At 34.7% G+C, this 57671-nt stretch carries 46 protein-coding genes, 1 other RNA gene and 1 pseudogene (1 of these 48 running past the window's edge); 31 read left to right on the top strand and 17 right to left on the bottom strand.

The window, feature by feature from the left end; all coding sequences use genetic code 11:
- Positions 1 to 2188, bottom strand: the 5' portion of a protein-coding gene (gene gyrA, locus ZA07_RS00300) for a DNA gyrase subunit A (RefSeq protein WP_053969737.1). 368 nt of this gene lie to the left of the window's left edge; the window shows 2188 of its 2556 coding nt (coding positions 1-2188); the start codon lies at positions 2186 to 2188; its stop codon lies beyond the left edge, outside the window.
- 258 nt (positions 2189 to 2446) lie between these two features.
- Here gyrA and ZA07_RS00295 point away from each other — a divergent pair, with 258 nt between their 5' ends.
- Both ZA07_RS00295 and ZA07_RS00290 read left to right on the top strand, forming a co-directional pair.
- On the top strand, positions 2447 to 4993 hold the full coding sequence (locus ZA07_RS00295; protein ID WP_053969736.1) for an ATP-dependent Clp protease ATP-binding subunit: 2547 nt from the start codon (positions 2447 to 2449) through the stop codon (positions 4991 to 4993).
- 83 nt (positions 4994 to 5076) lie between these two features.
- A complete protein-coding gene (locus tag ZA07_RS00290; protein ID WP_053969735.1) occupies positions 5077 to 5460 on the top strand; it encodes a hypothetical protein in 384 nt (127 codons plus the stop codon).
- Between the two features lies 1 nt (position 5461).
- Here ZA07_RS00290 and hutH read toward each other — a convergent pair whose 3' ends face one another.
- Positions 5462 to 6970, bottom strand: a complete 1509-nt coding sequence (gene hutH, locus ZA07_RS00285; RefSeq protein WP_053969734.1) for a histidine ammonia-lyase — start codon at positions 6968 to 6970, stop codon at positions 5462 to 5464.
- Positions 6971 to 7098: 128 nt separating this feature from the next.
- Here hutH and ZA07_RS00280 point away from each other — a divergent pair, with 128 nt between their 5' ends.
- Positions 7099 to 8160 carry a TlpA disulfide reductase family protein gene (locus ZA07_RS00280; protein ID WP_053969733.1) on the top strand — a complete coding sequence of 354 codons (1062 nt, stop codon included), beginning with the start codon at positions 7099 to 7101 and terminating at the stop codon, positions 8158 to 8160.
- 60 nt (positions 8161 to 8220) lie between these two features.
- On the opposite strand, the gene ZA07_RS00275 is transcribed toward ZA07_RS00280, so the two are convergent.
- Positions 8221 to 9771, bottom strand: coding sequence for a bifunctional ADP-dependent NAD(P)H-hydrate dehydratase/NAD(P)H-hydrate epimerase (locus tag ZA07_RS00275; protein WP_053969732.1), 1551 nt, complete (start codon positions 9769 to 9771; stop codon positions 8221 to 8223).
- Positions 9772 to 10057: 286 nt separating this feature from the next.
- Here ZA07_RS00275 and thrA point away from each other — a divergent pair, with 286 nt between their 5' ends.
- The 3 genes from thrA to thrC are packed head-to-tail and all read left to right on the top strand — an operon-like array spanning position 10058 to position 14722.
- Positions 10058 to 12502, top strand: coding sequence for a bifunctional aspartate kinase/homoserine dehydrogenase I (thrA, locus tag ZA07_RS00270; protein ID WP_053969731.1), 2445 nt, complete (start codon positions 10058 to 10060; stop codon positions 12500 to 12502).
- A gap of 3 nt (positions 12503 to 12505) precedes the next feature.
- Entirely contained in the window at positions 12506 to 13426 is a 921-nt protein-coding gene (locus ZA07_RS00265) for a homoserine kinase (RefSeq protein WP_053969730.1), read from the top strand.
- On the top strand, positions 13427 to 14722 hold the full coding sequence (gene thrC / locus ZA07_RS00260) for a threonine synthase (protein ID WP_053969729.1): 1296 nt from the start codon (positions 13427 to 13429) through the stop codon (positions 14720 to 14722).
- 35 nt (positions 14723 to 14757) lie between these two features.
- On the opposite strand, the gene ZA07_RS00255 is transcribed toward thrC, so the two are convergent.
- Positions 14758 to 15696, bottom strand: coding sequence for a tetratricopeptide repeat protein (locus ZA07_RS00255; protein ID WP_053969728.1), 939 nt, complete (start codon positions 15694 to 15696; stop codon positions 14758 to 14760).
- Between the two features lie 315 nt (positions 15697 to 16011).
- On the opposite strand from ZA07_RS00255, the gene ZA07_RS00250 reads away from it, so the two are divergent.
- From ZA07_RS00250 to ZA07_RS00240, 3 genes are read left to right on the top strand one after another with little or no spacing between them, the layout of a single operon-like run.
- The gene (locus ZA07_RS00250) at positions 16012 to 16266 is read left to right on the top strand and encodes an autorepressor SdpR family transcription factor (protein WP_053969727.1); all 255 of its coding nucleotides are present in this window, start codon (positions 16012 to 16014) and stop codon (positions 16264 to 16266) included.
- 4 nt (positions 16267 to 16270) lie between these two features.
- Positions 16271 to 16921 carry an SdpI family protein gene (locus ZA07_RS00245; protein WP_053969726.1) on the top strand — a complete coding sequence of 217 codons (651 nt, stop codon included), beginning with the start codon at positions 16271 to 16273 and terminating at the stop codon, positions 16919 to 16921.
- Positions 16922 to 16926: 5 nt separating this feature from the next.
- The gene (locus tag ZA07_RS00240) at positions 16927 to 17322 is read left to right on the top strand and encodes a DUF2721 domain-containing protein (RefSeq protein WP_053969725.1); all 396 of its coding nucleotides are present in this window, start codon (positions 16927 to 16929) and stop codon (positions 17320 to 17322) included.
- Here the strand turns inward: ZA07_RS00240 and ZA07_RS00235 are convergent.
- From ZA07_RS00235 to ZA07_RS00225, 3 genes are all read right to left on the bottom strand, one after another.
- Entirely contained in the window at positions 17319 to 19067 is a 1749-nt protein-coding gene (locus ZA07_RS00235) for a cytochrome-c peroxidase (RefSeq protein ID WP_231628601.1), read from the bottom strand. The two genes, ZA07_RS00240 and ZA07_RS00235, sit on opposite strands and share 4 nt — an antisense overlap.
- 44 nt (positions 19068 to 19111) lie before the next feature.
- Entirely contained in the window at positions 19112 to 20584 is a 1473-nt protein-coding gene (locus ZA07_RS00230; protein ID WP_053969723.1) for an alkaline phosphatase PhoX, read from the bottom strand.
- 128 nt (positions 20585 to 20712) lie between these two features.
- On the bottom strand, positions 20713 to 22344 hold the full coding sequence (locus ZA07_RS00225) for an aminopeptidase P N-terminal domain-containing protein (protein WP_053969722.1): 1632 nt from the start codon (positions 22342 to 22344) through the stop codon (positions 20713 to 20715).
- A gap of 154 nt (positions 22345 to 22498) precedes the next feature.
- On the opposite strand from ZA07_RS00225, the gene gcvT reads away from it, so the two are divergent.
- The 7 genes from gcvT (at position 22499) to ZA07_RS00190 (ending at position 30371) form a co-directional block, all read left to right on the top strand.
- Positions 22499 to 23581: a glycine cleavage system aminomethyltransferase GcvT gene (gene gcvT / locus ZA07_RS00220; RefSeq protein WP_053969721.1), complete on the top strand. Its 1083-nt coding sequence runs from the start codon at positions 22499 to 22501 to the stop codon at positions 23579 to 23581.
- 103 nt (positions 23582 to 23684) lie between these two features.
- Positions 23685 to 24512, top strand: coding sequence for a sugar nucleotide-binding protein (locus ZA07_RS00215; protein WP_053969720.1), 828 nt, complete (start codon positions 23685 to 23687; stop codon positions 24510 to 24512).
- A 41-nt stretch (positions 24513 to 24553) separates the two neighbouring features.
- Complete coding sequence (locus ZA07_RS00210; RefSeq protein WP_053969719.1) at positions 24554 to 24844, top strand: 4a-hydroxytetrahydrobiopterin dehydratase; 291 nt, start codon at positions 24554 to 24556, stop codon at positions 24842 to 24844.
- Positions 24845 to 24908: 64 nt separating this feature from the next.
- Positions 24909 to 26960, top strand: a complete 2052-nt coding sequence (locus ZA07_RS00205) for a carboxy terminal-processing peptidase (protein WP_157491999.1) — start codon at positions 24909 to 24911, stop codon at positions 26958 to 26960.
- A gap of 1 nt (position 26961) precedes the next feature.
- Entirely contained in the window at positions 26962 to 27996 is a 1035-nt protein-coding gene (locus ZA07_RS00200) for a hypothetical protein (protein WP_053969717.1), read from the top strand.
- A 48-nt stretch (positions 27997 to 28044) separates the two neighbouring features.
- Positions 28045 to 28767, top strand: a complete 723-nt coding sequence (locus tag ZA07_RS00195) for a YebC/PmpR family DNA-binding transcriptional regulator (protein ID WP_053969716.1) — start codon at positions 28045 to 28047, stop codon at positions 28765 to 28767.
- A 107-nt stretch (positions 28768 to 28874) separates the two neighbouring features.
- On the top strand, positions 28875 to 30371 hold the full coding sequence (locus ZA07_RS00190; RefSeq protein WP_053969715.1) for a carboxypeptidase-like regulatory domain-containing protein: 1497 nt from the start codon (positions 28875 to 28877) through the stop codon (positions 30369 to 30371).
- Between the two features lie 128 nt (positions 30372 to 30499).
- Here ZA07_RS00190 and ZA07_RS00185 read toward each other — a convergent pair whose 3' ends face one another.
- From ZA07_RS00185 to ZA07_RS00160, 6 genes are read right to left on the bottom strand one after another with little or no spacing between them, the layout of a single operon-like run.
- Positions 30500 to 31048 carry a 1-acyl-sn-glycerol-3-phosphate acyltransferase gene (locus ZA07_RS00185; protein ID WP_053969714.1) on the bottom strand — a complete coding sequence of 183 codons (549 nt, stop codon included), beginning with the start codon at positions 31046 to 31048 and terminating at the stop codon, positions 30500 to 30502.
- Position 31049: 1 nt separating this feature from the next.
- The gene (locus ZA07_RS00180; RefSeq protein WP_053969713.1) at positions 31050 to 32132 is read right to left on the bottom strand and encodes an iron-containing alcohol dehydrogenase family protein; all 1083 of its coding nucleotides are present in this window, start codon (positions 32130 to 32132) and stop codon (positions 31050 to 31052) included.
- A gap of 11 nt (positions 32133 to 32143) precedes the next feature.
- Positions 32144 to 32860: an HAD family hydrolase gene (locus ZA07_RS00175; RefSeq protein WP_053969712.1), complete on the bottom strand. Its 717-nt coding sequence runs from the start codon at positions 32858 to 32860 to the stop codon at positions 32144 to 32146.
- Positions 32851 to 33579 carry a 3-deoxy-manno-octulosonate cytidylyltransferase gene (gene kdsB, locus ZA07_RS00170; protein ID WP_053969711.1) on the bottom strand — a complete coding sequence of 243 codons (729 nt, stop codon included), beginning with the start codon at positions 33577 to 33579 and terminating at the stop codon, positions 32851 to 32853. The genes ZA07_RS00175 and kdsB overlap by 10 nt, the downstream gene beginning before the upstream one ends.
- Positions 33580 to 33631: 52 nt before the next feature.
- The gene (locus tag ZA07_RS00165) at positions 33632 to 34192 is read right to left on the bottom strand and encodes a DUF4126 domain-containing protein (RefSeq protein ID WP_053969755.1); all 561 of its coding nucleotides are present in this window, start codon (positions 34190 to 34192) and stop codon (positions 33632 to 33634) included.
- Positions 34192 to 35616 (bottom strand): ATP-dependent RecD-like DNA helicase, encoded by a 1425-nt coding sequence (locus ZA07_RS00160; protein ID WP_053969710.1) that lies wholly within the window; start codon positions 35614 to 35616, stop codon positions 34192 to 34194. The genes ZA07_RS00165 and ZA07_RS00160 overlap by 1 nt, the downstream gene beginning before the upstream one ends.
- Positions 35617 to 35738: 122 nt before the next feature.
- Between ZA07_RS00160 and ZA07_RS00155 the strand changes: the two genes are divergently transcribed.
- From ZA07_RS00155 to ZA07_RS00140, 4 genes are all read left to right on the top strand, one after another.
- Complete coding sequence (locus tag ZA07_RS00155; protein WP_053969709.1) at positions 35739 to 36473, top strand: hypothetical protein; 735 nt, start codon at positions 35739 to 35741, stop codon at positions 36471 to 36473.
- Positions 36421 to 37281, top strand: coding sequence for a DUF3822 family protein (locus ZA07_RS00150; protein WP_157491998.1), 861 nt, complete (start codon positions 36421 to 36423; stop codon positions 37279 to 37281). Before ZA07_RS00155 ends, ZA07_RS00150 begins: the two co-directional genes overlap by 53 nt.
- A complete protein-coding gene (locus ZA07_RS00145) occupies positions 37281 to 37829 on the top strand; it encodes an RsmD family RNA methyltransferase (protein WP_053969707.1) in 549 nt (182 codons plus the stop codon). The genes ZA07_RS00150 and ZA07_RS00145 overlap by 1 nt, the downstream gene beginning before the upstream one ends.
- A gap of 92 nt (positions 37830 to 37921) precedes the next feature.
- Complete coding sequence (locus ZA07_RS00140) at positions 37922 to 38455, top strand: lipid-binding SYLF domain-containing protein (RefSeq protein WP_053969706.1); 534 nt, start codon at positions 37922 to 37924, stop codon at positions 38453 to 38455.
- A gap of 51 nt (positions 38456 to 38506) precedes the next feature.
- Here the strand turns inward: ZA07_RS00140 and rnpB are convergent.
- Positions 38507 to 38824, bottom strand: an RNA gene (gene rnpB, locus ZA07_RS00380) — RNase P RNA component class A.
- A gap of 101 nt (positions 38825 to 38925) precedes the next feature.
- Here rnpB and ZA07_RS00135 point away from each other — a divergent pair.
- The 5 genes from ZA07_RS00135 (at position 38926) to ZA07_RS00115 (ending at position 43042) form a co-directional block, all read left to right on the top strand.
- Entirely contained in the window at positions 38926 to 40683 is a 1758-nt protein-coding gene (locus tag ZA07_RS00135; RefSeq protein WP_053969705.1) for a DNA polymerase III subunit gamma/tau, read from the top strand.
- A 3-nt stretch (positions 40684 to 40686) separates the two neighbouring features.
- A complete protein-coding gene (locus tag ZA07_RS00130; RefSeq protein ID WP_053969704.1) occupies positions 40687 to 41259 on the top strand; it encodes a DUF4738 domain-containing protein in 573 nt (190 codons plus the stop codon).
- A 1-nt stretch (position 41260) separates the two neighbouring features.
- Positions 41261 to 41842, top strand: a complete 582-nt coding sequence (locus ZA07_RS00125; RefSeq protein ID WP_053969754.1) for a tRNA-(ms[2]io[6]A)-hydroxylase — start codon at positions 41261 to 41263, stop codon at positions 41840 to 41842.
- A 43-nt stretch (positions 41843 to 41885) separates the two neighbouring features.
- On the top strand, positions 41886 to 42233 hold the full coding sequence (locus ZA07_RS00120) for a hypothetical protein (RefSeq protein WP_157491997.1): 348 nt from the start codon (positions 41886 to 41888) through the stop codon (positions 42231 to 42233).
- A 272-nt stretch (positions 42234 to 42505) separates the two neighbouring features.
- Positions 42506 to 43042, top strand: coding sequence for a T9SS type A sorting domain-containing protein (locus ZA07_RS00115; protein ID WP_053969702.1), 537 nt, complete (start codon positions 42506 to 42508; stop codon positions 43040 to 43042).
- Positions 43043 to 43101: 59 nt separating this feature from the next.
- On the opposite strand, the gene ZA07_RS00110 is transcribed toward ZA07_RS00115, so the two are convergent.
- The 3 genes from ZA07_RS00110 to ppk1 form a co-directional block, all read right to left on the bottom strand.
- A complete protein-coding gene (locus ZA07_RS00110) occupies positions 43102 to 43629 on the bottom strand; it encodes a porin family protein (RefSeq protein ID WP_053969701.1) in 528 nt (175 codons plus the stop codon).
- Between the two features lie 88 nt (positions 43630 to 43717).
- Positions 43718 to 44629, bottom strand: a complete 912-nt coding sequence (locus ZA07_RS00105) for a Ppx/GppA phosphatase family protein (RefSeq protein WP_053969700.1) — start codon at positions 44627 to 44629, stop codon at positions 43718 to 43720.
- Position 44630: 1 nt separating this feature from the next.
- Entirely contained in the window at positions 44631 to 46691 is a 2061-nt protein-coding gene (gene ppk1, locus ZA07_RS00100; RefSeq protein WP_053969699.1) for a polyphosphate kinase 1, read from the bottom strand.
- A gap of 181 nt (positions 46692 to 46872) precedes the next feature.
- On the opposite strand from ppk1, the gene ZA07_RS00095 reads away from it, so the two are divergent.
- From ZA07_RS00095 to ZA07_RS00070, 6 genes and pseudogenes are all read left to right on the top strand, one after another.
- Positions 46873 to 47676, top strand: a complete 804-nt coding sequence (locus tag ZA07_RS00095; protein ID WP_053969698.1) for an FkbM family methyltransferase — start codon at positions 46873 to 46875, stop codon at positions 47674 to 47676.
- Between the two features lie 119 nt (positions 47677 to 47795).
- Positions 47796 to 48245, top strand: a complete 450-nt coding sequence (locus ZA07_RS00090; protein WP_053969753.1) for a hypothetical protein — start codon at positions 47796 to 47798, stop codon at positions 48243 to 48245.
- Positions 48246 to 48513: 268 nt separating this feature from the next.
- Complete coding sequence (locus tag ZA07_RS00085) at positions 48514 to 49818, top strand: hypothetical protein (protein WP_053969697.1); 1305 nt, start codon at positions 48514 to 48516, stop codon at positions 49816 to 49818.
- A 154-nt stretch (positions 49819 to 49972) separates the two neighbouring features.
- A complete protein-coding gene (locus ZA07_RS00080; protein ID WP_082316472.1) occupies positions 49973 to 51436 on the top strand; it encodes a gliding motility-associated C-terminal domain-containing protein in 1464 nt (487 codons plus the stop codon).
- A 1-nt stretch (position 51437) separates the two neighbouring features.
- Positions 51438 to 53957 carry a PorP/SprF family type IX secretion system membrane protein gene (locus ZA07_RS00075; protein ID WP_053969696.1) on the top strand — a complete coding sequence of 840 codons (2520 nt, stop codon included), beginning with the start codon at positions 51438 to 51440 and terminating at the stop codon, positions 53955 to 53957.
- A gap of 62 nt (positions 53958 to 54019) precedes the next feature.
- Positions 54020 to 57671: pseudogene (locus ZA07_RS00070) on the top strand (chromophore lyase); the annotation flags it as partial.

Here is a 57671-nt window from a genome sequence, read left to right as displayed (position 1 = left end):
CAATAAACGTACGCTTTCCATAACCATTTTCAGAAACAACTAAAACAGTTTCTTCCTGTGGATTATTAATGGTAATCATACCAACAACTTCATCTTTGTTGCTAGCTAGGGTAATACCTCGTACTCCAGAAGCATTTCTTCCCATTGGTCTGGTTTTGGCTTCTTCAAAACGAATCGCTTTTCCTGATTTTAAGGCAATCATCACCTGGCTTTCTCCAGTTGTTAACTTTGCTTCCAGTAATTCGTCGTCCTCTTTAATTGTAATGGCATTGATACCATTCGTTCTCGGTCTGGAGTATTGTTCAAGAGACGTTTTCTTAACCTGACCTTTTTTGGTTGCCATTATGACATAATGACTGTTTATATAATCTTCGTCTTTAAGATCTTGTGTACAGATAAAGGCTTTTACCTTATCATCCTGTTCAATATTGATTAGATTTTGGATGGCTCTACCTTTTGAGGTTCTGCTTCCCTCTGGAATTTCATAAACCCGCATCCAGAAACACTTACCTTTTTGGGTAAAGAATAGCATGTACTGGTGGTTGGTACCAACAAACATATCTTCTAAAAAGTCTTCATTTCTTGTAGTAGATGCTTTCTGACCTACTCCACCTCTATTTTGGGTTTTGTATTCAGATAAAGGTGTACGCTTAACATAACCAGCATGAGAAATGGTAATAACTACCTTCTCATCAGGAATCATATCCTCAATACTTAAATCGCCACCAGCATATTCAATAACCGAACGACGCTCATCTCCATATTTATCCTTAACCTCAAGTAATTCTTGTTTAATAATGTCCATTCTTCGGTCCTTCTTATCAAGAATGTCCTTTAAATCCTCAATGGTCTTTAAAAGTTCTTCATACTCTGAACGAAGTTTGTCTTGTTCTAGACCCGTTAACTGACGCAAACGCATTTCTACAATAGCCTTTGCTTGAATCTCAGTCAACTTAAAGCGTTCCATTAATTTTTCCCGAGCTTCCTCAGCATTTGAAGAACCTCTAATGATTGCAATGACCTCATCAATGTTATCAGAAGCGATAATTAAACCTTCTAATATGTGGGCACGCTCTTCAGCTTTACGCAATTCGTAAGTGGTTCTTCTTACTACAACCTCATGACGGTGTTCCACAAAATGAAGAATTAAATCTTTAAGATTTAACAATTCTGGTCTACCATTAACTAAGGCAATGTTGTTAACGCTAAAAGAAGATTGTAAAGCGGTGTATTTATAAAGCTTGTTTAAAACAATATTAGGAATAGCATCACGCTTCAACACATACACTATTCGCATCCCATTTCTGTCGGACTCATCACGAATGGTTGAAATACCATCTAACTTTTTATCATTAACCAAGTCTGCAGTCTTTTTAATCATTTCTGCTTTATTAACTTGGTATGGAATCTCAGTTACAATAATACATTCTCTTCCATTAACTTCCTCTATATTAGCTTTGGCACGCATAACAATACGTCCACGCCCAGTATGAAATGCTTCTTTAACGCCATCATATCCATAGATTGTTCCTCCTGTTGGAAAATCAGGTGCTTTGATGTGAGTCATTAACTCATCAACGTCAATCTCATTATTATCTATATAAGCTACTGTACCATCAACAACTTCAGATAAGTTATGCGGAGGCATGTTGGTTGCCATACCTACAGCTATCCCAGAAGCCCCATTAACTAAAAGACCAGGAATTCTAGTTGGTAAAACAGTTGGCTCTTGTAATGTATCATCAAAATTTAAACGGTGGTCTACAGTATCTTTATCAATATCAGCAAGCATATCCTCTGATATCTTTCTCATTCTTGCCTCTGTATAACGCATCGCCGCTGGACTATCACCATCAACAGACCCAAAGTTTCCCTGTCCATCTACCAACATGTATCGCAGACTCCACTCTTGAGCCATACGTACCATAGTATCATAAACAGAAGTATCTCCATGGGGATGATATTTACCTAAAACCTCTCCAACAATTCTTGCAGATTTCTTGTATGCTGTATTAGATCTTACTCCTAATTCATGCATACCGAAAAGAACTCTTCGGTGAACGGGCTTAAGACCATCTCTTACATCTGGTAAAGCACGTGACACGATGACCGACATTGAATAATCAATGTAAGCCGATTTCATTTCATCTTCAATGTTAATTGGAATGAGTTTTTCTCCTTCTACCATATATAAATTAATTAGTTAATTTCAAAAGTTTACATTCGTGCTAATATAACCATTATAGTAGTAATAGCAGGTGATTATAAACCCTTTTTTGGTTATTTTTATTAACAATAATATCATAAAATATTTAATAAGTAAAAGGTGAAAAATTTTGATTTTCGGAGGTTTTTTTATCTATTAGCATACACCCCGAAAATTAAGGTATAGTTTTTGTCCTTAATCTTTATGATTTTAGTATTTTTAATGTAGAAAGGATAATTTATGGATGATAATTTTTCCCCAAGAGTAAAAGATGTAATAGCATTTAGCAAAGAAGAAGCTCTAAGATTAGGACACGATTTTATTGGTACCGAACACTTGATGCTTGGATTATTGCGAGATGGTAGCGGTAAGGCTATAAACATTTTAAACGCCTTGGATGTCGATTTAAGTCATTTAAGGCGAAAAGTTGAGATTTTAAGTCCGGCCAACCCTAATGTGGCTATTGCATCCAATGAAAAGAAAAACCTGCATTTGACTAGGCAGGCTGAACGCGCTTTGAAAACAACCTTTCTTGAAGCTAAATTGTTTCAAAGCAGTTCCATTAATACAGCACATTTATTATTGTGTATTTTAAGAAATGAAAACGATCCCACTACCAAACTTTTAAATAAGCTAAAAGTGGATTATGATAACGTTAAAGAACAATTCAAGTTTATGATCACAAACGACGAAGAATACATCGAACCTCGCGCCGAGGCATTTGATGACGATGCTCCAGAAGATGATACTTCTAAAGGAGACATCTTTAACACACCTTCAAGTAAATCTAACAAGAAATCCAAAACACCTGTTTTAGATAATTTTGGACGTGATTTAACGGCTCTAGCCGAAGAAGGAAAGCTTGACCCCGTTGTAGGTCGAGAAAAAGAAATAGAACGCGTTTCTCAAATTTTAAGCAGACGTAAGAAAAACAACCCTCTACTTATTGGGGAACCAGGTGTAGGAAAAAGTGCCATTGCCGAAGGATTGGCAAATCGCATTATTAAAAGAAAGGTTTCAAGAATTCTTTTCAATAAACGAGTGGTTACCTTAGATTTGGCAAGTTTGGTAGCAGGCACCAAATATCGAGGACAATTTGAAGAGCGTATGAAAGCCGTTATGAACGAGCTTGAAAAAAATGATGACATTATCTTATTTATTGATGAGATTCATACCATTGTTGGTGCAGGTGGTGCAACGGGAAGTTTAGATGCTTCTAATATGTTTAAGCCAGCATTGGCTAGAGGTGAAATTCAATGTGTTGGCGCAACCACTTTAGATGAGTACAGACAATATATTGAAAAAGATGGTGCCCTAGAAAGACGTTTTCAAAAGGTTATCGTTGAACCCACTAGTATTGACGAAACCATAGAAATCTTGAATAACATCAAGGAAAAATATGAAGATCATCATAATGTTATTTATACACCAGAAGCCATAGAAGCTTGTGTCAAATTGACCAGCCGCTATATGACGGACAGATTTCTTCCGGATAAAGCTATAGATGCTTTGGATGAAGCGGGATCGCGTGTTCATATTAAAAACATCGATGTTCCAAAACAGATTTTGGATTTGGAAAAACAGCTGGAAGAGGTTAAAGAATCCAAAACTTCTGTAGTTAAAAAACAGAAGTATGAAGAAGCTGCCAAATTGCGTGATGATGAGAAACGTTTGGAAAAAGAATTGGCGGTAGCTCAAGAGAAATGGGAAGAAGAAACCAAATTACACAGAGAAACCGTTACTGAAGATAATGTAGCTGATGTAGTTTCTATGATGACTGGTATTCCGGTTAACAGGATTGCACAAACCGAAAGCAATAAACTCGCTCAATTGCCAGAAATGATTAAAGGCAAAGTCATTGGTCAAGATGAGGCAGTTGCTAAAGTGGTTAAGGCTATTCAAAGAAATAGAGCAGGATTAAAAGACCCTAATAAACCCATTGGTTCCTTTATTTTCCTCGGTCAAACGGGAGTTGGGAAAACCCAATTGGCAAAAGTATTGTCCAGACTTTTATTTGATAGTGAGGATAGCTTGATACGTATTGACATGAGCGAATACATGGAAAAATTTGCCATTTCCAGATTGGTGGGTGCGCCTCCAGGATACGTAGGTTATGAAGAGGGAGGCCAATTGACTGAGAAAGTACGACGCAAACCTTACTCTGTCGTATTATTGGATGAGATCGAAAAAGCTCATCCAGATGTATTCAATATGTTGTTGCAAGTTCTTGATGATGGTTATTTAACTGATAGTCTTGGAAGAAAGATTGATTTTAGAAATACTATTATCATTATGACTTCCAATATTGGATCCAGAAAATTAAAGGATTTTGGAACAGGTGTAGGTTTTGGAACAGCTTCTCAAAAAGCTCAAGAGGATGCCAATGCTAGAAGTGTTATTGAAAATGCTCTAAAGAAAGCGTTTGCTCCAGAATTTTTGAACAGAATTGATGATGTTGTTGTATTTAATGTTCTAGAAAAAGAAGATATTGACAAAATTATCAATATTGAATTAGAGAAGTTATTCGTAAGAATAAAGAATATTGGTTATGATCTAGAGTTAACAGATAGTGCGAAAGGATTCATTGCTGACAAAGGCTTTGATAAGCAATATGGAGCTAGACCTTTAAAGCGTGCTATTCAGAAATATGTAGAAGATACATTGGCTGAAGAAATCATTAATTCTAAAATAGAGGAAGGAGATAAAATCATTCTTGACTTAGACAAGAAAACCCAAGATCTAACAGTGACTATTAAAAAAACCAAAGAAAATACCACTGAGTCTTAAAAGCTTCTTAACATTATAAACCAAAAACTCCGCACTTTAGCGGAGTTTTTTAGTTTATAAAAGTGAATTATTTAATTTTAAATATGAGGCTTAAATTGACTTATAGTTTTGGTACCATTACCATCCATGATTTCTTCCTTGTTGGGGAGATGAATGAGGGTGTTTTGGTATCTTACGAGTTAAACCAAGTTCTTATTGAAATTGCCTTAAAGTACTTCGCCAATAAACCAGTAATTTATATCTCTAGAAGGAAAAATTCTTATTCTGTAAATCCTAAGGTTTATTTAAAATCCATGCAAATTAAAAATTTGGTAGGAATTGCCATTGTTCTAGAAAACAATACAGTTATTGATAACACAGCTGTTGAAAAACTCTTCATTTCCAAACCATTCGAAATATTCAACAATTTTGAAGAAGCTAAGTTTTGGGCCACGAATCTATATAATGAAAAACTTGCCCTTTTTTAGTTTAGAACAACTCTTCTGAATCAATATCCAAAAATTCCAGGAAACGAATCGAAGCTTCTATATCATGATGCAATTCCCTGTCATTATGTACTACAGGTACTTCTGCTCGATATAAGCTCAAAACTGATTCGATAAACTCCGATGATTTCAAAGGATTTCTAAACATTAAGGCTTGCGATGCATTAAACAATTCAATTGACAAAATACGTTTCAAATTGGTAATCAATGTAAAAGATTGCGTAGCCGCATTTGCCCCCATACTTACATGATCTTCTTGACCATTACTTGAAACAATACTATCAATACTTGCAGGAGTAGCAAGCTGTTTATTGGCACTAACGATGCTTGCAGCCGTATACTGAGGAATCATAAAACCCGAATTTAAACCAGGGTTCTCAACCAAAAAAGTAGGAAGTTCTCTTAATCCTGAAACTAATTGAAAAGTCCTCCTCTCCGATATATTCCCTAATTCGGCCATTGCTATTTTGAGGAAATCAAATGCCAATGCCAAGGGTTGACCATGAAAGTTTCCTCCGGATATAATCTTATCTTCTTGAACAAAAATATTGGGATTATCTGTCACCGAATTGATTTCAGTAATAAACGTTTTGGTTACAAATGCCAACGTATCTTTTGATGCTCCATGAACTTGCGGCATACATCTAAATGAATAAGGATCTTGAACATGTTTCTTTTCTTGACTAATCAACTCACTTCCTTCCAAAAACTCTCTTACTCGCTCAGCAGTTTTCAATTGACCATTGTGAGGTCTAACTAGATGTACCAATTCATCAAACGGCTCAATTCTTCCGTCAAAGGCTTCCAACGAAACACTACCAATTAGATCTGCCAAATAACTGTATTTATGTGCTTCAAACAACAAATGAATTCCATAGGCGCTCATGAACTGGGTACCATTTAAAAGAGCCAAACCTTCCTTGGAATGCAATTCAATGGGGTGCCAATTAAACTTCTCTAAAATTTCAGCCGCATCATGTACTTGACCTTCATAAAATACCTCCCCTTTCCCTATTAACGGCAACGAAAGGTGTGCCAATGGAGCTAAATCACCTGAAGCCCCTAAAGAACCTTGGGTAAATACCAACGGTAATATGTCATAATTATAGAAGTCTACCAATCTTTGGACCGTTTCCAACTGCACCCCACTATGTCCATAGCTTAACGATTGTATCTTTAATAACAACATCAATTTAACTACTTGCTTTGGCACTAAATCACCTGTACCGCAAGCATGGGACATCATCAAGTTTTCTTGTAGTTTTGTCAGATTTTCTTCTGAAATTTTGACATTGTAAAGGGACCCAAACCCGGTATTTATTCCATAAATCGGGCTCTTTTGACTTTTCAATTTCTCATCCAAATAATTTCTACAAGTAGTGATTTTAGTCTTAGAATCCTCAGAAAGCTCCAATTTGAAATTATTGGAAACAATTTCAAATAACTTTTTAAGTCCTAAATGATCTGAAGAAATTATATGGGTATCTTTCATGATTTGTCAAAATTTTGCGCAAAATTCCGCATTCACTTTAATATTTCCAAACATTTAATTATAAATCCAAAATATTTCTCATTTATTAGTTTTTCTAATTACATTTGACAAAACCCAAAATACATAATATGAAAAAATTATTTGTTGTAGCCCTTGCCTGTTCTGTTTTGGCATGTAATGAAAAGGAAGAACAACCTAAAGATTATGTGACCTTTTCTGGCCAAATCACTAATATGAATAGTGACTCCATCTTTGTAAGAAGTAGAGATTATTCCAAAACCATTAAGGTGAATGCCGATGGTACTTTTAGTGATACATTGAAAATTAACGAGCCTGGTACTTTTACAGTTGGTGATGGTACTGAAGTAACTAGCGTTTTCTTAAAAAATGGGTATGATATAAAAATGACCATTGATACCAAGATGTTTGACGAAACTGTTAAATATACGGGCGAAGGGTCTGAAAACAGTAATTTCTTGGCCCAAAATAGCTTGAAGCAAGAAGCTCTTTTAGATTTGGATGAACTTAGTAAACTTGAAGATACGGTTGCTTTAAATGAAAAGTTTGAAAGTCTAAAAACGGAATTCAACAACTTTTATGAAGCCGATAAAACTATAGACTCTACCCTAATTGAATCTTCAAAAAAGCAATTAGATCCTATGCTAGGGATGTACAAGTCATTTGTAAAGCAAAAAATAGATTTGAACACCAATTTACCTAAAGGTGCTGATTCTCCTAATTTTGAAGGATTTGAAAATCATGCAGGTGGTAAAACTTCTTTAGCAGATTTAAAAGGAAAGTACACTTATATTGATATTTGGGCAACTTGGTGCGGACCTTGTAAAGCTGAAATTCCTTCACTTAAAGAAGTTGAAGAAAAATATCACGACAAAAACATTCAGTTTGTAAGTATTTCTATTGATGATGATAGAACTCACAAGGATGTAGATGGAAAACCTTCATGGGAAGAGGCAAATGCAGACTGGAAAGAGTTTGTAACTGGTATGGAATTAGGAGGTATTCAATTATTTGCTCCTAATGGATGGCAAACCGAGTTTATCCAAGACTATTACATTACAGGAATTCCAAGATTTATTTTGTTAGATCCAAACGGTAAGGTGGTTTCTGCAGATGCTCCAAGACCTTCTAGTGAGGAGCTTATAAAATTATTTGATGCCGAAGGCATTTAATTCAGCTCAAACAATAAATAAAAAACCACTCAAATGAGTGGTTTTTTTTGTTTCTATTTTTTAAGCTTCATTTGGTTCTTCTTCAAGCACAGGTTCTTCTGGTTTTGCAAACAAATCCAAATAGGCTGCTCCAATACCTTCAATCACATGACTGGCTATTAAAGCTTGATATCCATATTTTTCAACTTGAATATCAGCTGATTTCCCATGTAAATAAACTCCGAAAACAGCTGCTGATATAGGATCATACCCTTGTGATATTAATCCAGTGATCATACCTGTCAATACATCACCGCTACCTGCAGTTGCCAATCCAGGATTACCAGTTGTATTGACGTACATTCGATTCTTAAAAACAGTTATGGTGTTGGCTCCTTTGATAACTACAACCACATGATTTTTCTTAGAAAACTTCTTGACTTTATTGAGCTTCTCAAAATCATCATTCCAGCTTCCTACTAACCGCTCTAACTCTTTAGAGTGAGGTGTTAAAACGGTTAATTCGGGTAACAATTTTAACAGAGTTTTCTTTTTTGCCAGTAAGTTGAGGCCATCCGCATCAATTACCAAAGGAGCCTTGTTTGTTTTCAAAAATTGCTCAAAAGCTGCTAAGGTATTTTCATGATTCCCCATTCCCATACCCAATCCAATGACAGTGGGTTCGAAACCAAATTCGATATTTGAAATTTTCCAATCATCCTCATCCGTTAATACCATAGCTTCAGGGAACGTTGTTTGCAAAACCTGATAACCTCCATTTGGAATGAAAGCACTTACTAATCCTGCCCCTACAATTAAAGCTGCCTTAGTACTTAGAGTGACTGCTCCCATTTTGCCATGACTTCCACCAATAACCAACGCATGACCATAGTTTCCTTTATGTGAAAACTTATCCCTAGGTTGGTAAACAGAAAGCATTTCATATTTCCCTATGAGTTCTGCTTCGGTTTCTAATTTATAAAGATATTCGGGATCGATTCCAATATCCAAAACCTCCCATTCTTTAGTATACTTCGCTGTTTCGGGTAAAAAGAATACCAATTTTGGAGTTTGGAAAGTCAAGGTATAATTGGCCCATACAACGCTATTTTCATCTTTTGGAACTTGATTTGTATATAATCCAGAAGGAATATCAATTGAAAGCGTAAATGCTCCCGAATTCCTAAAATGCTGAAATAACTTTTGAACCCATTCATCTGCTGGACGATTTAAGCCAATTCCAAACACGGCATCAACAATGATGTCTTTGACATTAATGTCGGGTAAATCTTTAGAATCGTCCAACAACACAGGCCAATCTTTAGTGGCTTGCTTGATGCGATCATAGTTAATCAAAAAATCCTTTGATCGTTTATCACTATAATTCACCACATACGTATGAACCTGATACCCATGATTAATCAAGTGTCTGGCAAGTACTAAACCGTCACCTCCATTATTCCCTATGCCACAAAAAACATGGATTGGCACTTGTGCTCCTTGCATTCTCAGATGAATCCAATTGAAAATTTGGGTAGCCGCACGCTCCATCAATTCAGTTGAGGAAATCTGCTGTTTTTCAGCGGTTATTCGATCACCTTCATATACTTGTTCTTTGGATAATATTTTCATTTTTTGTTAAAAACTTAATAGGTTTTCTGCTTTTTCCGTAAAAAGCTCGGATTTGTTTTTTTATTAAGGTAAAAATAATACATTTGATATGTAATGATAGACAAGTTTACAAATAATATCAGCGCAATAACTGCTAATTCTATTAGTGGAACTGCTGCTATTTTTGGAACTATTACTACAATTATTACAACCCGTTTGGGTTGTTATTAATTATATTCTCTCCGTCCTATTAGTGTTTTTATAAAACACGAAAATCAAAAGATTTTTATACTTAAATTAAATTACAATGAACGTTTTAAAGTTTGGAGGAACATCTGTAGGTTCTGTTGAAAATATCAATCAAGTCATAGGTATTTTAAAGGAATATTCCGAAGAAAATAAAGTGATAGCCGTTGTCTCAGCCGTAGGAGGCATCACCGATAAATTATTAAAATCTGGCTATTTAGCCCAAATAAAAGACGAATCTTATATTTCTGAATTTGAAGAGATTAAGAGTATTCACTTAAATATTTTATCTAATTTAATTCCAAACTGCCCCAAACCAACATTGGAGGCGTTGGAAAAGAAATTGAACCGCTTGAAAAGTCTTTTGGATGGCATCTATTTAATAAATGAATTATCTCCTAAAACCTCTGATAAATTAGTGAGTTTTGGAGAGCTCCTCTCCTCTTTTATTATTGCAGAAGCGATGAAAGAAAGAGGATTGAATGCTGTCAGGAAAAACAGTCAAGAACTCATAATTACAGATTCTCAATTCACAAAAGCCGAGGTGAAATATGACCTCACGTTCAATTATATAAAAAGTTATTTTAAGTCCAATAATCAAGACATCACTATATTACCAGGTTTTATCTCCAAATCTGAAGCAGGAGAAATTACAACGTTAGGTCGTGGTGGATCTGATTTCACTGCTGCATTATTGGCTGCTGCCTTAGAAGTAGAACGTTTGGAAATATGGACAGATGTAAGTGGTATGTTTACAGCCAATCCCAAATTGGTAAAACAAGCTTACCCCATTGAAAAATTATCCTATCAGGAAGCTATGGAACTATCTCACTTTGGAGCCAAGGTGTTATATCCACCAACCGTTCAACCTGTATTGAGCAAAAACATTCCTTTGGTGATTAAAAACACCATGGATCCCAAAGCAACCGGTACGTTTATTTCAAATAATTATGGAGTAAACGGACTTACAGTAAGAGGAATTAGTAACATCAATAATATAGCCCTGTTAACCCTTGAAGGAAGTGGCATGGTTGGTATTCCTGGTTTTTCAAAGAGGTTGTTTGAAGCATTGGCAAATCATAAAATCAATATCATTTTTATAACCCAAGCATCGTCAGAGCATTCCATTTGCTTTGGAATTAATGCCTCTGACTCTCAACTAGCTCAGGAAGTGATTGATCAAACCTTTGAATATGAAATATCTCTAAATAAGATCAACCCTATTCTGGTTGAAGAAGATTTGGCCATTGTAGCATTAGTTGGAGACAACATGAAGAATCACCAAGGGATTAGTGGCAAAATGTTCAGTACCTTAGGTCGTAATAATATCAATGTAAGAGCCATTGCCCAAGGAGCATCAGAGAAAAATATTTCTGCTGTAATTGCTGAAAGAGACGTCAAAAAGGCCTTAAATTCTTTGCACGAGGTATTTTTTGAATCCAAAACAAAACAGCTCAATGTCTTTATTACTGGCGTTGGTAATGTGGGAGAAAGATTGGTTGAACAAATTCATCAACAAAAAAAATACCTTAAGGAAACCCTTAAAATTAATTTGCGTGTCATTGGTTTATCAAATTCTCGTAAAATGATTTTTAATGACGAAGGTATCTCCCTCAAAAATTGGAAAGAACAATTAAAAGTCGGTGAGCCTGCTTCACTAGATGGTTTCTTCTTTAAAGCCAAGGTATTCAACCTAAGAAATAGCATTTTTGTTGATGTAACCGCCAATAAAGATGTGGCCAACCTCTATGACGCCTATTTACGAGAAAGTATCGCTGTGGTTGCCTGTAATAAAATTGCGTGCTCAAGTAATTTTGCAAACTATGCACAATTAAAATTTTTATCACGAAAATATAATGCCCCATTCCTATTTGAAACAAATGTAGGTGCTGGTCTGCCGGTTATTGATACTTTAAATAATTTAATAGCTTCAGGTGATAAAATCACCTCTATCCAAGCTGTTCTGTCTGGTAGTTTAAATTTTGTGTTTAATAATTTTAACAACCAAACCAAGTTTCACGATGTGGTGAAACAAGCCCAAGCAGAAGGCTATACAGAACCCGACCCTAGAATTGATTTAAGCGGAGTTGATGTAGCTCGTAAAATACTTATTTTGGCCAGAGAATCAGGCACCATCATGGAACTTGAAGATATTGAGAATGAATCCTTTTTAACTGAATCTAATTTAAGCAGTGATACTGTAGATGATTTTTATCAAACACTTATAGATGATGAAGCTCATTTCCAAAATCTATATGCAGAAGCTCAAGAAAAAGGCTCTAAATTAAAATATGTAGCCGAATTTAATGAAGGAAAAGCCAAGGTGGGACTGAAAGAGATTCCTATGGGACATCCTTTTTATAATTTGGAAGGAAAAGACAATATTGTGATGTTCTATACACAACGTTATGCAGATCAACCTATGATTATTAAAGGGGCTGGCGCTGGTGCCGATGTTACGGCCTCAGGTCTTTTTGCAGATATCATTAGAATAGGAAATGACTAGGATATGGATGAGATAAAAATATTTTCTCCCGCTACCGTAGCCAATGTTGCTTGTGGATTTGATGTCTTGGGGTTTTGTTTGGATACTGTTGGTGATGAAATGGTTGTTAGAAAAACTGCAAATAAAGACATTTCAATTTCTAAGATAGAAGGTTATGACCTACCCATGGAAACCAAAAGAAATGTAGCTGGAGTTGCAGCATTAGCTCTTCTAGAAAAAGTAGAGGTTGACTTTGGTTTTGAAATTGAAATCTATAAAAACATCAAGCCTGGAAGTGGTGTAGGAAGCAGCTCTGCTAGTGCATCGGGTGTGGTGTTTGCCATGAACGAACTCTTAGGAAGGCCATTTAATAAAACACAATTGTCCTTCTTTGCCATGAAGGGAGAAGCGGTGGCAAGTGGCAGTGAACATGCCGACAATATTGCCCCTGGGATTTTTGGCGGCTTTACTTTGGTAAAGAGCACACATCCATTGGAAATTCTTGAATTACCTACACCCCATGACATGTATGCCACGATTGTTCACCCTCAGATAGAAATAAAAACTTCAGAGGCAAGAGCTATTTTGCCCAAGGAAATAGTCCTACAAAATGCCATTACCCAATGGGCAAACGTGGGCAGTTTAGTCCATGGCTTGCATATCTCTGATTACGAACTAATTAGTTCTGCACTTAAGGATGTTGTGGTTGAACCATTTCGTAAACAACTCATTCCCTATTTTGATAATGCAAAGAAAGCGGCATTGGAAGCAGGCGCTTTAGGTGTTGGTATTTCTGGTTCGGGACCTTCTATTTTCAGTTTAAACAAAGGCGAAGAAACGGCTCATAAAGTAGCTGCAGCCTTTAAGAGTGTATATGGCCAAACTGGTATCGAATTTAATCTCTATGTATCACGAATTAATCCAAATGGAATAAAAATATTGTAAATGAACTACTACTCACTCAATCATAAAGCCTCTAAAACAAGCTTCAAGGATGCTGTAATAAAAGGATTGGCGCCAGATAAAGGACTTTATTTCCCAGAAAGTATATCACCACTACCCGATTCATTTTTTGAAAGTCTTGATCAGCTTTCAGAAGCAGAAATTGCTTTTGAGGCAATCAAACAATTTGCTACACCAGACATTCCAGAAGATGTTCTTAAGCAGATTATTGAAGAAACCTTATCATTTGAATTTCCGGTTGAAAAAATAACTGACCAGATTTATTCATTGGAACTTTTTCATGGTCCAACCATGGCCTTTAAAGATGTGGGGGCACGTTTTATGGCTCGTTGTCTCGGGTATTTCAATCAATCAAATGATAAGGAAGTAACGGTACTAGTAGCTACTTCTGGTGATACTGGTGGAGCTGTGGCTCACGGGTTTTTGGGTGTAGAAGGCGTGAAAGTAGTGATTCTTTATCCCAGTGGAAAGGTGAGTGATATTCAAGAAAAACAATTAACAACCCTTAAAAAAAACATCACTGCCCTTGAGGTACATGGTACTTTTGATGATTGTCAAGCTATGGTTAAGCGTGCCTTTTTAGATGAAGAATTAATAAGCAAAAAGCAATTAACCTCTGCCAACTCAATTAATGTAGCCAGATGGTTGCCACAGATGTTTTATTTTATGTTTGCATACAAAGCACTTTACAAAACTTATGAAAACCTGACTTTTGTGGTTCCTAGCGGAAATTTTGGAAATATTTGCGCTGGAATGATGGCTCAAAAATTGGGTCTACCTATCAAACATTTTGTAGCAGCCAATAATGCTAACAAAGTAGTAACCGATTATCTAGAGACTAAAAACTACAATCCAAAACCATCTGTACAAACCATTAGTAACGCTATGGACGTGGGTGATCCCAGTAACTTTGTTCGTATACAAGAGCTCTATAATAAGAATTATGATACCCTTGCAAAGAATTTATCCGGATTTAGCTATACAGATGATGAAACCATTGAAGGTATTAAAGAGCTATATAACGAATATTCTTATATAGCCGACCCACATGGTGCTATTGGATATTTAGCGTGCAAAGATTATTTGAAATCGCACCCAGATGCCCATTGTGTATTTTTAGAAACGGCACATCCCACCAAGTTTTTGGACGTGGTAGAAGATACTATTCAAGAAAACATTGAATTACCAAAACAAATTTTAAAAGTGATGAGCAAAAAGAAACGATCTATTGAGATTTCAACTTATGATGATTTGAAGAGGTTTTTGAGTGATATTTAGATATGTTAATGAAAACATTCCGCTCCTTAACCTTCTTAATCACAAACAGAATATTCTATCCAATCGATTTCCTTGTCATTCGTAATATTATAATCTAACTCCTTTAATTTATCTATATAATGACAAACATCTTCATTATTTCCAGAATAATAATAGCTCAAGACAATATTCCTATAAAATATTGGGTTTTTGGGATTTATACGAATCGCTTGTGAATAGTCTGACTCAGCTTTTGTATACTTGTTGCCATGGTAATAAAAATACCCTCTGTTATTATATAAAAACTCATTATCTGGGTATAATTCTATAGCTTTAGTAATGGTTTCTATGGCTTTATCTACATCTTTTAAATTAAAATAAGTAGTCGATAATTCCCTAAGGATATCCATATTGTTTGGTTCAATTGAGTTAGCTTTTTCTAAATAAGTTTTAGACAAAGAATACTCCTCTAAATTGGAATGTTTTACTCCAAAATTAAAATTTTTATAAGCTTCATCACTATTAAATTGGCTTAGACCTTCAATTTTATTCACATTGGGAAGATCATTTTCTTGTTTTTTATTTGGGAATAATCCCAAACAAATTCCTTCTGCTCTAGGGATAAAAATTACTATTATAAGTAAAGCATAACTAATAGTAGATAATGTAAAAATAGCAGGTTTATTTTTCTCAGATAAAAAATATACTAAGGCAATTAATAAAAATAAAGGAATAATTATGAGTGATGGGTAATCCCCAATACTAAAAAACAAGTAACGTGTATATAGAGCAAAAGTTGTTAGTATTAAAGAAATGAGAAATATTATTGATAATAGGGATGTTTTATTGTGAGTCTTAATTAACCTAACAATAAATAATATTCCTAACCAAACAAATCCAATAACCATAGAAATATTTTTGCCTGGGACATCAAATATTTTAAAGAAGAACCCTAAAATTAAAAATACTATGGGTACAACAAACCACTTTTTCATTATTCAAAAATTACATTATACTCGTTAAGAGTGAGGATTATAATCAAACATAACTACAACCATTTTTAACTCAATCTCCCATTTTTATGAGGGAAAACTTGCGGATTCAGTTAGCGGTTTTGTAGTTGTATGACATGTGGTGAAATTAGTTTGTTTCTATCTAAAAGCCAAAATATCTTCAGGATATCAATTACAAGAATCAAAATTCTTTAAGAGTCGTATTTCTTTCCTATATAGTTATGAAACTAAATATTTTGATGAAATTACTTGTAAATAAAATAAAGTATTTAGATATTTACCTAAATACCTAATTAAATGAATTCTCTTTTCAAGGCATTAAATGATGAAACCCGTCGTGGTATTTTGGAAATGTTGAAAGAGGGTGATATGAATGCGGGTGAAATTGCAGATCGATTCCACATATCAAAACCCAGTATTTCCCATCATCTAGATATTTTAAAACAAGCAGATCTCATTACAAGTGAAAAGAAAGGACAGTTCATAACTTATTCCCTTAACACAACCATTCTAGAAGATGTACTCAATTGGATACTAACCTTAAAAAAATAAAAACATGGCTTTTCAACTTAAAAAAGAACTACCTCTGATAGGTATCATCCTACTCCCCTTTCTTTATTTGGCATACGTTTGGCCTGATTTACCACAGCGTGTACCTATGCATTATAATATTAAAGGAGAAATAGATCGCTATGGTGATAAATCTGAATTACTTATCATTCCTTTTATCATGCCGGTATTGATTTATATTGTCTTTCTTGTGGTTCCTAAAATTGATCCTAAAAACAAGCTTCAACAAATGGGTAATAAATTTCAAACCATAAAAGTTCTTCTCACAACATTTATGTCGGTTTTGGCTTTATATATCATTTATAGTACTAAAAACGCTTCCCTATCCAATCCTAATTACATTTTATTGCTTATTGGTGTCTTATATGTGATTCTTGGAAACTACTTTAAAACCATAAAAGCGAATTATTTCATCGGGATTAAAACACCGTGGACACTAGAAAATGAAACTGTTTGGAAAGACACCCATAAATTGGGAGGAAAACTCTGGTTTGCAGGCGGATTGGTAATTATTTTAGGTTGTCTAATTTTCAATCAAAAGACCAATTTCATCTTTTTTATGATCATTACGGCCATCATAACCATTATTCCTATTGTATATTCGTATCAACGTTTTAAACAAATTTCTAAAGTTTAAAAATCATGACAGAATTAACCTTAACTACCCCTGCACTTTTATTTTCAGCCATTTCTTTAATTATGTTAGCATACACCAATCGGTTTTTGGCCTATGCTGCAGTGGTAAGAAGTTTGCATGCTACCTATTTGAAGGATCCAGACAAGCGTTATATTAAACAGATAGAAAACATTAAAAAACGATTGTACTTGACTAGATCCATGCAAATATTTGGTATTTCCAGTCTACTGCTATGTGTGTTGACCATGTTTTTAATCTACATAGAACTCCACAATTTGGCAGTTTGGATTTTTGGGGTTGCCCTTATTCTTTTAATTGTCTCTCTACTCCTATTAATTATCGAAATTCAAATTTCGGTAAAAGCTCTAGAGCATCACATTAGTGATATCGAGAATCATTAACTTTTGGATTGATCTTCCAAAGTGCCCATAAAAGCAATGATGTCATCCATTTCTTGCTCTGTTAGATTAAGTGGGTCTGTAGGTAAAGTTTGATATTCCAACTCCATTCCCAATCCTGCACCTCCACCATCATTGTAAAAGGTCATAACTTGATCTAATGTTTCATAAACACCATTATGCATATAAGGACCTGTTTTAGAAATATTTCTGATAGTGGGTGTTTTAAAGAAATGCTTCTTTTCCTCCGTTTGGAAAACATCATACCGACCCAAATCTGTATCCACCAAATTAGAAATGGTATCCTTGGGAACCCCCAGTAGTTCAAATTCACTTTCTGTAAAATTAGGCGGTACAGTTCCGTTAAAAACAGGAGCAAAATGGCAGGTAGCACATTTGGCCTTACCCATAAAAAGATTAAAACCCCTGACTTCCGAATCAGTTAAATTTGATTCCATACCATTAATGTTCTTGTCAAATTTGGAGCTGAAATCCCCAAGACTTCTTACGTAAACAGCTATGCTATTTCTCACATTGTTTTGAGTCACCCCTTTTTTATAGATACTTTTGAATTGTTTGGTATAAATGGAATCATTAGAAACCAATGCTTCCAAATCCACTAAATTGGAGTGGAATTCATTATTGTTATTAACCACATCTACTATTTGTCCCTCCAAATTTCCAGTCCTTCCATCATAGAAAAAACTCTGCTGCAATGCTGCATAAGGTAGGGTTGGTGTATTTCTTAATTGTTTGGGAAACACTTTTTTGCCATCGGTAAACGCCTTATCACTATGGTGGCAAGTGGCGCAACTCATCGTATTATCCTTAGATAATCTGGTGTCATTGAACAATTGTTTTCCTAATTGGGTTTTCAAAGCTTTTAAGGAATCAACTTCTGGATAATCTGAATAAAAATCTAAATTGAAGGTATTATTTGAAAACAAGGAAGTCATATCATTTTTAAAAGCCAATTCAAATGGAAATTGTACCTCCCAATCCTTTTGAATCTCATAAAGTAATTCCAGTTGTTTATGTGAATGTTCCTTGATAAACTGAAATCTGTCAAAAGTTTCGAAGTCTGAAGCTTGTAATTGTTCCATACTTGATTCAATCTCCATTTTAAACTGATTAAACAACGCTACAGAATTGAATTCAGATTGATATAGATTCATAATGTCATTTAAACTACCATAACACATGACAGCTTCATCTAAAGATGCTTCCAAAACTGGAGAATCAAAACCTGTGATTCCTGTTAAAGCAATTCTGGCAATTTCATCCCGAATCATCCATATAATATGATAATCCTTCAACTTTAAGGAAACATTTGCTTGTATCAATTTTAAGCGGTCTTGAGTTTTATTTGCCACTTCCTGAAGATTTTTGATGTCTAAAGAATCCTCAAAAATCAATTCCTCCATAACTTGAAAACCAAAAGGCTTTTTAATTTTAATATCAGTCGCGTCTTCTTCTTCAACTTTTAAAATATTAGGCGCGTTTAAGGACTTGTAATTTTCCTTATCAGTAAACGCAAAAATAGGCTCTATACGCTTAAAATGGGTTCGAGCTTGCTTATAGTGTTTTAAAAATTCCTCTTGAGTATTAGCTTTTTTGAAATTTTCTAACGAAGCTATACAGCTATCCAATTGATTTTTGTACTTACTCTCAAGCTGTTCTGCTACTGGTACCTGTCTGATTTCCTCATTCTTTTTACAACCCACTATTATAACGAGGAAAAGACACACCCAAATAAGGTGTGCCTTTTTTATCTTAACCTGGAAAGTGTTCATTATCTATCCAATCCTTCTAGAATGTACAACATACTTCCTTCCTTTCTACTATCAGCAGCAGGATTGGCATTAGGATCTGTAAAAGCTGAACCATCTGCTGGTTCCCAACCATGATTTTGGGTCATCATTAAGAAAGTATCTTCCTTTCCTACAATATCTGAAATATCAATCATTCCAGTAATTTCCCAAATACTATCAACAGTACCGTAACCTTGAGCTTGAGCCGCCACTTGGTCACACTCTAAAACAACTTTCATTGCACCTGTATTTAAATCATATTGGTATAGTCTAGCAAAGTGAGTTTTATCGGCTGTATCAAAATAACCGTTTGGATCTTCTTGAATGTAAGCGAAATTTTCAGTTACAACAATATTATCAGGACTTGAAAAGTCTTTTGCTATTCCGTCTAATTTATCTCCATCCAATACGCAAGTAATGGTACCGGCACCTGTAGGATCGTTAGGGTTCAAATTAACTTTGTAAACTCTACCATAAACAGAACCTTTACCTATTAAGTCTGGCTTTTGACGTCCAGTTACGCAGAAATAAATTTCTCTATTGTTGGCAGCAGAACCTCTTCTCCAATCGATATCTTCCAATCTAGAAAAACCGATAACTCCTTTATTTTTACATTCGGCATCCAAAAGATCTTTTTGGGTTTCTTCCAACTCAACAAAATCTATCGCATAAGTCTGGCCTTCTTCCATATCCATTTCAAAATTAACATTGGCGTCTGTTACTCTCAAACCGTACAATTGGCCGCCGGTAAGATCTCCTGTGTTACCAACATACATTCCCAATTGACCAGAAGGAACTGTATTATCAGAATGATCATCACCAATAAAAACTACTGTTTTACCAGGATATGCATCTTTACCTATGGCAACAGCATTTTCAGTATCCCATTGTCCCATATTATTTAACATGGTGGCCACTGAAGCACTGGATGCATCTTTATATGGATCTGTTGCAAAAACACCTTGAGAAGATCCGCCCCATTCACCTCCAGATAAATATAATGGTCCGAAACCATGTTCTTCTGGAGTAATCATCGAACCTGAGCATTGTGCTGTAGCTGCAGTAGCTTGAGCATTTAAAATATATTCTCCTGCAACTGGTTTAAAGGTTTCGTCTAGAGTAATACGAGCGATAGAATAATCGGCTTCAATATTATTGATTAGGGTAAAGGTGTTATCTGAATTTCTTAATAATCCAGCTCCATCAGCCATGGAACCATAAACAAAATTTGGTGTGTTTACCAATTGATCTTCAGAAGACAATAAGGTATATACATTAATTCCAGAAAACTCTGGTGCCACATCCAATAATGCTGGAGATTGTGAGTGGGCCTGTAATTGTACCAAATTAGTAGGTTCTGGGTTTGCAGTTGGGGTGTTGTCATCGTCATTATTACAAGCTCCCAAAGCTAAAAGACCAAAAAGGCCTAAAGAAATTTTGTAGTAATTGTTCATCTTTGTTGATTAATTTTTAAATGATGAAGCAAAACAACAACAACAATGTAAAGTCCTACTAAAGGAAATATTAAATAAAATTCAAGCTTAGGTTAAGACTGTTAATTTAAAGTTATGTAAGAAATTTTTTAATCTAACTTTGGTAATACAAAATCATCGAGAGCACTCGATTCCTTCATTAAGGCTTCAATTTCTGTAGATGATCTTGGTGCTTCTCCCGAAAGATTAACAGGACCATTCTCTGTAATAAGAATATCGTCTTCAATTCTTACAGCAATTCCCCACCATTTTTCATCACAAGGACTTCCATCTGGTATATAGATTCCGGGTTCTACTGTAATAACCATATTAGCTTCAAAATTACCATAGGTTCCTGGATCATGTACATCAAGACCTAAATAATGGCTACTTCCATGCGGGTAATAGGAATGAACTTCATCTATGGAACTAATAATACCTAGCTTAAATAAGCCTTCATTCACTACTTGACGTGTAGCCATATTAGGCGACTGAAAACTAGCGCCAACCACAGATGCCTCAATTCCCGCTTCCTGAGCCTCATAAACAATATCATAAATGGCTTTTTGTTCTTTACTGAACTTTCCATTTGCCGGAATTGTTCTGGTCACATCAGCACTATAGCCATGGTATTCGGCACCTAAATCCATTAATACCAATTCATTTTCAACATGCATTTTACTGTTTTCTATGTAATGTAATACACATCCATTGTTTCCAGCACCTACAATGCTTGGGTAGCCTTCATACTCACTGCCATATTTTTTATAAACATACTCATGAATGCCTTGAACTTCAAGTTCAGACATTCCTGGATGCATCGCCTTCATAACCTCCCGTTGTCCCATGGACGAGATTCTCACAGCTTTGGTTAACAACGTTAATTCTTCTGTTGTCTTAATTTGTCTCAATTGGGCCATAAGCGTGGATAAACCTCTTACATCAATATTGCTTTGGTTTTCTGCCTCAATTTTGATGACTTGCTGTTTTAACTCTCTTCTCAGTTCATCATTATCTGATGCCGCATATTTAGATATAATTTGATCCTCTTTTAAATCGGGATAATATTCTAACACCTTACCTAAAGTTTGGGCCACATTGGCACTGTTTTCAATTTCGGTAGATTTAATCATTTGATAAGCCCGTTCCTGCATCTGAGAAGAAGGTTTGAAAGTTTCAAAATTGATTTGGGATTTGAATGATTGAACCAAATCATGAAGGTCTGCCTTATTTCTAGAAGAATTTCTGTAATCATCATTGAAATTCTCAAACATGATCTTGTCAAATTTCGAAAAATCAATATTGTTTTCTAGAAATTCCTTGCCATTATAAGCATTTTCTAAGCCTAATTGATTTTTTGCTCCTTCAATCCCTAATCGATGACCTGTCCACATCTCGGCCATAGGGTTTTTCTCCTGAACATACATTAATTCGTTATAGGTATTCCCTTCCTTGTCAGTTTGATCTGTTGAAAAGACAACTAAAACAGCATGTGGTTCTTTGTATCCTGTTAAATAATAAAAATTGGGATCTTGATGGTAAACATAGTCTACATCATTAGCTCGATTTCTTACCGGATTTGCAAAAAAGACAGCTACACTATTATCAGGCATTGAGGCTCTTAAAGCTTCTCGTCTATTTCTGTGAAACTCTTTACTTAAATAATCTGTTGGCAAATCTGTTTGAGCAACTATTTCTGAAAAAATAAAAATGGAAAAAATACTTAAAATAAAGGTTTTCATATAACTAAATATTAGAGGATTAACTAAAATACATAAATCTTTGAAAGACCTACTATATCGTCATTAAAATTAACATTTAAATGATAGAGGAACCCTTTATGCCTCCTTATTTCCGTTATATTTTCTTTACATTTGTGCTTTTAAAAACAAACTAATGAAAAACACAGCACTATATGATACCCACGTTGCTTTAGGTGCCAAAATGGTTCCTTTTGCAGGATATAATATGCCCGTTCAATATGAAGGTGTCAACATAGAACATGAAACCGTAAGAAAAGGAGTTGGCGTATTTGACGTGTCCCACATGGGTGAATTTTTAATTGAAGGCCCCAATGCATTGGAACTAATTCAAAAAGTTAGTACCAATGATGCTTCAAAACTTACTATTGGAAAAGCGCAATATAGTTGTATGCCTAATGATAATGGTGGAATCATAGATGACTTAATTATTTATCGAATTAAGGAAGAGACCTATTTATTGGTTGTAAATGCAAGCAATATTGAAAAAGATTGGAACTGGATTTCATCAAAAAATGATGTAGGTGCTGAAATGAGAAATCTTAGTGATGACTATTCACTATTGGCTATTCAAGGCCCTAAAGCTGTTGAAGCTATGCAATCTTTAAGTAGTCATGATTTATCGGCTATTACTTTCTATAATTTTATTGTTGGTGATTTTGCTGGTATTGAACATGTAATCATCTCTGCAACTGGTTATACAGGAAGTGGAGGTTTTGAAATTTATTGTAAAAACAGTGAGGTAAAACAAGTATGGGATAAAGTTATGGAGGCTGGTTCAAGCTTTGGAATAAAACCTATTGGATTGGCTGCTAGAGATACTTTAAGATTGGAAATGGGATATTGTCTATATGGAAATGATATTGATGATACCACCTCTCCTATTGAAGCTGGTTTGGGCTGGATTACAAAATTCACCAAGGATTTTACTAATAGTGAAGCCTTAAAAGCTGAGAAAGAAGCTGGTCCAAAAAGAAAATTAATTGCTTTTGAATTGGATGAAAGAGGAATACCAAGACATGATTATTCCATTGTTGATGAACAAGGAAATGACATTGGTCACGTGACCTCAGGTACCATGGCACCAAGTCTAGGAAAAGGAATTGGTTTGGGATATGTAGTTACAGAACAAGCTTCCCTAGGCAATAAGATTTTTATTCAAATTAGAAAAAATGCAATTCCGGCAAGTATTGTAAAATTGCCGTTTTACAAGGGATAATATGCCAACGAATAAATAAAATCACTGCTCTTTCGTTTTAAGGTAATCATCATGAAAGTCAGTGATTTTTTTTGTTTAAGATTCTGTATCAAAAAAAGTATAAATGCCAAAATCGGACAAACATAGAATACTTATTTTTGGAGCAAGTGGCTTTTTAGGCAACTCGCTTTATAAAGAGCTATGTCCCTATTTTAACACTTTTGGCACTTATAAAACTTCAAAGCGCGAGTTTGAAAAAAACAAACACTTTTTTCAATTTGATATAGAAGAAGATGATGTTTTTGAAATTTTGAATGCGGTCAAACCTACACTAATTATTTCAGCATTACGAGGTGATTTTTCTGCTCAAACCATAGCTCATTCACACATGGTTGAATATATAAAGGAGAAGAAAATCAAGTTTATTTTCTTGTCTTCTGCCAATGTGTTTGATGCGTATAGTAAATACCCTAGCTATGAAAACGATAAAACCTTAAGCCATAGTGTTTATGGTCATTTTAAGATTAAAATTGAAAACATGCTCATGCGATTACCAAAAAAACAAATAGTAATCGCCAGATTACCAATGGTTTTTGGTTCCCACTCTCCTAGAATCTCAGAATTAAGGCAGGCATTTAAAGAAGTGGAATCTATTGAAGTGTTTCCAAATTTAATCATGAATGTCACCACCGATTCCAAATTAACACAACAAATTCATTATATCATCAATAGAAATAAATCGGGCGTTTTTCACTTAGGAAGTAATGATCTTGTTCACCATGATGATTTTATCAAAGAAATTTTAAATTCTTTGGGTAGTATGAACCCCGTTTTAAAACGTGTTTATACAACGAATGACGACAGATACTTAGCTGTACTTCCCCAAGAAAACCTATTACCCAAACACTTACAATTATATAGCCATGAAATTTTAAAAGAGTTAGAGGTTTGATTGAAATTCCTTACCTTTAAAAGAAACTAAAACCTTTAATCATGACTAAACTATCAGACCAAGAAATTGAAGCTAAATTATTAAGATTTCCAGATTGGGAGTATTACGAGAATGCCATTCATGTTGAATTTGAATTCGACAATTTTAAAGATTGTTTCAGTGCCATGAGTCGGATAGCCTTTGAATGTGAAGCTTTAAATCACCATCCCAACTGGGCGAATGTTTACAATATTTTGACCATTTCTCTTTCTACACATGATGTTGATGGTGTTACTGAAAAGGACTTTAAATTGGCTGAAGCTATAGAGACTATTGTTGAAGTTCAAGAATAAGCACTTATAAAAAATAAGTTTCATTTATTTTTATATTTTAGTCCTGCCTCAAATTTAATAAGCATTGAAATATTTTTATCTTGGATGTTTTCTTCTTTTGAACTACTTGGCAGTAGCTCAATCTAACACCCTATTTAACAGTCAACTCAAATCCCTTCATAATATCTATAAAGAACTTCACTTTGCTGGTAAACCAGTAGATGATTCTTTATCCGTTGGGGTTTATCATTTATTTATCAATAATTTAGATGAAGATCAAAATTTACTTCGAATTGATGACTTCAAAACTTTTTCAAGTGATTCTCTTAACATCGATAATTATTTAGAAGCAAGTAATAGTGATTTCATTGATAAATATGTTGATATTTTAACAAGCCGCATTGAGGAAACAAAAGACTATATTGCTTCACTATCTAAGGTAAAACTTGATTATACAGGAAAGGACACCATCCATTATTCAAGTCATAAAAAGCACTATTACAAGCAAAACAAAAAGGCTTCGGAACTTTATTGGAACAAGATTATTAAGTATGAAGTTATTAAGACCATAATAGAAGAAGATAGTACACTTCAACTGATTCAGTCAAATTTTTCAAAAAAAGAAGAAGGAATTAAAAATGTTGTTATTGAGAAGGAACTATGCAAGTTGAATGAAATTACTAACCAAAAAGGGGGAGTTGAATCTTTTGTAAAGGAGTGCTTTCTTAAAGCCTACTGCGCGTATCAAGATCCACATTCTACCTATTTTAACAATGCTGAGCGTGATTTGTTTCATCATTACTTGGGAACAAATCAACTTACCTACGGAATCCTTCCTTCAAAGAATAAAGATAATGATTTGGTAGTTGAGCAAATCATTCCAGGGAGTAGTGCTTTTAAAAATGGAGAAATTGAGGAGGATGATGTCATAAAAAGTATCACCTCAGGCCAGATAACCTTAGAAACTTATTGTATTTCCATTAATGAAGTAGATAAATTCCTAAATGATGATTCACATAAAGTGGCCACCTTTAAAATTAAAAAAAGGGACGGAACCATTAAGGAAGTTAAATTAGCCAAAACTATTATGAAATCTGATGATAATTCTATCACGGGTTTTGTTTTAAAGTCAGATGAGGAAGCATTCGGTTACATTAAAATACCTAGTTTTTATACTGATTTTGATTCGCCACGAGGCATTGGACTTTCGCAGGACTTTTCAAAAGAATTATACAAACTGCAAAAGGAAAATATTAAAGGTCTCATTATTGATCTAAGATTCAATGGTGGAGGCTCCATTCATGAAGCCACCAATCTCTCGGGAATGTTTATAGACAAAGGGCCAATAGCCATTGAAAGTGATAGATATTCCAATCAATTTACTATAAGAGACCCTAATAGAGGTTCCTTATTTACAAAGCCCGTGGCTATAATGATTAATGAATCCAGTGCTTCAGCCTCCGAATTTTTCTCTGGGGCAATGCAAGATTACAACCGAGCCCTGATTGTTGGATCAAACTCTTTTGGCAAGGGAACCGCGCAAGTCATTCTGCCATTAGATACGTTAGATTTAACCCAAGGCTATACCAAAATTACTTTCGAAAAATTCTACAGGGCCACAGGAAAAGGGGTTCAACAAAAAGGAATTGTCCCAGATATTCAACTGCCCTCGTTGTATGAAAATTTTAATATGGACGAGAAATCTAATGATTTCAGTATTCCTAATGATGATATTACCCCAACCCTAGCACTGAGACCACTTAAAAAATTACCCATTGAACATCTTACTGGGTTAAGTAAAAATCGCGTGGAACATTCAGAAGATTTCAAAAAGATTAAAGAATTGAATCAAGTGCTTCTCAGGGAAATCATCTATAAGAATAAGACTTATGCCCTTACGATTGATAATGTTTTTGAGGATATTGAACAATTAAACAATCTCTACAAGTCGTTCCAAGATATGGATACAACCGATGTTGAACTAGAAGTTGAAAATACCAAATCAACAATTGAAGTTTTGCAGTATAGTGAAGACATGCAACTCATCAATGAAGACATAATGAATAATATATCTCATGATATTTATATAAGCGAATCATTTAACATCTTAAAAGACTTAATCAACAAACTAAACTAACATGAAAAACAACTTAAAATTTGCCTTGACATTACTCCTAATGTTTGAGGTTTTTAATGCTTCATCACAAAGCTTTAAAACTGCCGTGTCCTACCTAGATTTTGTAGGTAAAGAACAAGAGGGTATTACAAAAAACATGTGGAAGTATACGCAAGCTATAGCTCATAGAGGTGAACGTGCTGTAGGAAATCGAAGAAAAATTTTAATCAAATCAGTAGAAAGCTCCATTGAAAAAATTGACAAGGCCGAAGGCTATAATGGTGATGAATTTAAAAACCAGGTACTAGAGCATCTCAGATTTAATGAAAGTCTTTTAAAGAATGATTATGCTAAAATAATCGACATGAAGGCTATTGCAGAACAATCCTACGATGCCATGGAAGCCTTTATTATGGCTCAAGAAATGGCTGATAAAAAAATGAAGGAATCCCAAGAACTTTATGAAACACATTTTTATGCCTTTGCTAACAAAAACAATGTAAACATCATTGAAGACGAATCAGACCTAAGCAAAAAAATGGCTATATCTGGCCAGGTATTCAAACATTACAACACTTTATATCTCATTTTTTTCAAGGTTTACATGAATGAAGTTTATTTAATGAACTCCCTTGGTAATAATGACATTAACGGTATGCAACAAAATGCTAACGCCTTAAGTCAAAGTGCCCGGGAAGGATTGGAACAATTAAATTCGGTAGAACTTTACAATAATGACGATTCTATTGTTAAGGCTACCAAAAAAGCTTTTGAATTTTACATAGATGAAGCAGAGAATAAAATCCCTAAAATGGTTGAATTTTTGGTGCTTAATCAAGATTTTGAAACCATCAAAAATAACATTGAAAAAACACCAGAAAAGAAAAGAACCAAAGAACAAATTGATGCCTATAATGATAAAGTAAAGGCATTAAATAAGGGAGGAAAAGAGTATAATCAACTAAATGCAGAGTTAAACAACGAGCGTAGTCATGTTATTGAGAATCTAAATAATTCAAACAATGCATTTTTGGCTAAGCAAATTCCTAATGACTAATTAGTTTTTTCATAATTTTGTTACTTTAAAATTTAAACGCGTTAATTAATGGGAAGAGCTTTTGAATTCAGGAAAGCAAGAAAAATGAAACGTTGGGCCGCAATGAGTAAGGCCTTTACACGTATAGGTAAGGATATTGTAATGGCAGTAAAGGAAGGTGGACCCGACCCTGATGGCAATTCCAGATTGCGAGCTGTTATACAAAATGCCAAGGCGGTCAATATGCCTAAAGACAATATTGAACGTGCTATTAAAAGAGCATCAGACAAAAGCCAAGGAGATTATAAGGAAGTACTTTTTGAAGGTTATGCACCACACGGTATTGCTGTTTTGGTGGAAACAGCCACAGATAATAATACTAGAACTGTAGCCAACATTAGAAGTTATTTCAATAAATGTGACGGTAGTTTAGGTACTTCTGGTTCGGTATCATTTATGTTTGACCATACATGTAATTTCAGGATTAACGCTGAAGGCTTGGATGCTGAGGAATTGGAACTTGAACTAATTGACTTTGGTGCTGAAGAGGTTTTTGTTGATGACGATGGTATTTTAATATATGCCCCCTTTGAAAGTTTTGGAGCTATTCAATCGGAATTGGAAGGTCGTGGTATTGAAATTCTATCTTCTGGCTTCGAAAGAATTCCACAGGTTACAAAACAATTGACTCCCGAACAAATGGAAGATGTAGAAAAGCTTTTGGAGAAAATTGAAGAAGATGATGACGTACAAAATGTCTACCATACCATGGAAGAAAGTGCTGAAGAATAAGCACAAAACGTTAAAAATATATAAAGACCTGAACTTTTCGTTCAGGTTTTTTTTATTTTAACAGTAACAAAATCAATTGGTTTTTCGTCTTTTAACAAAAAACGTCTATGACATTTACTACCATCAAGTCCCTTCTTATTTATTTTATTCTATTGTTTGGAGCCACTTCATTCGCCCAAAGCATTTCAGGGAAAGTCTTATCTGATAAAGAAGAGCCCATTTCCTATGCTACCGTACAAATTGGGGAACACTTTGGGGTTATTACCAATGAAGAAGGCAGCTTCTCGATCAATACCTCAGGCTTTGAACCTACAGACTCTGTGAAAATTTCTTGTATGGGTTATGAGAAAATAGGCATGCTATTAAATGAATTTGAATCACAAGACTATCATTTGATTGAAAAAGTTAATGAACTTTCAGAAGTTTATTTAACTAATAGAATGCTCACTTTAGACTCCATATTATATTACATGGATAAAAATTTGGACAAGAACTATAAAACCAAAATGGTTAATTATAATCTATTTAGAAGGACCACCCAATATATTCAAGGTAAAAATGTCAATTTAGAAATAGATAAATCCACTGGATTTAAGAAAAAACAACTTGAAGCCTTTAATAAAGAGTTTCAAGAATTAGGTAATTCCTTATTGAACAACAGGTCTAAACAATACACAGAATTTGTGGCTGATTTAAGTGTTTTAGATGAGAAAAACTCTAAAATGACTATTGATAAAGCCATGAGATTATTGGATGAAAGAAATGATCAAACCATTGAAAGATTGGCAGAAAGAGGGAAAGATATTGTCACCAAACATTTAGACACCAATAAAGTCTATACGGTTAAAACAGGATGGTTTAAAATTTCAGATTCAGTCAAATTAGGAGAAAGTAGTAGAGAAAACAATAAAATGGAAGACACTATTAATTCGGTAGGTTTAATCAGAAAATTAACCTATGAAATGCTCAAAGAGCATAACTTTAAAAGTGGTTCCATATTTAATTTTGTAACAGATCAAAGGAAATATGATTATGAGTTAAAAGGTATTTCGTTTCTAGATTCCGAATTGGTTTATGTGGTAGATTTTAAACCTAGGAGAGGTTCTGCTGATTTTGAAGGTACCCTTTACATTTCCAATCAAACATTTGCCGTTTTAAAAACGGATTACAAATATTTTAAAGGACGCGTTGGCGAGAAACTCAACATGAAATTCCTTTTAGGAATTAAATATGCTGAAAACGGAAAATCGGGATCAGTTATCTATAAAAAAGGTCCAGACAATTATTATTATCCCAAATTTATAACCGAAGAAATTGACCGATATTTTTACATTGATAGGCCTTTTAAGTTCAAAGAAAATGACGGAAATAATAAAGTTTCATTTGAATTCTTGGTTGAAGGGACCTTTAAAGAACGAAATGAATTATTGATCATGGGCACTAATGACATTACTAATAGCGACTATGAGGCCATAAAGGAGAAAAAGGATATTGATTATGAAACACCTAAACAATATGATCCCAATTTCTGGAAGGATTACAATGTACTTCAACCATTACAGGAAATGAAGGATTTTAAAGTTGATGAAACCTATACCCCCTAAAAGTAAAAAGCTACCCAAAAAGGTAGCTTTCTTTTTATAGATAAATGTTTCTTTTTAGGGACTTACTAGTTTACTTTATGTTTCATTCACTATGGAAACAATATTACAAATACCATGCCTGTAACGAACTAGGAGTACTTAGGCACCTTCCCTTTTACATCTTTAAAAAAGTCTTTCATGAATTGAAAGTCAGCTTCTTTATCATTTGTTGGATAAAATGGTTCAGAAATTTTGTTTTGTTTTTTACCAAAATCTAGCGTAAACATGATAATGGGAACCTTGGCTGCTTTGGCTATATAATAGAAACCTGTACGCCACTCTTCTACCTTTTTTCTGGTGCCTTCAGGTGCCAAAGCCAATCGAAACTCTTCTTTTTCCTGAAATATTTTAGCAATAGCTTCTACCTTATTTTCTTTATTTCCTCTGTCAATGGGAGCACCCCCTACTCGCTTAAGATACCAACCTAATGGACCTATAAACAATTCCTTTTTGGCTATAAAGTTTGCTTTAATACCTAAAATCTTCCTAAGGAGGATCCCGATATAAAAATCATGCCAACTGGTATGTGGAACCGCGATTAATACAGCCTTTTTAATATCATGCTTAGACATATTGGTGTTGCCAACAATTTTCCATCCTAAAAGCCGGAAGTAAATAAATTTAGCTAACCACCGCATCTTACATTTTTTCGTAAAGTTCTCTTAACTTTTCTCGGGTAATCGTTTTATTCCATGATTTCCCTAAAGCATTTTCCCATAACGGAACCATCCCAAGAGATACATCAATCATGATATCAAATTCTTTATCTGTTAAGTTTTTACATAATCCTTGAGGTAAATCTACACCATGAAAGTCTTTCATTTCTTTGAAAAGTTTGACCCCTTCCGGGTAAAATTCTTCCAAATGGTCAAATACAATACAATTACCTACTCCATGTTTTGTTCCTAGAAGAAACCCTAACCCATAACTCATGGCATGAGCCACCCCTACTTGTGAATAGGCTATACTCATACCTCCGTGCCAGGAGGCCATCATCAATTTGTCTTGAATGTCCTCTTCGGATAATGAATTTTCCAGGAAAATTTCTTTACAAAGATCAAATGCTTTTTCGCCATAACTTTGACTAAAAGCGTTTAAATAAGTACCATTTAAGGATTCGATACAATGGATGTAACAATCCATTCCTGTATAAAACCATTGATTTTTTGGAACATCTTTAGTAAGCTCAGGATCTAAAACGACTTGATCAAACGGTGTATAATCACTATTTATTCCTAGTTTTTTATCAGGTCCTGTTAATACCGTTGTTCTCGAAACCTCTGCTCCAGTTCCTGAAATAGTAGGGATGCCAACGTGATAAAGCGCCGGATTTTTAACCAAATCCCAGCCTTGATAATCCTTAGACTCACCATCATTGGTTAACATGATAGCTACAGCCTTGGCCAGATCCATAATGGTACCTCCTCCTATTCCTATGATTCCCGAAGGTCTTTCTTTGAATTGGAGAATGATTTCTTCTACCAATTCATCTACTTGAGATGTCTTAGGTTCTTCGTCAGAAGATATGTAGTAAATTTTATCTTCGTATGCCAAAGGAATTCTCCCCGTTATCCAGGAGTTTCCTTGAAATACGTCATCGATTAAATAAATAAAAGGTGCATGGGCATTGAGTCTTTTTGGCATTAACACATCTTGCAATTGATTAAAGCTGCCACGACCAAAAACCACTTTGGACACCATTGGGAAATTTTTAAAATTCATTTATTGAATCATCAATTTGTTTGGTTCTTTAATAAAGGTAGCAAATCCAACAAACTTCCAATTGTTAAATAAGACTTGCCATTTGTTTCACTTTCATGGACTTCCTCGTGCGCCCAAGTTGTATGAAAAGGCACGTGAACTGCCTTGGCTTTAATATTGATTAACGGCAATACATCTGATTTTAGTGAATTGCCTACCATTAAAAATTCAGAAGGATCAATATCCAAATGCCCCAAAAGTTTGGAGTAATTAGACTCTTGTTTATCACTAACCACTTCAATATGATGAAAATAATTAGTCAAACCTGATTTTTCTAACTTCCTCTCTTGATCTAGCAAATCTCCTTTGGTGACCAGTATCAGTCGGTATTGCTTAGATAAACTTTTTAAAACCTCTTCTACACCAGGTAACAGTTCAACCTGTTTATTAAGCATATCTTTCCCAATATCTAAAATTTTAGAAATGGTCTGATTTGAAACTTGGTTGTTAGACAACTCCAAAGCCATTTCAACCATAGAAAGCACAAAACCTTTTATGCCATACCCATATAACGGAAGATTTTTCATCTCCATCATAAAAAGCTCCTGATCGATCTTATTCATGGTTTCATACGGAGAAAGCAATTGGGCAAAGGTTTCTTCTGCCTCCCTAAAATAAGTTTCGTTTACCCATAAGGTATCATCGGCGTCAAATCCAATAACTTTTATGTTACTGTAATCTATTTCCAAAGTTTCTTCGCTTTTTCAAGATCCTCGGGGGTATCAATTTCTACTCCCAAAACATCTGTTTCTACCATTTTTATTTTCTTACCATACTCCAAATATCTGATACATTCTATCTTTTCTGAGGCTTCCAAAGGCAACATAGGCAGTCTGTAAAAATCCATTAATGCCTCTTTTCTAAAAGCATAGACGCCTTTGTGTTTAAAATATTTAACAGCAACCTCTTTATCTCTAGGATATGGAATAGGACTCCTTGAAAAGTACAAAGCAAACCCACTTTGATCGGTAATGACTTTAACGGTATTAGGATTATTGATTTCTTCCCAATCGGTGATATGAACTTTTAAAGAAGCCAAATCAACTTCATGATTGGCATCATTTTTAAAGACTTCTATTAATTTACTTAAAGAAGCTACTTCAGTAAAAGGTTCATCTCCTTGAACATTAACCACAATATCCACATCCATTTTTTCAACAGCCTCAGCAATTCGGTCACTTCCACATTCATGTTCCTTTTGGCTCATAATGGCTTTTCCTCCTTGTTTAACAATGTCATTGTAAATGATGTCACTATCGGTAACTACATAAACATCATCAAACAATTGGGTATTAACGGTAGCCTCGTAGGTTCTGTAAATAACAGACTTACCACCTAAATCTTGCATTAATTTACCAGGAAATCTGGAAGCACTGTATCGTGCTGGTATCATTGAGATTATCTTCATAAAGGAGGAAAATTCAGATTCAAAAATACTATTTTTTACGACAATTGTATGGTCACCCTTTCTTAATCTTTCGATAAAATCGAATGATAATGAAAAGAACAAATATGGTTAGTAATATGCCTATGATAGGTATAAAAACTGATACAATGGATAATGTCGCGGCAGCGCCTGTTTCAACCGTCGAAACAATAGGATTACCTATTCCAACCGTGGTTGCCGTGGAAACTGCTCTCGTAGCAGAAGTACTGCTGGATATTGCCGCGGCAGTTCCCCCACCTGCTATAATAGCCAAAGACCAAGTAAAAAGGGGATCTAAGTCAACTAAAGTAGAAACCATGACGGCTGTTCCTGCTATGGCAGCTAATGGAACGGCAATGATATCTAAAAGATTATCGATTAAAGGGATATAATAGGCAAAGACTTCAAATAACATGGCTACGCCAAAGGTGATCAACGCTGGTATGCTTGCTAACCATTGCCATTTTTCATTGACATCTAAAACATCAAAATACGCTGCTAAACTTAATACAAACAGTGGTAAAAACACCCTAAATCCCACAGACGCAGCCAAACTTATTCCTAGAAAAATACTTATGAGCGTTTCTGAATTTATCATACTTTAAAAAAGTCATCTTTGAAACCAATAAGATACAACTTTTCTTTGGCTCGAGTGACTGCTGTATACAACCAGCGTAAATAATCTTTAGAAATACCATCGGGTAAATAAGGTTGCTCAACAAACACCGTATGCCATTGCCCTCCCTGGGATTTATGGCACGTCATAGCATATGAAAACTTAACTTGAAGCGCATTGAAATGCTTATTGTTCTTGATTTTTAGAAACTTCCGGTAATTGCTTGTTTCATTTTGGTAATCTTTCATGACTTCCTGATAAAGCCTATTATTATCATCATAGGATAACGATGGGGTTTCAGAAGTGATGGTATCCAATAAAAGAACCGTTTCAAATGGTTTCATTTTAGGATAATCGACCATTTTAATTTTTACCTCTGCAAAACGAAATCCATAAAGTTCTTCGATTTTAAAAATCTCCAAAACCTCAATAATGTCACCATTGGCAATAAATCCTGCTTCTGTTGTGGGTTTAATCCAAAAGTAGTTGTTTTTGACTACCATCAAATAATCACCGGCAGTCAACTCATTTTCATTAAATAGTATCCTATTTCTAATTTGTTGATTATATAAATTAGCACGCTTGTTACTACGCACTACTATAGCCGTTTCCTCATATCCCAAATTACTGTAGGATTCATTTATGGCATCCATAATTTCATAACCATCAACCAACCGTACTATATCCTTAAAACCGTTTAAATCAAACTTAAAATCGTCAGTAGCTCCATCATTCAATTGCTCCCTAAGATTTGTTGCATTAAAGAGTATTCCAGAGTCACTTTCCTGCCTTACGACTTCATCCAACTCAATATTTTTTACCTCCTTATTGTAATTTAGATTTAGAACGTTTGGATTCAATGCCGGACTCATATCTAATTTAACTGGAGGCAACTGGGCAGTGTCTCCAACCAACATAAGTTTGCAATTAAAACCCGAATAGACATATTGCATCAAATCATCGAGAAGTGAGCCATTTTCAAAAAATTTTGATTCTCCAGGAGTATCAGGAATCATTGATGCCTCATCTACAATAAAAATGGTGTTTTTATGCTTATTAGGTTGTAACACAAACTTAACCCCGCCACCTTTTTCTTTTTTGGGGAAATAAATCTTTTTATGAATTGTAAAGGCCTCCTTTCCCGAGTAATTTGAAATCACCTTGGCCGCTCTACCTGTTGGAGCCAAAAGGACGGCACTTTTATTAGCCTTCCATAAATTGGAAACCAGAGTTCCAATAATAGTTGTTTTACCGGTTCCCGCATATCCCTTCATTAAGTACAGACTTTTAGCATCTGTAGAAAAAATAAATTCTGATAATTGCAATAAAACGACCTCTTGTTTTTTTGTAGGAGTAAATGGAAATTGCTGTTTTATAAGTGTATAGAATTCTGAGGCGTTCATAGAGTCCGGTATCATTTTAATTCTCTCCAAATATAGAAAGGATTTTTAGCCCCTTGGGTTTTCACCATTAAAAAAAAATTGTAGATTTGCCTAAGACCTAATTTAATTTTAATATACACACTATGCTTACCATTATCATTGTGATTGTTGCTGTTATCTTACTGACCATAGGTTTAGTATGGCTTATAGACAAATTTATACCAGCAAAAGTAAAACCTATTTTAACGTTGGTTTTATGGGTGTTAATTATCTATCTAGGATATTTGACATTCAATTCTGTTTATGAACCTATTAAATTCAATCAAGAAAAGAACAAGCGTTATGCTAAAGTGATTGAAAAATTAATCGATATTAGAGATGCTCAGCTAGCTCACCGTGAGATTACGGGTAAATTTGCAGGTGATTTTAACGAATTAATTAGTTTTATTGATACTTCTAAGTTTGTGATCACTCAAAGAAGAGATACAACCGTGGTTGATGAAGAGTTGACAAAAAGATATGGAGGAGTAGAAACTTTAAAAGAAATTACTTTAATTGATACTTTAGGATACGTACCAGTAAAAGATTCGTTATTTAAAGATTCTGATCGTTACAAAAGAATGATGAACGTTCCTGGAACGGATGCTAAATTTGAAATGCAAGCTGGCTTGTTAGAGCAAGGAACTTCTAAAATCCCTGTATTTGAAGCAAGCGTTAAGAAAAGCGTCATATTAGCTGATCAAAATAAAGACTTAGTGGCACAAGAAAATGAAGTTGTGTCTGTAGATGGTGTTAACGGAAATGCCTTAAAAGTAGGATCTATGGATGAGGTCAAAACCATTGGAAACTGGCCAAAAAACTATGGGGCTAACGAATAAGACCAAACATAACTTAACTAATCAAGATTTGTCCATTCAAATAAGTTTGAATGGACTTTCTTTTTGTATTCTAAACAATGTTTCAAATACCATTACCTATTTAAAACATTTTGAATATGAGAAACGCTTTTCCCCTTTTCAAATATTAGAGAAACTGGAACAAATATTTGATTCTGAAGAAGTTTTAAAAATGGACTTCATGAATATCAAAGCTATTTTTGTAAATGATCTTTCCACTTTAGTTCCTGCCTCTTTATTTGATGAAAATAACCTAGCGGACTATTTAAAGTTTAATTCAAAAATTTTAAAGTCAGATTATATTGCTTATGACCATTTAAGTGTCAATGATAGCTACAATGTTTATGTACCCTATGTAAATATAACCAATTTTCTATTTGAAAAATTTGGGGATTTCTCATACACTCATTTTTCAACTATTCTTCTAGAACATGTTTTAAAAAAGGAGAAGAATACCATGGAACCTAAAGTCTATGTTCATGTGGGGAGGTCTCATTTTGAAATTATAGCTATGGACCATCAAGGTTTAATATTGTATAATTCCTACGACTATCACTCCAAGGAAGATTTCATTTATTACATACTATTTGCTTTAGAACAATTAGATCTCAATCCAGAAAAGGTTCAATTATATGTCATTGGAAAGATTAAAAAAGATGATTATCTATACCAGATGGTTTTTAAATATGTAAGGTATGTAGATTTTCCAGACCCTCCAATAAATCATCGGTTTGGAGAAGGTGTAACTGCTTCCAACCATTCCAATTTTGTTTTAACAAATAGTTTTTAATGCGCATTATATCTGGACAATTCAAAGGAAGAAAAATTGTAGCTCCCAAAAAGCTCCCGGTAAGACCAACTACTGATATGGCCAAGGAGTCCTTATTCAACATCTTAAATAATTATTATTATTTTGATGAGGTTTCGGTTTTGGATTTGTTTTCAGGAACAGGAAATATCAGCTATGAATTCGCTTCTAGAGGCACGGAAAACATCACAGCAATAGATGGGGACTTTGGATGTGTAAGATTCATTAAACAAACAGCAGAACAATTTAAAATGCCCATTGATGCCATTAAGGCTGATGTTTTCAAATATTTAGAAAATGCAAGAGGCCAATATACCGTCATATTTGCAGATCCTCCTTATAATTTACCCATTGAAGAGTTTTCAAAAATTCCTACTTACATATTTGAAAAGAACTTATTAGAAAAAGAGGGCCTTTTGATTGTAGAACATTCCAAACATACTAGCCTGGATCATATAGACAATTTTTCATTTAAAAAATCTTATGGGGGCAACACTTTTAGCTTTTTTGAATGGCCAAAAGCCGAATAGATAAATTATAACATTTTTTTATCGATTCTTCATAGGACTTCTCACCTACTTTTTTTGTATTTTTAGGTTTAATAAGCTAAAAATCAATCATTATGAAAAGAATTAAAAGTATTTTGGTAGTCCTATCCGTGTGCTTTTTCACGCTATCTGGGTATACCCAATCAGAAAAAGACAAAAAAGTAATTAAAGATGCCGATGAGGCTGTTTCAGAATTATTGAAATACAACCCAAGTCTTAGGACCTATTTTGACAAGGCTGCAGGTTGTGTTATTTTTCCAAATGTTGGTAAAGGAGGTTTAATTATTGGCGGCGCCTCTGGAAATGGTGTGGTTTATTCCTACGGACAAAAAATAGGTATGGCCAGTTTAAAGGAACTTAATGTTGGTTTCCAAGCGGGTGGACAGGCATTGATAGAAATTATCTTTTTTGAAAAAAAGGAAGATTTAGAGAAATTTAAAGAAGGTAATTTTGAATTTGATGCTGGAATCTCTGCCACGGCTCTAAAATCAAGTGTTTCTCTTGATGCCAAATATACTGATGGTGTGGCTGTATTTACCCATACTAAAGGTGGTCTGATGGCGGAAGTCTCTGTAGGAGGTCAAAAATTTAAATACGAACCCTTTTAAAAGGTAACTGAATAAAATATAAAACGAGCGTTGTATCAACGCTCGTTTTTAGTTTCAAGCAAATCTATAAGCCGAATTCTGTCACATATCATAAGAAATCTTATGAAAGTGCCTTATCATTTATCTGAATCTATTGTTACCAATAAACTTTAGCTGCCTACCCTCCAACATTGAACGTGCCGCCCTCAAACGATGGTATACATGGCATTGCACCACATAGAGTTTACCTGATTTCACTACAGCATGACCTGTACATTCTTTCTGTTGCACTTTTCCTAACCTCTCGGCCGGTGGCTATTAACCACTATGTTTGCACTACGGTGTTCGGACTTTCCTCCCAGAAAACTGAGCGATAAGGCGATTTACTTGCGGCAAAAGTACATAAATTGTTAATAACTAAAAGTAAATTTAAAAGTCACATTGAGGAAATTTAAACCGTTTGTGTAAATTTGTTTATCTAAGATTTTTCAATGGAACATTTTGTTGTATCGGCTAGAAAATATAGGCCTCAAACCTTTAAGGATGTTGTGGGGCAACAAGCTATTACCAATACATTATTGAATGCCATTGAAAACCACCATTTGGCCCAAGCTCTTTTATTCTGTGGTCCACGAGGAGTAGGTAAGACCAGTTGTGCTCGTATTCTAGCCAAAATGATTAACAGTGATGGGACAGAACAAGAAGGTGAAGATTTTTCATTTAATATTTTTGAGCTGGATGCTGCTTCCAATAACTCGGTAGATGATATTAGAAATCTTACCGACCAAGTACGAATACCTCCTCAAGTTGGAAAGTATAAAGTCTATATCATCGATGAGGTCCATATGTTGTCTCAAGCTGCATTTAATGCTTTTTTGAAAACTTTGGAAGAACCTCCAAAGCATTGCATCTTTATTTTAGCTACTACAGAAAAGCATAAAATTATACCTACCATCCTATCCAGATGTCAGATTTTTGACTTTAAACGAATTACTGTAAAGGATGCTAAAGAATACCTGAAGTATATTGCTGAAGAACAAGGAATAGAAGCTGAAGATGACGCTTTACATATCATTGCTCAAAAAGCAGATGGGGCCATGAGAGATGCGCTTTCTATTTTTGATCGTGTGGTTAGTTTTTCTGGAAAACGCCTAACACGTCAAGCGGTAACAGAGAATTTAAATGTCCTGGACTATGAAACTTACTTTAAAAGTACAGACCTAATCCTAGAAAACAATATACCTGAATTGTTGATTCATTTTAATCAAATTCTATCGAAAGGATTTGAAGGACAACATTTCATTACCGGATTGGCTAGTCACTTTAGGGATTTAATGGTTTGTAAAAATCAATCAACCGTTGAGCTTTTGGAAGTTGGGGACGAAACCAAGGAAAAATATCTCTTACAGGCCCAAAAGGCTTCTATGGACTTTCTCATCAAGGCCATTGATTTAGCCAACGACTGTGATCTCAAATACAAGAACAGTAAAAATCAAAGACTGCTTGTAGAATTATGTTTAATGCAACTTGCCTCCATCACTTTTGATGGAGAAAAAAAAAATAGCAAAAACTACATAATTCCAGCCAGCTATTTTAAAGCTAAGGGAATTGAACCTATCAAAGTTCAGAGACCTACTTCCGCTTCCAGTCCCAAAACAGTTCCTGCTTCATCTCCTCAAAGCCCGAAAGAAACAGAGGAAAAGGTATCTCAAAATCTTTCTACCTCGCTTGCAGATAAAGAGGAAGTGCCTAAAACACCTATACCCAAAGTCAATATAAACATCCCGAAAAAAGTAACATCAGGACTCTCTTTAAAAAGTATTAGAGCTAAAAAGGAACATAGTCTCAAACAAATTGAAGTTGAACCCAGCATGGATGACATGCCAAAGGATGATTTTACTGAGGAACAGTTACTTAAAGTTTGGAATGAATTTGTCGAAGACCTACAAAAGAAGGGGAAATTTAATTTGGCGTCCATCTTGTCTATTGATACTCCCAAATTGAAAGACCAAACCATTCATTTGGCTTATCCTAATGAAACCAATAAAGTGGAAGTAGAAAGAAGCCAATATCCCCTTATGAGCTTCATTAGAAAACGATTAAATAATTTTTCTATTAACTTAGCCATTGAGGTAAATGAGGAAATAGAAAAACAGTATGCGTTTACAACAAGGGAAAAGTTTGAAAAATTAAATGAGAAAAACCCCATGTTGGATGTATTGAGAAAAACCTTTGATTTAGATATCTAGATTATGAAATATTTGTTTCAATTAGCCATTCTCTGTCTAGCCATTCTTTTTTTTAATTGTGATGGAAGGGAGCGCATGAAAAAAGCTCCCAAAGAAGTATTACAAGAAAACAAACTACTCGACTCTTTTTCAGAAAACATTAAATACTTTCCAGAAAGTTATAACCAAGTTGAAACAGATACAACTATGGCTTCTGGATTTCGAGTTCATATTTTAAATTACACAGATATGAATTCTGCAGTTTTAAACGAATTTGAAACAGATTCCATTGTAAACAAACACTATTATAGAGATCAAATCACCCACATAGAAGTTGCTAAAAATGATGAGCTAATTTTTGAAAAAGCTTTGGATAAATTAGAACTTATAGCACTTTTTCCTGAAAACAAACCCGAAATATTAGCAAGTCAATTATCAGGATCATGGCTCAATCAAGAACATTCTACCGATCAAAAGGTCATTTTGGAATTGAATTTATGTCGACCTGAATCTGATATTTGTTTATTCTATAATTTGATTGTTGAAGAAAATGGATCCTATCAAATTATTGAAGTTGAACCAGAAGAAATTATTTAAAATGTTAGGCCTTAAACTTCCCACAGACCCTCGCTGGGTCAATATCGTAGAAAAGAATATTGAAGAGATCTTGACAGATCACGCTTACTGCGAGCAAAAAGCAACAAGTACAGCCATTTCGCTTATTGTTAGTTTTCCTGAATACACTGAATTGGTTCAAGAAATGACTGCTTTGGTCAAAGAGGAAATAAGCCATTTTAAAATGGTTCATGATAAAATCATTGATAGAGGTTGGACTCTAGGTCGCGACCGTAAAGATGATTACGTGATTGCCTTACTTAAGTTTTTCCCTAAAGGCGGCAGCAGAACCGATCAATTGGTACATAGACTGCTCTATGCCGCATTAATTGAGGCCAGAAGTTGTGAGCGCTTCAGACTTTTGTCAGAAGAATTAAAAGACAAGGAATTGGCAGAGTTTTATAGAAGACTTATGGTTAGCGAAGCAAATCATTACACCATGTTTTTAGGATTTGCTAGACAATATGGTGACCGAGAAGTAGTTGATAAAAAATGGCAGGAACTCTTAGATTATGAAGCCAATATCATGAAGGATCTTGGAAAAAAAGAAACGATTCATGGATAAGTAGAGATTTTAGTATATTTACTTTGAACCAAATTCTAATCCTATGAAATCAAGCTACTTATTCCTTCTCCTTATACCCTTTAATATGTTCTCCCAAAACTTGGTTGGAGATTGGTATCTAGATCATATAATCTTTGAAGGCGAAACTCGCTATAGTACCATACCTAATGCTATTAACACCATACAGTTCTTTGAGAATGGAACTTTTCAGGGCGAAACTTGTGATAATGGGTTCAATGGAAGTTATAATATTAGTAGTGATTATTTTATTTCCGAGTTTAGTGCTTTAGCAGGAATTTGCAATTTCACCTTGGAAACTGATTTTTTTTTTTACATCCCTTATTTTGGAATTGTCTCAGCCCCAATAACCTTGAAACTGGCACACTTTTAAGCAGCTCGTTTGATATTTCAGGCCTAGGGGAAGAAAGCATTTTATACATTATCAGAGAAGATGGTAATCAAGCCGTTTATACAAAAACACTACCTGAAACCAATGAGCTACCAGGAGTTTGGTATATTAATCAAATCACCTATAACAATGAAGTCTATACGAATTCTTATAATTCATCCTCATTCATAGAATTTACACTAGATGGTGAATCTGAATACGGAATAAATTTTATTGGTGAAGGAGTTTGTAATACGTTTGGAGGTGTTTACAGAATGACAAATAACACAAATTCTTTAGATTTAGATAGTTATTATAATAATTCGGGAGAGCTAAATTCTTGTGAAACTGCTGAACAAAATTTATTTGAGGACTATTTATTCGACATTCTTTCTTTAGATAATGATGGTATTGCTTATGAAAGTTATCAATTTCAAGTTTCAGGAGAAGGTGATTCTCAAGAATTGATTATAACTAAAACATCAGGAGACTCTACAGGAGGTAAATCTACAACACCCACTGATGTATTTAGTATTGTTTTGTCGAGGCAACCATTGTCAATTAGTGATGAAAATAAGGATGTTAGTGTTTCCTTAATTCAAAATCCAGTAAGCGATTTACTTTTTGTAAAGGGTGTTTCTTTAAATAAATTAGGTTATGAAATCTTTAATATAAATGGTCAAAAACTACTCTCATCAAATGAGCTTAAAAGTAACACAATAGAGCTACAAGCCATTTCTTCTGGCATGTATTTTATAAGGTTTTATAATAATACTGGGGTTCAAAAAGTCATAAAGTTCATAAAGAAATAAAAAACCTCCTTTAAAATATAAAGGAGGCCTAATCGTAAATATTTGTGTTGTTAGTTAAGTTAAATTTTAATTCCTACACCAAATTGAAAGCTGGCATTTTTGGCTTCCATAGGTAAATCGTCATCTAAAACATTTAAAATACCATAATGGTAGCGGGCATCAATAAAGAACATTTCTGTTACTTTAAATTCAAGACCACCTGCTGCTGAAAACGCCATATTTTTGAATCCATCTTCATACTCATGTACCTTAAGGCCGACCATAGGACCAGCACTAATTGCAAATCTGTCCGCTAAAAAGAATTTAAATAAAATAGGTGCTTGAATGTAATCAATTCTTAAATCTCTGGATTTAGCTCCTTCTGCTGAAAATTGAATTTCAGGTGCTAATGCTATAGCATCTCCTAATAGGTATTCACCAAAAAATCCAATAGCAAAACCATTTCTATGTTGATTGGAAAAGGTAGCATCTGGTTCAAAATCCATATTAGACACATTAATACCTGCTCTAACACCATACATTCCTATTTGGGAAAAGGACAAAGTCACACAAAAAATGAAACCTAAAAAAAGTAGTTGTTTCTTCATAATCATTTATTTTTCAAAGTAGTTGGGTTTATCTACACGAATATATATGAATTCCTGAAAGCGAAAATAATTAAAAAGATGAATGGTATTATTTTAACTGTGTATGGCTTGAAACCGTATCAAAATAGATACTTTTCACGATACCATCGGCCAAACCAATCTTAGGAACATAGATATCCTTAGCCCCACTCCATTTCATTGCCGATAGGTAAATTCTTGTAGCGGGAATAATCACATCGGCCCGGTCTTGATTTAAGTCCAACTCCGTTATACGCTGCTCATAGGAATACGTGTGAAGCATATTATAGAAAGATGTCAAATAGAAATAGGTCAAAGGTTTACCCATTCGCTTTCCAGACAGTTTGAATATTTTATTGATGTTCCCTCCAGAACCTACCAAATCCACCTTTTCATATTCCTTGGTGTTTTCTTTAATCCAAAGTTGAAGTTCATCCCAGGTTTCCTTGTTGACAATATCATTTAAAAGTCTAACAGTTCCCACCTTAAAAGACCTTGATGCCACATTTTTACCCAGGTGAATAACTGTGAATTCCGTACTTCCTCCTCCAACATCTACATAAAGGTAAGTTTTAGTGTCATCCAAAAAGGAATGTAAGTCTGTTGCCGCAATAATTGCCGCCTCTTCTTCCCCATCTATGATATCAATTTGAACACCTGAATTCTTAAGGACTAAATCGACCACTTCCTCGCCATTATTGGCTTCCCTCATAGCAGAAGTAGCACAGGCTTTATACTTGACCACATTATGGGACTTCATAATAAGATTAAAAGCCAACATCGTATCGGCCATCCGATTCTTGTTATACTCTGAAATCTCCTGATTAAGAAATACATCTGCTCCCAAACGAATAGGTACCCTTACCAAAGAACTCTTTCTAAATCTAGGTTCTTTATCCTTTTCTTCAATGATATTGGCAATGAGCAGCCGTACGGCATTTGATCCGATATCAATAGCTGCATATTTTTTGATCGATAACATACTAACCGTTTAATTTGTTATAGTAGTATTCATAAGTTGCAAACTGGGCCCTTACTTTTGGCAGACTATTTCTCTTGTATTCATTTTTCTGCTCAATATTAAGTAACCTGGCCTTCACATTATCGCTCCAACAGATATCAAAAGTTTCAATCAATTCTTTCTTAATTGATTCATCATAAATAGGACAGGTAACTTCTACCCTATTTTCAATATTTCTAGTCATCCAATCTGCAGAGGAAATATACACTTTCGGTTCATTATTATTGCAAAACATATACAATCTGGAGTGCTCCAAAAATTTGTCTACAATACTAATAACTTCAATATTTTCACTCATTCCTTCAATTCCAGGAATCAAACAACAAATGCCTCTTACTATCATTTGTATTTTTACTCCAGCCCTACTTGCGTCATAAAGTTTATCAACCATTTTATAGCTTGACAAACTGTTGATTTTGACTCGTATGTATGCTGGTTTCCCTTCTTTTACATTATTAATTTCATTATCAATGAGTTTGTAAAATGCTTTCTCGGTGTAATGTGGTGAGGTTATAATATGCTTATATCTGTAGATTTTATAATTGATTTCAAAAAAGTTAAACACTTTATTAATATCCTTTAAAACCTTTTGATTGGCAGTAAACAAAGTAAAATCTGTGTAAATCTTAGCCGTAGATTCATTAAAGTTTCCTGTACTTATAAAACCGTAACGCACCAATTTTTCATTTTCTTCGCGCTCTATGACACACATTTTACTGTGAACTTTCAATCCTTGAACACCAAAAATGAGATTCACACCTTCATTTTCCATTTGTTCGGCATAATCAATGTTGTTCTGTTCATCAAAACGGGCTTGAATTTCAATAGAAACAGTCACCTTCTTTCCATTTTTAGCAGCATTGATTAAAGAACTGGCTACGTGAGATATTTGGGCTAATCTATATATAGTGATTTTAATAGTCTTTACAGTTGGATCTAAAGCAGCTTCCCGTAAAAATTTCACCACATAAGAAAAGGTATGATAAGGAGTGTAAACCAAATAATCTTTTTGAGCGATACTTTTAAAAATACTTTCCTCCAAGCTTAATTTTTTTACTCTTAAAGGTTCAATTTTATTGTATAAAAGATCATTTCTTCCCAGACTAGGAAATCCCATGTAATCCCTCCTATTATGATATCGTCCACCAGGAATAATACTATCGTGATTATCAATACCCATTTTATTCAATAAAAACTGCAGTGTATCCTTTTCTATGGTCTTGTCATAAACAAATCTTACAGGGTCCCCAATGGAGCGATGTTTAACACTATCGGAAATTTTCTCAATGAAGCTTTTACTCAAATCACTATCCAAATCCAACTCTCCATCCCTTGTGATTTTAATCATATGAGCTGTTATTTCCTCATAACTAAAAATATTGAATATATCATCTAGGAAAAATCGCAATAAGTCATCGACCATGATAATGAAATTTTTTCCTTCCTTCTTGGGAAGGACCACAAAACGATCCATTTGTTTTGAAATTTCAATAAGACCAAATCGATTACTTTTATCTTTATAGGTCATTTTAACTGCTAAATAAGCAGCACTATCCTTTAAATTTGGTAAGCCCACGTCCTCACTTAAAATAATGGTTACAAGTGCCGGACTTACTTTTTCTAAAAAATAGTTTCTTAAAAACTCTATTTGATCTGGAAGAATTTGAGTTTCATTAATCAGAAAAATATTTTCCTTTTCCAGGTCTAATCTTATTTTACTTAAAATTTCAAGACTTTCACTCTGCTGATCTATAACTACTTGAGTTATTTCTTCTAATAGTTGGGTAGCTCTGATTCCTCCCAACTCACTTTTTCCAGTCTTTCCAGCTTCCACGATACGCTTAACCGTTGCATATCTAACTTTAAAAAATTCATCCAAATTATTGGAGAATATTCCTAAAAAACGAAGGCGTTCTATTAATGGAACAGATTCATCATTTGCTTCTTGAAGGACTCTGGCATTAAACTGCAGCCAACTTATTTCTCGATTTATGTATTGGTTTTGTTTTTCGTTCTTAGTCATGAAGTTTTCCTTGTCCTACAAATATATTTTATTAAGATTAAATGGCATCACCGCAATTAAAGATTTAAAAATTTATTAAATAATAGTCAATTAAACCATAATCTATTACACTTCAACGAAACTAATTCCTGTTATCAACTAAAAATCAATACATTATATACCTCTTTAAGAATAAGTAGTCATGAATAAAGAACTTTATATCTATAAATCTCTAGGAAATAGCTTGCCTAATATTCCCTCAGTAACCGGAATTGTAAACCGAGGTTTTAAAAAAATGTATTTTAGAACTAGCAGAAGAAAAAAAGAAAAATATCTTCAAAAAGTGAATGGTTTTAAAATGCTGCTAGAACCTTACGAGAATGTTGATGGTGCTTTGTTTTTTTACCCTCAATTATATGAAAGGAAAGAATTCAATTTCCTAAAAGAAATACTTCAAAATGGAGACTGCTTTATTGATATAGGTGCCAATATTGGAGCTTACTCCTTGATAGCCTCCAATTTAATTGGTGATGAAGGTAAGGTCGTTGCCATTGAAGCAGAACCTTACAATTTCAAAAAACTGAAGAAAAACATTTCATTAAATGAAATAAACAATATTGATGCTATTAATTTAGGCGTTAGCGATAAAAGTGAAACATTATCATTAAGTATTAATACTACAGGTAATAGATCTGGTTGCTCATTTGCTTATGAAGGAGAAAATACCGTTAAAATAAAATGTAAGAGTTTGATAGATATTCTTGATCAATCAAAAATCACCAAAATTTCATGCATGAAAATAGACATCGAAGGCTTTGAGTATAAAGTTATAAAGCACTTTTATGATTCCGCTGATAGAAATCTATTTCCAAAATACGTGATTATGGAGCATCTTCATTCTTCAGACAATTTAAGTCCTATAGAATTGCTTTTAAAAAATGATTATGAAATAATCGATAAAAATTACTACAATCTTTTTTTACGACTAAAACAAAATAAGAATTGATATTATGTAATATTAAACCTACTTATATATATTTTTATGCATTTTATCGGATTATTTTGTTGTTTCTTCGAATTATTTATTTAGATTTGCTTCATAAGTATGAATCTGAAATTAAGGATATGAAAACAAAACTGACCCTAATCTGCGTTTTATTAATCTTAACTACGACCGTTGGATTTGCCCAAAAGGACAAAGATCAAACGATTATCAATCAAAATGTTTCCATTGCGAAATATCATGATAAAGAAGAATTGCAACAATTTAATAAAGGAAAATTGTTGGAACTGTACATTGAACGTATAGAAGTCATTGTAAAAGTATTACCTAATATTGCTTTTACAAATAAGCCAGGAGTAACTATTGAGGCTTTGGGAATCCCAAATACCAAAGATCATAGAAAAGCACTTGAAGACAATATCAAAGCGGCCAATGATTATTTTGAAAACACGATTGAATTTCAAACTAAAATTTTGCCATATTCAGATAAGAGCAATTTAATTGCTGCGATTTTGTATTATGAGCAAACATTAAAATCATTACATACCTATAATGAATTTAACAGATTTTAGAATAATATAATTACATCAATAGATATCTAAAAAATCCCTAATTCTAGGGATTTTTTAGTTTACCATTAATAAGCTTTTTGCAGTACGAATAAAAAAATCAAATTTCTATCCAGTAATTTCTCTTCCTTAATCGAATATTTTAGAAGTACTTTTCTTACATTTAATTATTTTTATTACATTTCATCGATTTTTTTTTGCATTTCAAGGATTAAATTAATAAGTTTGACTTGTTTTTAACGTGCCCTATTAATCTATAAATTATGCAACTATGAAAAACTTTACTTTAGTGTTATGCATATTCCTCACAACACTTCCTAAAGTATTTGCACAACAGGAGAAAGGAATAACCGGATTTAACAACTGGTTAAATTCATGGACAGAGTTCCAACCGAGCAACGTTTCCTACAGGGAACCAAACCAAATTTTAAGTGGTAATATTTCAGAAGACACAAAACTTCTTAAAAAAAACACCTATTTGTTATTAGGTAGTGTATTTGTAACTGACAGCACTACCCTGACAATTGAACCAGGTACAGTTATTTTAGGAGACTTTAAAACCAACGGATCTTTAATAATCAGCAATGGTTCAAAGATTGTTGCCGAAGGATCAGAAACTGACCCCATTATTTTCACTTCCAATCGCAGCGTTAAAAAGCAAGGTGATTGGGGAGGTATCTTCTTATTAGGTGATGCTTCAATCAATCAATTTGGAAATGTAGCAGCCATTGAATACGGCTTAAAACCTACTGACTATAAGAATATAGCCTACGGTGGAGGAAATCAAGAAAGTAATTCTGGAATTCTTCGATACGTTAGAATTGAATTTGCTGGTAAAAGAACAGTAGATTATGGTTACTACAATGCTTTAACATTGGCAGGTGTAGGTAACCAAACAGTGATTGAAAATGTCATGGTCAGTAATTCAAATGGTAATGCATTTAGTATTATTGGTGGAGATTTAAAACTTACCAAACTTGTTTCTTATAAATCAAGTGGAACTGATTATGTGTTCAATAATGGTACACAGTGCAAGATTTCTAACTCTTTGGCTATAAGAGATCCTTTTGTCTCTGGTGCTAATAGACCTAAATGTCTTCATGTTGCATCTTATGATGATGAAACCAAAGTTAACTTCTCAAAGCCTGGAACTTTGGTAGAAGGTGACAATTTAAGTTTGATCAATATAAGTAATGACTTGGATTCTCATGTCAAAATGGGACTTGTGAAAGAAGGTATTTATATTGAACCTAATGCCTCTTTATCTTTGAACCAATCTGTGATTTCTGGATTTAATCCTGCTGTGATACTTGATAGTAAAATTAAGATCAACGGTGAGAATTTAGCAAACATCCAATTCAGAAAAATGTATTTCAACAATTGTAATGGTAATATTTTCACTAAAGGAAATCCAAATAATGATGACCTAGAAGATTGGTATGGAAATAGCAGTTTCTTCAATGTATATTCAAAAGGTGACGATAACGAAACCTTTATTGATGCCAAAAATCCAAGGCTTCCAGATTTTAGACTGAAGATCAATAAAATTTTAGCCTCTAAATATGAAGATGATTAGACTTTAGGAATTCATTCCTTATAAGTAAGAGTCACCTATTTTGTCATATTTAGCAAATTGAAACAATTATTTAAGCCTAAAGGGATTTGGGATATGATACAAATCCCTTGGGTTTTAAGCCTCAAAACCTTAACCAACAACTAACCTAAGCGTCATGCTAAAAATTACCAAACTAACCACTATCCTTGTAGCTTTTGGTATGCTGTCTTTTCTTTCTTTAGAGAAGGCAAACGCCCAAATTGTTATTGGTTCCCCAAACTTAGGTTTCAGTCAGGCTTGCGCAAGTGCTTCTTTTAATACTTATAACACGACTTTTGTTTTCTCACCTGAAAACGGATTAGGAGCCAGCAACCAATTCATCATTGAATTATCTGATTCGGAAGGTAGTTTCTCAGACCCAACAGTGGTCTATACTTCAAATGCAGGTGAAATTACGACATCGCCCGCTACTTTAAGTTTTTCTTTACCAACTACTACGTCTGGTGAAAATTATAGAATTAGAATCAAAAGCACTGCTCCAGCAGCAACCAGCTCTGGTTCTAGTTATTTTGCAGCTTATTACAAATTACAGGATAGCCCTTTTACCATCAATAATCTGGTTTCTACCGGTGCATACTGTTCTGGTGGAAGTTACCTATTAACTATTGATAATCCGGGCACTGGGTTAAACGATTCTCCTTTAAATTATCCTTCTTTAACTTTTAATTGGTATAGAGAAACAAGTCCTACAACTTCTGTCTTTGTTGCCGAAGGGAACACTTTGGAAGTATCCCAAGAAGGAACCTATTTTGTCGAAACCAACTATGGAACTTGTACTTCCAATTCCTATTCAAATAGGGTAACTATTAGTGCAGTGGAATCTGGTGAGGCTAGTGCTACTATTGTCTCCAGTTTAGGAAACCCATTTTGTCCAGATCAAGGACCAACCACTCTAAGCACCATTAATGGTGAGAGTTACCAATGGTATAAAGACGGCTCCATAATTTCTGGAGCTACAGGTCAAATGTTTACTACTGAAGAATCTGGAATTTATTCAGTGCAAGTAGACCTAGGAAGTTGTCAAGCTTCTGGTTCTATCAATTTGGAAAGTGAATTATTTTCTGCTTCCATTAATATTCCAGAAGAAAATACAATGGAACCAGGTGAATCAATTAATGTTTGGGTAGATGCTACAGCCTCAAACCCTACCTATACCTGGTACTACAATAACAATATTATCTCAGGGGAAACTACTGATTCCTTTGAAGCAACAGAATTTGGAAATTATAAGGTAGTTATTACCGAAAATACGGGTTGTACGGGAAGTATCGAGTTTTTGTTCACGATTTCTGAACCCATCGCCCCCTTTCCAGAAGTAGAAAATATACCGAACATAGTGAGTCCTAACGGAGATGGCATTAACGATACATGGACCATTCCTCAAGCCTTTGTCATGGGCACCAATACGGAGGTCACTATTTTAGACAACCAAGGTAAAGTTGTCCTTAAAACAAATGATTATCAAAACAATTGGCCAGATACTAATTATGATTTAGGCAGTGTCAATCAAGTTTTTTATTACATAATTAAATCACAAAACAACGGAACAAAAAAGGGATCTATTACCCTTATTAAATGATATGAAAACGCATTGGGTAGTCATAATGTTATTGATACTAAGTACTCTTTCAACTTTTGCACAAGAAGATGATGGGGTGGTGTCACTTGCATTTCCAGTGCGAAATTCTTTAACCTTTAATCAATACACGGTAAACCCTACTTTTAGTTTTGTAAGACAACAATACAAATACATTAGCTTTTATAACAAACGTCAATGGGTATCTTTTGAGGATGCTCCTCTCACCTATCTTGGTAGCTATTCCGGTAGATTCAGAGAAAATATTGGACTTGGAGTTGGCGTGTTTCAACAAAATTATGGAGTGCTAACAACTTTTGGAGGCGTTCTAAACTTTGCATACAATGCTAGAATGAGTGCAGACAACAATTTAACATTTGGTTTAAATGTTGGTGCCTACCAAAGTGGACTTAACAGCGGAAAAGTGGTTAGTAACTTTCAAGACCCTTCTTTAGATAATATTCCTTCAAACTTTTTAGTAAGTGTTACGCCAGGGATTAATTATGGTACTGCCTTTTTAGATTTTGGAGTCGCTCTAAACAACCTTGTTCTTTATAATGTGAATACATCTGAAATGATTAAAAACAATCCAGATCAAAGTATTTTAGCACATATAATGTACACAGGTTATATGGATACCAGAGGATTTTTTGACCAAACAAAATTCTCGGGAATTATTAAATCAGAATTTAGAGAAGATCAAACCATTCTATCGGGAACTGCCATGTTAACAGTTCCAGCTGGTATATGGGGACAAATAGGTTACAATACATTATATGGTGTTCACGCAGGTTTAGGTTTAAACATAACTAATAATATCCTAATAGAATATAACTACGAAAAATCAATGGGAGATTATTCCGAATTTGGTTCCTCCCATGCCATCACCTTAGCTTATAAATTTGAAAATAAGGAACGCTACGATTACAGTCGTGAAGACCGTGTAAGCGCACTTATCTCTACCGATAAGAAAAGAAAACCAGCTACCAAATCTAATAAACCTAGAAAAAAACCAACAACAGCAGTTGCTACTACGGGTGCTGAAGCCAAAGCTAAAGCCGATGAAGAAGCCAAGTTAGCTGCAGAGGCACTAGCAAAAGCTGAAGCCGAAGAACAAGCCAGATTAGCTGCAGAAGCTCAAGCCCAAGCTGAAGCCGAAGAACAAGCCAGATTGGCTGCAGAAGCCCAAGCTCAAGCTGAAGCTGAAGAACAAGCGAGATTAGCTGCGGAAGCTCAAGCCAAAGCTGAAGCCGAAGAACAAGCCAGATTGGCTGCAGAAGCTCAAGCCCAAGCTGAAGCTGAAGAACAAGCCAGATTGGCTGCAGAAGCCCAAGCTCAAGCTGAAGCCGAAGAACAAGCCAGATTAGCGGCAGAAGCCCAAGCTCAAGCTGAAGCTGAAGAACAAGCGAGATTAGCTGCAGAAGCCCTAGCTCAAGCTGAAGCTGAAGAACAAGCGAGATTAGCTGCAGAGGCTCAAGCCCAAGCTGAAGCTGAAGAACAAGCCAGATTAGCTGCAGAGGCTCAAGCCCAAGCTGAAGCTGAAGAACAAGCCAGATTAGCTGCAGAAGCCCTAGCTCAAGCTGAAGCTGAAGAACAAGCCAGATTAGCTGCAGAAGCTCAAAATGAGAAGGAATTAACTCCTCCAGCTATTAATAATCAGATAGGTGATGCCATGGAAGCAGCAAGGAAAAACACAGAAGCTTCTAAGAAAGAACAGGACGAATTATTGAATAAACTACGTGAGGCTGTAGCCGTTAAAGATCAAGATCTTAAAGACTTAAAACGTGAGAATGATTTAAGTGAGCAAGGAATTTATCAAGATCCTAAACCATTTAAGAGTGCTACTGAGGAAAACAGAAAAATTGAAGGAATTAAAGCTGATTTGAACAGACAAATAACAGCCAGAAATGAGGAAATTAGAAGATTAGAAACCTTATACGATCAAATTCAAGAAACGGATACAATTCAACTTGATGAAATGGTTTTATTTTATAAAAAAGAAATCAAAAAATTAAAATCTGAGCAAATGGTTGCTGTACAAGCCAAAGCAGATCTAGAATCCCAACTAGAAACTATTAAAATTGCTACAGACTATGAGAAAAAACGACGAATTAAAAGAGCTGTTTATAACAATGATGAAGACAGATACCAACAAGACAGAACAGCCTTAAAGAGAATAAGAGAAAATACAGCAATGAGTGATTCTGAGTTAAAACCTGAAGATTTGGATTTTGGTGAGGAAAGAAGCTCAAACATTCAAATACTCAAAAATATTAAAGGAGTTGATAATGGATACTACGCTATTCTAGCAGTTCATGACGATGTAGCAAAACGTGATGAGTTCCTAAGAAAAGTGGTAGCCTACGGAAGAGATGATATTGATTTCTTCTTTGATGTCAACACTAATAAATATTATATCTATTATCAAAAGTTTGATGATATTCAATCTGCAAATAAAGCAGTAAGTTCAAAAGGTAGCCAACCCTATAATAATAAAATATCGCTAGTGAAAATAGAAAATTAATGTAACCCCCATTTCTCACTTTTCAACGCCCCTTGAAAAGTAAGAAACAAACAACGTTAACCATGAAAAAGCCTACTTATTACAAACAGGTGCTATTCCCTCTCTTTGTGCTTTTCCTTTTCGCGAAAGGAATGGCCCAAACATATGAGCCTTTTACAATAAGGGAACAAATTGAAACTAAAGGTAGCATGCTGGTTATTGGAAATAACATTTTGGGTGTTGATAACCAACCCGGAAATGACAATTCCATAGATAACCAAGATGTCGATATGCAATACATAGATATCGATTCAGATGCTTCAACCTTCAGTTCCAGTAGTGCAGATATCGTTTTACCCGTACATGAAGATGGCTCAGCTACAGAATGTTACTCGGTTGCTTACGCTGGTTTATACTGGGGAGCTATGCTCCAAGCTGGAGATAGATCAAATATTCATACAGTTAAATTTAAAACACCGGGAAGCTCTACATATACAGACATAACAGGAGAACTCATCTATGATGCGATAGTGGAACCTATTATTTCTGAAGATGATGAACCAGGAAACACACCCTATGCTTGCTATGCTGATGTAACAGATCTATTAAATTCGTTGACAGACATTGAAGGATCTTATACAGTTGCCAATGTAATTTCAAGTGAAGGATTTAATAATTCTACAGGATTATCGGCTGGTTGGACTTTGTTTGTAATTTATGAAGATCAAGCTTTACATATGAAATCCTTCACCACTTTTGATGGATTTAGCCATATTTATGACGACCACTATGAAGAAATTCCTGTGTCAGGTTTTACAACACCTCCTGCGGGACATATCGATTTACAATTTGCCTATGCCGTTTTAGATGGCGACAAAACAAAAAGAGCTACAAAACTGGAAATCAACAACAAAGAGGTTACAACTCCTTTAAGACCAGCTAATAAGTTTTTTGGAGCGGTAATTGAAAATGATAATGGTGTAGTTCTTCCTCGAAATCCTTCAGGGACCAATACCTTAGGTTACGATACAGGATATTTAACTGTCTTGAACTCTGAACCAGAATACATTAACCATAGTGATACATCTGCTTCTTTTACTTTACAAGTTGCACAAGGACAAGCCGATCCATTATTTTCATTTTTTAGTGCCTTTGCTGTAGATATTATTTCACCAGAAATCACTTTGATTAAAACAGTCGAAGATGAATTTGGAACTGAAATCAACGGAGATAATGTGATTCTAGGTCAAAATTTATTTTACGAAATAACATACCAAAATACGGGTAATGAAGATGTAACAAACTTTACTATTACAGATGTATTACCTGATAACATCATTTTTGATCCAGCTACAGATCTAGATTTAAGTAATGCAGGGGGTGCAACACTTCAATCTTATGATCCTGCAACAAATACCATTGTTTTCTCCATCCCAGATGAATCGGTAGAATTCGGTGACCCAGTATTTGTTATTCGTATTGCGGTTCAAGTAGTGCCTAATTGTTATGATTTAAGTCAGGCCTGCTCCAATGAGATTTCCAATCAAGCATTTGGAGATTATACGGGTGCTATAAGTGGTATTTCGGTAAGTGATGAAGGAAGTTATACTGAAGAAGAATGTTTTGGCGTTCCTCAGCCAACCAACTTTTTAGTGGATATTTCAAACTGTAACTTCGAAAGACAAGAAGTCCTTTGTGGGGACAGTGTCAATCTAGTTGCTGCTGATGGTTATGACACCTATTCTTGGTCTACAAGTCCTTCTGGCTCCCCAGTTATTGGTACGGGTCAAACATATACAGCCACTGAAACAGGAACTTATTATGTAACCAATACAACTGATGCTACTTGTTTATCAATTGAAGAAGTGATAACAGTGGTATTATACGGTGAAACCCAAACAAATCCCGTTATTCCTTATGCAGACGAAGTAGTCACCTGTCCAAACGATGGAAAACTTTTGCCAAATATTTTCTTATGTGGTGCCAATGATACCAGAGAAATTTTAACTGGAATTAGTGATGCCGCCTCAATTATTTGGGAACAGTTAGATGAGTCTAGTTGTGCTGCTGTAGAAAATGAAGATTGCGCCAATGAAAATGACGCTTGTACCTGGAACCAAGTAGGAACAGGACCAAACTATACAGCAAATACGGCTGGTCAATTTAGACTTATTATTAACTATCCTGGAGGTTGTTATAGTATCTTCTACTTTAATGTTTACCAAAACTTATTAAATCCAACAGCTGTTGCTCAAGATATAATATGTGAAACTCCAGGGTCCATTACTGTTAATGGTGTTCCAAGTGGATATGAATACAGTATTGATGGTGTAAACTATCAATCAAGTAATATTTTCACCGTGACATCACCAGGTTATTATACAATCTACATTCAACAGGTAGGTGTGGAAACAAACCCTTGTATTTTTGAAACACCAAGTGTTCACATTCAAGAAAGAGATTTTAATGTCACTTCCCAAATAACGCAACCAGATTGTTATGGAGATTTTGGAAGTATTCATTTAGCAGTTAATAATGCCCTTCCTCAATATTATTTCAATGTTTATCAAGGAAGTACATTAATAGATAACGTTGGACCAACCAATAATAGTGATTATAATTTCACATCGTTAAATGCTGGTACATATACGGTAACAGCAAGTACTGATGATGGCTGTGAATATTCAGAAGAAATTGAAATTATTCAACCGCCATTATTAACAGTAACTGCTGCATTGACAAGCCCCTTAACCTGTGACGACGGGGAAATCACTATTTACCCTGAAGGAGGAACGCCTCCATATTATTATTATGTAAATAGTACAACAGATTTTCAAACCTATCCAGAAATTACGGTAACGAGCCCCGGAACCTATAACATTTTGGTTATCGACTCTAACAATTGTGAGGCAGAAACATCTATCGTGGTTGATGCTATTGAAGCTCCAGAATTCACAATCAATTCTACAGATATTGCTTGTGCTGGTAATGATACGGGTAGTATTACCATAGAAGTAACCAATGCTAATGGCAATACACTTCAATATAGCATCGATGGAGGCAACACATTCTTTGATGCACCTGTATTCAATAACCTTCCTGAAGGAAATTATGAAGTTGTAGTTCAATATTCCATAGAAGATTCTGTGTGTCTTACAGAGCCTCAAACTGTTATTATCTCAGCTAGTGAACCACTTACAGGTAGTTTAGAACTCACCTCCCCTTACACATGTAACGGGAGTGGGACCATTTCAGTTACCGGTGTAACGGGTGGTACGCCTCCCTATTCATACAGTATCGACGGGACCAACTTCCAGTCCGGCAATACCTTTACGGGCCTTACAGCCGGAACCTACACCATCACCGTACAGGATGCCAGTGGATGTTCCCTGGCAGTGGGAAGCATCACCATCGATGCCCTGGACCCTCCTACCGATATGGAGTTTGATATGACGGCCATTACCTGTCCTGCAAATTCATCCGATGTGACCATTACAAGTGTCACCGGGGGAAGCGGCGAGCTACAGTACCAGATCATAGCTCCTGCTTCGGCAGCTACCCCATACCAGACATCCAATACGTTCCCAGACCTGGCTCCGGGAACCTATACCTTCCAGGTGATGGATGCCAATGAGTGTACATACAGCGAGACCATGACCATCGATCCGCTACCGACCATTTCCTTGAGCACCGTGCTTACCAAGGACCTGGACTGTACGGCCAACCCAGATGCCA

It is taken from the genome of Mangrovimonas sp. ST2L15 (assembly GCF_001280515.1).
GTDB lineage: Bacteria > Bacteroidota > Bacteroidia > Flavobacteriales > Flavobacteriaceae > Mangrovimonas > Mangrovimonas futianensis.
The sequence above is the reverse complement of the archived record's forward strand: the minus strand, read 5'-3'. Positions and strand labels throughout refer to the sequence as shown.

Coding starts and splice junctions, on each gene's coding strand:
- ZA07_RS00150 (WP_157491998.1), top strand. CDS start 36,421: ATGAGGTCAAAACCATTGGAAACTGGCCAAAAAACTATGGGGCTAACG.
- ZA07_RS00195 (WP_053969716.1), top strand. CDS start 28,045: ATGGGAAGAGCTTTTGAATTCAGGAAAGCAAGAAAAATGAAACGTTGG.
- ZA07_RS00110 (WP_053969701.1), bottom strand. CDS start 43,629: ATGAAGAAACAACTACTTTTTTTAGGTTTCATTTTTTGTGTGACTTTG.
- kdsB (WP_053969711.1), bottom strand. CDS start 33,579: ATGAAGATAATCTCAATGATACCAGCACGATACAGTGCTTCCAGATTT.
- ZA07_RS00140 (WP_053969706.1), top strand. CDS start 37,922: ATGAAAAGAATTAAAAGTATTTTGGTAGTCCTATCCGTGTGCTTTTTC.
- ZA07_RS00230 (WP_053969723.1), bottom strand. CDS start 20,584: ATGAACAATTACTACAAAATTTCTTTAGGCCTTTTTGGTCTTTTAGCT.
- ZA07_RS00295 (WP_053969736.1), top strand. CDS start 2,447: ATGGATGATAATTTTTCCCCAAGAGTAAAAGATGTAATAGCATTTAGC.
- ZA07_RS00075 (WP_053969696.1), top strand. CDS start 51,438: ATGAAAACGCATTGGGTAGTCATAATGTTATTGATACTAAGTACTCTT.
- ZA07_RS00160 (WP_053969710.1), bottom strand. CDS start 35,616: ATGAACGCCTCAGAATTCTATACACTTATAAAACAGCAATTTCCATTT.
- ZA07_RS00250 (WP_053969727.1), top strand. CDS start 16,012: ATGAATTCTCTTTTCAAGGCATTAAATGATGAAACCCGTCGTGGTATT.
- thrA (WP_053969731.1), top strand. CDS start 10,058: ATGAACGTTTTAAAGTTTGGAGGAACATCTGTAGGTTCTGTTGAAAAT.
- ppk1 (WP_053969699.1), bottom strand. CDS start 46,691: ATGACTAAGAACGAAAAACAAAACCAATACATAAATCGAGAAATAAGT.
- ZA07_RS00240 (WP_053969725.1), top strand. CDS start 16,927: ATGACAGAATTAACCTTAACTACCCCTGCACTTTTATTTTCAGCCATT.
- thrC (WP_053969729.1), top strand. CDS start 13,427: ATGAACTACTACTCACTCAATCATAAAGCCTCTAAAACAAGCTTCAAG.
- ZA07_RS00085 (WP_053969697.1), top strand. CDS start 48,514: ATGAAAAACTTTACTTTAGTGTTATGCATATTCCTCACAACACTTCCT.
- ZA07_RS00120 (WP_157491997.1), top strand. CDS start 41,886: ATGAAATCAAGCTACTTATTCCTTCTCCTTATACCCTTTAATATGTTC.
- ZA07_RS00135 (WP_053969705.1), top strand. CDS start 38,926: ATGGAACATTTTGTTGTATCGGCTAGAAAATATAGGCCTCAAACCTTT.
- ZA07_RS00105 (WP_053969700.1), bottom strand. CDS start 44,629: ATGTTATCGATCAAAAAATATGCAGCTATTGATATCGGATCAAATGCC.
- ZA07_RS00125 (WP_053969754.1), top strand. CDS start 41,261: ATGTTAGGCCTTAAACTTCCCACAGACCCTCGCTGGGTCAATATCGTA.
- ZA07_RS00280 (WP_053969733.1), top strand. CDS start 7,099: ATGAAAAAATTATTTGTTGTAGCCCTTGCCTGTTCTGTTTTGGCATGT.
- ZA07_RS00290 (WP_053969735.1), top strand. CDS start 5,077: ATGAGGCTTAAATTGACTTATAGTTTTGGTACCATTACCATCCATGAT.
- ZA07_RS00200 (WP_053969717.1), top strand. CDS start 26,962: ATGAAAAACAACTTAAAATTTGCCTTGACATTACTCCTAATGTTTGAG.
- ZA07_RS00215 (WP_053969720.1), top strand. CDS start 23,685: ATGCCAAAATCGGACAAACATAGAATACTTATTTTTGGAGCAAGTGGC.
- ZA07_RS00190 (WP_053969715.1), top strand. CDS start 28,875: ATGACATTTACTACCATCAAGTCCCTTCTTATTTATTTTATTCTATTG.
- ZA07_RS00115 (WP_053969702.1), top strand. CDS start 42,506: ATGACAAATAACACAAATTCTTTAGATTTAGATAGTTATTATAATAAT.
- ZA07_RS00095 (WP_053969698.1), top strand. CDS start 46,873: ATGAATAAAGAACTTTATATCTATAAATCTCTAGGAAATAGCTTGCCT.
- ZA07_RS00265 (WP_053969730.1), top strand. CDS start 12,506: ATGGATGAGATAAAAATATTTTCTCCCGCTACCGTAGCCAATGTTGCT.
- ZA07_RS00180 (WP_053969713.1), bottom strand. CDS start 32,132: ATGAATTTTAAAAATTTCCCAATGGTGTCCAAAGTGGTTTTTGGTCGT.
- ZA07_RS00255 (WP_053969728.1), bottom strand. CDS start 15,696: ATGAAAAAGTGGTTTGTTGTACCCATAGTATTTTTAATTTTAGGGTTC.
- ZA07_RS00185 (WP_053969714.1), bottom strand. CDS start 31,048: ATGCGGTGGTTAGCTAAATTTATTTACTTCCGGCTTTTAGGATGGAAA.
- ZA07_RS00155 (WP_053969709.1), top strand. CDS start 35,739: ATGCTTACCATTATCATTGTGATTGTTGCTGTTATCTTACTGACCATA.
- ZA07_RS00145 (WP_053969707.1), top strand. CDS start 37,281: ATGCGCATTATATCTGGACAATTCAAAGGAAGAAAAATTGTAGCTCCC.
- hutH (WP_053969734.1), bottom strand. CDS start 6,970: ATGAAAGATACCCATATAATTTCTTCAGATCATTTAGGACTTAAAAAG.
- ZA07_RS00080 (WP_082316472.1), top strand. CDS start 49,973: ATGCTAAAAATTACCAAACTAACCACTATCCTTGTAGCTTTTGGTATG.
- ZA07_RS00275 (WP_053969732.1), bottom strand. CDS start 9,771: ATGAAAATATTATCCAAAGAACAAGTATATGAAGGTGATCGAATAACC.
- ZA07_RS00210 (WP_053969719.1), top strand. CDS start 24,554: ATGACTAAACTATCAGACCAAGAAATTGAAGCTAAATTATTAAGATTT.
- ZA07_RS00090 (WP_053969753.1), top strand. CDS start 47,796: ATGAAAACAAAACTGACCCTAATCTGCGTTTTATTAATCTTAACTACG.
- gcvT (WP_053969721.1), top strand. CDS start 22,499: ATGAAAAACACAGCACTATATGATACCCACGTTGCTTTAGGTGCCAAA.
- ZA07_RS00225 (WP_053969722.1), bottom strand. CDS start 22,344: ATGAAAACCTTTATTTTAAGTATTTTTTCCATTTTTATTTTTTCAGAA.
- ZA07_RS00130 (WP_053969704.1), top strand. CDS start 40,687: ATGAAATATTTGTTTCAATTAGCCATTCTCTGTCTAGCCATTCTTTTT.
- ZA07_RS00245 (WP_053969726.1), top strand. CDS start 16,271: ATGGCTTTTCAACTTAAAAAAGAACTACCTCTGATAGGTATCATCCTA.